Source organism: Zoogloea sp., assembly GCF_017302315.1.
Classification (GTDB): Bacteria; Pseudomonadota; Gammaproteobacteria; order Burkholderiales; family Rhodocyclaceae; genus Zoogloea.
Map to the genome: position 1 here is coordinate 1 of NZ_JAFLDT010000027.1, position 44,860 is coordinate 44,860.

Below are 44,860 nucleotides of genomic sequence, written 5' to 3' on the forward strand. Positions count from 1 at the left end.
ATCAGCCGCTTTTACCGCGAGCGTTACGGCGTCGACGTGCCGGCAGGGCGCATTGCCGTCACCAACGGTGCCTCGGGCGCGCTGAACCAGGCCTTCGCCTGCCTAGCCGAACCCGGCCGCGAATGGCTGCTGACCGACCCGGGCTATCCGTGCAATCGTCACATTTTGGCCACTTTTTCCGGTCGACCGCGCAACATCCCGGTCGGGCCCGATACCAACTTCCAGCCAACGCCCGCGCTGGTCGAGGCGCACTGGACGTCGCAGACCGACGGCCTGTTGGTCGCATCGCCGGCCAATCCTACCGGTACCTTACTCACGCTACCGGAAATCGAGGCGCTGGCCGAAACCTGTCGGGCGCATGAGGGCCACTTTCTGGTCGATGAGATTTACCACGGTTTGACCTACGAAACGGATGCCCCTACCGCCTGCGCTGCCGGCGACGACATCTGGGTGATCAACAGTTTCTCGAAATACTTTCAGATGACCGGCTGGCGGCTCGGTTGGCTGGTCGTACCGGAAGCCTACGTGCGCGACGTCGAGAAGCTGGCGCAAAACCTGACGCTCTGTCCGTCGGCACCAGCTCAGTACGGCGCGCTCGCAGCCTTTGAACCGGCCACGATTGCACTATTAGAGGAACGCCGCGCCGAATTCCGCCGCCGCCGCGACTTCCTGGCCCCGGCACTGGAAGCCATCGGCTTCCGAGTCACCGCCCGCCCGGAAGGCGCCTTTTATCTGTACTGCGACTGCTCGGCACTGACCGACGACAGCTTCACGCTGGCGCGCGACCTTCTCGAAAAAACCGGGGTTGCCGCAACGCCTGGCCTCGATTTCGGCAGTCACGCGCCGGCGCAGCATATCCGCTTTGCCTACACGACCGGGATCGAGCAACTCGCCGAAGCGGTCGATCGCCTACGCCGTTACTTCGGACGGGAGGCGTAATTCGGCGCAATGCGCCCGCAAGGCTGACCAATCGAAAAAGGGTCCGGGATCGGTCTTGCGGCCGGGTGAGATGTCACTGTGCCCGGCAATCGCGGAAATTGGATAGCGTTGGCGCAGGGCGTCCAGCAATGGCCACAGGGCCTGATACTGCAAACCTGAAAAGGGCTCGAGATCTGAACCTTCCAGTTCAATCCCCACGGAAAAGTCGTTGCAGTTTGTTCGCCCTTCCCAGCAGGAGTCCCCTGCATGCCAAGCGCGTTGATCGCAGCCGACAAACTGGATGACCCGGCCATCGCGCAAGATATAGAAATGCGCCGACACTTCGATCCTGGCTATAGCTTCAAAGTAGGGATGAAAGGTGTGGTCCAATCCATTCACAAAGAATCTCTCGACCCATCCGCCCCCGAATTGTCCCGGTGGCAAACTGATGTTGTGGATCACGATCAGAGTCACCGCCTCGTTCGCCGGCCGCTCCCCAAAATTGGGTGAAGGCAGGTGATCAACGCCGGTCAGCCACCCCGAAGGCTGCCACTCCATTACTCGATACCCAAACGTTCCAGGCGGTAACGCATGGAGCGAAAGGTCACACCCAACATCCGGGCGGCTGCGGTACGGTTGCCATCCGTCTTTTGCAGGGCTTCCAGAATGGCTTGCCGCTCCAGGCGATTCAGATAGTCATCCAGCGTCTCATCCCCTCGGCCGGCCTCTGCGGCCTCGGTATCTTCCGGTTCCAGGTGCAGATCGGCAACCTCGATCACATCGCTGGCACTCAGAGCGGTCGCTCTTTCCAGGATATTTTCAAGCTCCCGAACATTGCCGGGGAAGGGATATTGCTCCAGCGCCCTGACTGCCTGATCGGAAAGCCTGGGCGCGGCGCCGGCTGTCAAACGGGCAAGCAGGGCCTGCACCAGCAGCGCGATATCTTCGCGTCGTTCACGTAGCGGGGGCATGCGCAATTCGATGACATTCAGGCGATAGTATAGATCCTGGCGAAAGTTTCCCTTATCGACACACTCACGAAGATTGCGGTGGGTTGCGCAAACGATGCGGACGTCGACACCATCCTCGGTGACGCTACCCACTTTGCGGACTCGCTTTTCCTGAATCGCCCGCAGAAGTTTGACCTGCATGCCCAAAGGCAAATCCGCGACTTCGTCGAGAAAAAGCGTACCGCCGTTGGCCGCCTGAAAGAAGCCTTCCCGCTCGCTATCAGCGCCGGTAAATGCCCCCTTCCGGTAGCCGAAAAACTCGCTCTCCATCAAATTCTCAGGTATCGCGCCACAATTGACGGCAACAAATGCGCCCCCGCTACGGGCGCTCCGTCCATGAATCAGACGCGCTGCGAGCTCCTTGCCACTGCCCGACTCCCCGGAGATGTAGACCGGCGCCTGGCTGCGCGCCAGTTTTTCGATCATCCCCCGCACCTGCTGCATCCCGGCGGAATCGCCAATCAAGGACTGCAAGGGATTGTCCTCTTCGCCGCCCTGGTCGGATACACGTAGCGCGGATTTCACCAAGGCACGCAACTGGTCAAGCCCTACCGGCTTTGCCAAATAGTCAAATGCACCTGCCTTCAAGGCCGCCACCGCGTTCTCGGCGCTACCGAAAGCGGTGATCACGGCCCGGAAGTCGCGGTAAACCAGGGCCACCAGGATGATGATGGCGCCATAGACGTAGAGCATCATGGGCATCTCGCTGTGCTCCACCTCGTCGTTCACCGCGGCCAGCACGCCGGCGTTGCCGGAGGCCAGGCGGATGCTCACCCCCTCCATGGGGTGGGCGGCCCGGAAGACCTTGACCTTGTCGATGACGCGGCTGATGGTGGTGGCCTTGTGATCGGTGAGGAAAAGATGCACCGCCGTCATGCTGCAGTCCTTGCGCATGAAGCCGCGCATCCGGCCGATCTCGGTGGCCAGGGCAGCGTAGTTGCCCGGGTCGATGGGGATGGCCGACATCTTCGGGTTGCCCTCGTTGTAGCCCTCGTTGTAGGTGCGCAGCTGCCCCGAGAAGGAGATCGCCGACAGCACGCCCTCGGTGTTCTGCAGGTCCCACACGAAGCGGTCCTGGTAGGCGCCCAGGGCCACGTTCTCACAGGCCCCGGCGGGCGCCTCGAAGACCACGGTAAGCCAGTCGAGGCCGGTGTCGTAGTTCTCCGAGATGGCCACCGCGTCGCGGTTGAAGCGGGCCTCGGGGCGCAGCTCGGGGGCACCGGGCTGCAGGGTGCCGATCACCCGGTCGCTGCTCTGCCACACCGATACGCCGAACACGGCGGTGGTGATCACGATCACCACCAGGGCGTTGCGCGGCTCGGCCACCCGGGCCAGGGTGCGCAGCCAGCGGGCGCGCCGGTCGCGCTTGACCATCGCCTCCTGGGCGTAGGCCTTGGTGAAGTGGAAGTACGAGGCCGCGATGGGCAGCATGGCCAGGTTGGTGGTGATCTTGAAGAACACCCCCAGGGACGCAGTGATCGCCAGCTCCCGCACCATCGGGATGGGGATCATGATCAGGGTGATGAAGGACACGAAGGCCGTCACCAGCGCCAGCACGCCCGGGATGAGCAGCCCCGAGAAGCTGGCGCGGGCCGCCTCCTCCGTGGTCCGCCCCTGGGACAGCTCGCGGACGATGAAGTTGATCTGCTGCACCCCGTGGGACACCCCGATGGCGAACACCAGAAAGGGCACCAGCACGGCCAGCGGATCGAGGCCAAAGCCCAGCAGGCGCAGGGCACCGAACTGCCACACCAGCGAGGTGAAGGAGCACACGATGGGCAGCAGGGTGAAGCGCAGGGAGTGGCAATACCAGTACACCGCCAGGGCGGTGAGCACCAGGGCCACGGCACAGAACTCCAGCACCGAGGCGGCACCGTCGGCGATGTCGCCGATCTGCTTGGCGAAGCCGATGATCTGAATCTCGAAGTCGGCGTCCTCGAACTTGGCGCGCAGGGCTTCGAGCTGCTGGTTATAGGCCACGTAGTCGATCTGCTTGCCGTCCTTGTCCACCTCGGCCAGCTCGGCCACGATCATGGCGCTGGTCTGGTCGCGGGACACCAGGGTGCCGACAAAGCCGCCCTGCCCCGCCGAGCGCTGGATGCCGGCGATGATCTCGGGGTTGAGCTGCTCGGGCATCACCGTGCCGGGGATCAGCGGATCGGCCCGGAAGCCCTCCTCGGTGATCTCGTTGACGAAGCTGTTGGGGGTCCACAGGGACTGCACGCCAAGACGGTCGACGCTGGGCAGGTAGATCACGGCCTGGGTCACCTCGTACAGGCGGGTCAGGCCGGCCTGGGTCCAGATGGTGTCCTTGCGGGCCTTGACGACGATGTTGAGGCGGTTGGCCCCGAGCACATCGTTGCGGTATTCCTTGAAGGTCTCGATGTACTCGTGGCCGGTGGGCATCTGCTTCTCGAAGCCCGCCTCCATGCGTAGCTGCAGGGCAAAGTAACCCATCATGGCAGTAAACACCGCCAGCCAGATCAGGAAGGGCGTCCGGTACCGGAAGCAGAAATTCTCCAGACCCTTGAGCGTGCGGGTCAGCAGGTGGTCCACGTCATCGACGCTGAATAAGTTGAGCATGCTCTGTCATCCACTGGGGTTCGTGTGCGCGCGGGCGCCGGCTGGCCGGGAGGCTGGGCGCCCCCCCGGCAACAGTCTTCAGAAGTTGCGCGACACGTAGGCGCCGACGAAGTCGCGGTCTGCGTAGGGCTGGTCAAACACCCGCGAGCCGCTCCAGAACTTGGCGTAGTTGAGCCCGAACTGCCAGTTGGCCGGGTTCTGCATGAAGGTGACGATAAAGTTGGCCGACTTCGCCCCTTCCATGAACAGGCCCGACGAGTTGGGGGTGCGGCCCGTGACGGCATGGAAGAAATACACCTCGGGGATCACCTGCCAGCCCGGGATCAGGCTGCCGTCGTACACCCAGCTGAAGTCCAGGTTGTAGCCCGCCGAGAGCTTGTCGCCCACGGCCTGGGCGGTGCCGCCCAGATCGAACTCCTGACCCCAGCCCCACACTCCGGCGCCGATGGGCTCGCCCTTGTAGTGCTTGCGCAGGCCCGGATACCAGGTGGCGACGCCCTCGACCATCAGGGTGGCGGTGGAGGCGTTGCCGAGCAGTCCGAGGATGCCGCCGTAGTCGCCCGGGGTCATGCTAAGGACGCCGGTTAGGTGCCACTGGTACTTCTTCTCGTCCACCCAGCAGCGTCCGTTGTTGGCGGCGCAGCCATCGAGGTTGGGGTTGAGGGACACCGCGTCCTTCGGGCGGTAGGACAACTCGGTGCCCACGGCCCAGTCGCCGACGGGCATGTTGGCGGACACGCCATACACCCGGCGGTCCTGGGCATACACCCACTCCGGCCCCTTCTCGAAGCTTAGCTGGGGCGCCTTGTCGTGGTAGGCCATGGCGTAGAAGCCCAGGTTCAGCTGAGTGCCCTCCGGCTGCCAGCGCACGGCGGCGCCGTACTGGCCGGAGTCCTTGGCCTTGCGCCGCGGCAGGCCGTAGGTGCCGTCACCCCGGCCCAGGCCGTTCACCATCGACCAGTAGCTGCCGGTGGGCGGAAAGTAGTTGTCGTTCCACTTGGTCTGGTAATAGGCCTCGACGTTGACGCCCTTGCCCAGGCCGGTGGCGAAGCTGACGATGGGCGCGGGCAGGAAGACCTCCTTCAGCTGCGTGCCCGGCTGGGACAGGCGCATGATGTCCAGCGCATTGGTCTGGTTGATGCCCCCAGGGAGAAAGAGGCTCTCGCCCCAGCTGATCACCTGGTTACCGGCACGTACACGGGCCCGCTGCTCGCCGATGGAGAACTCCTTGCTCACCCAGAAATCCAGCAGGCGGGCCTTGAAGCGCAGATCCTTCTCGGCCTCGTCCGACAGGGAGGCAGTGTAGCCGTTGGGGCCGGTGGCGGCACTTACCGCCCCCGTGGTGTGGGTGGCTGAGAAGTCCCGCAGCCAGCTCACCCGCCCCATGAATTTCCAGTCGTCGGGCATCTTGAGCAGCAGCTCGTGGGTGCCTTTCAGATAGGTGGTGAAGGCGTCGCCCTTGGCGTAGTTGATGTTGCCCTGGTCTCCGACACCGGCGATGGTGGTACAGCCGACGGGGGCGCCTTTGCCACTGGCCCCAGCCACCACCAGGTTGCAAGACGGATCCTGGGCGCGTACACCCAGGCCGAAGCTGATGGTGGAATCAAAGCTGCCTGAGACGCTCTCGGTATCGAAGGTCACGGCAGCAGCGGAGCCGGCGGCACCGGCGAGGACAGCCGCGGCTGTCATCCTGAATACCTTGCGCATGGAAGGGTTCTCCTTGAGGGGTCAGGTATCCGGATCAGCGCTCGCTGATGGCCCGCAGGTTGTCGGAGGTGTAGAAGCCCTCTTTTAGCTTGGGATCATTGGCGTCCACAAACCAGCGCATGTCCTTGCCGCCACCCAGGGGGCTCTGGTCCACCAGGTAGCGGTTATCGATCAGGTTGTACTGGACGAAGGCCGGGTTGTCGCAGCTGCCTGTCTCATACACCGGGATGACGAAGCCTTCACGGAGCTTCCACAGCTTGCCCTGGGCGTCGTAGTCGTCGGCCACCACGATGGCCCAGCTGTCCTCATCCACATAGAAGGTGCGCTTGGGGGCCACGTGACGCACACCCGGCTTGACGGTGGCCTCGACCACCCACACCCGGTGCTGCTCGTAGCGGCGGTTGGCGCTGTTCACGCCGGTGTCCTTGGCCACGTCGTTGAACTTGACGCTCGGGTCATACATGCCGAAGGCGTTGTAGCCGACGATCAGCTCCTTCTTGCCCACCAGCTTCCAGTCGAAGCGCTCGATGGTGCCGTTGAACATGCGCGGCTCGTCCATCGTGTACTGGTTTTCAAAGCCGATCTGCGGCGCGTCGTAGGCATAGGTGGGCATGCGGCGCACACGGCGCTGGCCCGGGAAGTAGTAGTAAACCTCGTTGGTCTTGTCGAGGTAGTTGGTGATGGCCAGGGACTGCCCCGCCAGCGCCGTGGGCGACTTGTAGGAGAAGTAGGTGAAGTACTCCACCGGCGGCAGGGACGACAGGACCGTCGAGCCCTTCTTGCCCCAGGGGAAGTAATAGGTCTGGGTGGAGGTGGCGGCGATCCACTCGCTGGCCCCCTGGCGCGGCGACAGGGCGGTGTACAGGGTGGGCAGCTCAAAGCCCGCGCCCGCGTACTTCATCTTCACGTTCCACATCACCTCCGTACCGCTCTTGGGGAGCGGGAAGGGGATGCCCGGCACCGTGGCCTCCTTGAGGCTCCAGCCATCGGGGCCGAGCTTGGCGGTGGTGACGTTCTTCTTCGTGTTCTCGGCCACGAAATCGGGGTTGGTACAGGTGCGACGGGACGGATAGACATCCATCTTGTAGCCCTTGGCCTGCTTGATCTGCTGGATCTGGCCCGGCGACAGCTTGTCGGCGTATTTGTCCACGTTGGTGGCGTCGATGCTGTACAGGGGCTTGTCACCCTGGTGCTTGAAATGCGCCGCCCGGCTCTTGCCATAGGCCCAGCCCGGCGTGGCCGCGTCGCCGCCCTGCCAGGCGGGGATCGACCCATCCTTGTTGGCGCCCTTCTCGGCACCCACGGGGGTGAGTTCCTTGCCCAGTTTTGCCGCATCGGCCTCGGTGGCCGCCTGAACACTGCCGGTGAGGGCTGACAGGGCGGCCAGCACGGCGCCCACCTTTCTCATCTTGAACATGTGAACCTCCTTGGGGGTAGGGGAAGCGGCGTCCCGCCGGGCCCGGACTGCTTGATTGGTGGAATCGAGTGTAGAAATCGGGGGGACCGGCTCGTTATCAAAAATCGGCAACTTTTCCGGTCGTGCATTCCATCAACGGGATCTACCTTCGGGCTCCGCGCCAACGGGATCCGAGCCCACCGAGGCGGGGCGGGCAATTGGCCAGAACTGGAAGTAGCTGCCGACCACGACCATCAGCGGAAAAGTCACAGCAAGCATCGCCGAAGCCAACCACAGCTCCATCGCATACCCCGGCGCTCCCGCAATCAGGACAAAACGCTGCCCTGCCACGTGCTCGTAGAGCCACAACATCAGCACTGCCAGTCCGATGGCAATGCCGTTGAGCACGAGACCACGCCACGGCTGAGGCAACCGTAGCTGGGGCACCCCCTCAAACATGACAAGCAGGATGAAATAGCCAAAGTTGACGGTGACGCAGACACGCACCATGAACACCACAGGGTCCAGCCCCTGGCCGACAAAGACCGCCCAAAGCCCGGCCGCCACGGCAAGAATGAGCGTCAGAGCGATGAGACCGAACATTGGCTGCCTGCCCAGCACCGACAGCCGGGCCGTCAGTTTCGTGATCGGCCAGAAGTCGAACAGCACCAGACCCAGCACAGGCACAAGCATGGCAATCGAGAAAACCAGTGGCGTCCAGGCCCTGAAGAGGCCATGAGGATCCAACCCTGGCTGGTAGAACGGCGCCCCGACGAGAAAGCCGAAATCGAACAGCCATAGATACCCCCCATAGGCCAACCCATAGGCCGCAAGCACCAGGGCAGCCCCCTTCAAGCCCGTATGGCCGATCAAGGAAGAGAACGGCCAGCACTGCAGTGGCACCACAAGCACCAAAGTTATGGCCACAGAGAAGATCAGGAACATGATCAAGAAAGGTGTAGCCACAGGCAGCGTACCGCCGACCGTTCGCCAGGCGACATACGCGACGGCCGCACCGATTACGCCGTTCAGTGCCGTGAAGGCCATGCCACGCAACGGCTGGGGCAGCGCGGCCAGCACAAGGGGGTATCGGGCCTGCCAGACCAGACTTATCACGATTTGCGCAGGCACCATCGCCACCAGGATGACGGTCCCCCAGCCAACCAGCCATTCCGGGCGGACAAGGAGACAGATGAAAAGCGCAAGAAAAAGAGTCCCTGCCGTGGCCATCAAGCCACGGCGCAAGTGCTGCAAAGAGTTCATGGAAATTCCTGTTAGAGCGCGGACCCTGGCAGAACAGCCTTGATCTGCTTGAGCAGGCGGGCCCGCAGGGCCGGGATATCCTGGGGCACACTGGCGCGATAGGCTTTCACCTCATCCGCCGTGTAGGGCCTGAAATCAGCGGGGGTACTGTCCCGAGCGATGCTCACCATCACCCAGTTGAGCAGTTCGGCAGTCTCGCCGTCACTCAGCGGAGTGTTCAGGGTGCCCGGCACCTGGGACAGGTAGGCCCGGCCCTCTGGCACGCGCAGAAAATGGCCCACCTCATCGCGCATGCCGGGGATGCCATTCCCAGGCACCCCCCTGCCGTCAACCTGGTGGCAGCCCATGCAGTACAGTCGATAGTTCTTCATGGCGTTATCCGCCAGGGCTTCACCGGCCAGCAGCCCCGACAGACTAGCCAGCAGCCCCCCCCAGCGAATCAGCGAGATCATGACCATGCCCAGCTCCCTAATGCGACGCGGCCCGCCAGGCGCGCAGGTCCTTTGACGTCGGCTTCCTGACGCGAACCGCGGCGACTTCATCGGCCTCGATGACCTTGAAATCAGCGGGCAGCTCGGCGGCGTTGAAGTGCGTCAGCACATGGTTGAGCACCGTGGCCAGCTCGGCATCCGACAGTTGCTGCCACGACGGCATGATTCCCTCGTAGACCACGCCCTTCGACTCCATCCTGCCAGCCAGGCCGCTGACCACGATGCCCGGCAGGTATTTGCGCCCCTCGGGAAAGGCCATGCGCTTGCCCAGGGTGCCAGCCAGGGGCGGCGCCAGGCCCAGGGCACCGGTACCGTCGGGCTGGTGGCAGGCCGCGCAGTGGGCGTCATAGACGGCCTTGCCGTCGGCCGCGCCGGCCGGCGCCGTGACGGCCGCCAGCAGGGCCAGGGCAAGGAGGCGGGCCTGACGCAGCGGAAAGGTGACGCTCATGACTGCCCCTCCTCCAGCCCGACGATGATGGACACCGTGCAGTGATACAGGCTGCTCTGGTTGGCCATGCACCAGTTGATGTCGTTGTGCACGCCCATGCGGTAGCCCGGCCGCTCGCGGATGTTGGTGTTGCAGCCGCAGCGGCCACAGGTGGTCCGCCCGCAGCAGTCGTTGTAGCTGACCAGGTAGTCGCGGCCGTCGGCGGGGTTGTGGCAGGTGCCCACCCAGGACACGGCCGACGGGGTGGTGCCCGGCGGGCAGGTGGTCATGCTGCCGCCGCAGCACGAACACAGAAAGCCATCGACGCTGCAGTAACGCCAGTAATCGCAGTCGGTGTCGGTGGGCTCGGCCTTCTTGCGGCCGGCATTGCCGGCGGCCTGCACGGTGCGGTCGAAGGGCAGCACCGGCAGGGCAAAGGCCCCGGCCACCAGCATCTTGCTGACGCCCACCAGAAAGCCGCGCCGCGCCGAGCGCTGGGCCACGCCCCGGGTGCTGCGCTCGGCCAGGCTGTCAAAAAGTTTGAGGAAGTTCATGGCTCACCCCCGCTCCGGCACGGCGTCGATGACGCGGCGGTCGATGTGCTCCTGCACCGAGGCCACCCCGTGCTCGTAGGCGCTGAGCAGGCTCTCCACCTGCTCGCGGGAGTTGACCAGCCCCTTGGCGCGCACGGTGCCGCCGGCATCCAACAGCACGCAGTAGGGCAGCTTGGCGATGCGGTAGGTCATGCCCAGGGGCTGGGACAGGACGTAGGTGAATTCCCCCAGCCGGTGCTTGGCGTGAAACTCGGCGTGCTCGGTGCGATCGCCGTCCGAGGCCAGCACCACGTTCAACCACCGGCCCTCCCGGGCCTGCACCGAGCGGATGATGGGCAGCAGCTTCTTGCACACCGGGCAGGTGGGCGACAGGAAGAACACCAGGGTGCTCCTGGCTACGGGGCCACCCACGCTCAGGGCGCGGCCGTTCCAGTCGGTCACCTCCACCACCGGGGCGGGCTCGCCCACCTTGGGGCCGTTGTCCATCATCAGCGCGCCCATGGGGGCCACGCGTTCGTACAGGATGCCGATCTGCCGCGACAGGGCCAGCACGCACACGCCCAGGGCCAGCACCAGCACCCACAGGGCAACAACGGAAATCATCAGCGGATCGCTCATGAGTGAATCTCCTTGAGAAGGGGTTGATTGGCCAGCAGCTGATTGGCGCTGGCGTAGAGGGCGAGCAGCACGAGGGCGATGCCGGCGACGCTGAAGTGATCGATGAGGCCGAGGGTGCGCGGCAGCTCGTCGGTGGCGCACAGGGCTACCAGGGCGGCGAGCACCCCGTTGCGGGCCACCAGCCCCGCCGAGATGCGCTGCCCGCCGGTACCGCAGCCGCACTCGATGCGGTCAGTGCCCCGGCTCAGGTTGATGAGCACCCCGGTGCTGGCCATGCCCAGGACCGCCAGGGCCAGCCACACCGCCCCACCCTGGCTGGCCGGGAAGAGCAGCCCGACGCCAGCGGCCAGTTCGGAGAGCGCGAAGCCCCAGGCGAAGCCGGGCACCAGGGCGTCGGGGAGCAGACGGTAGTTGTCCACCGCGTAGCGGAACAGCTCCATGTCGCGCAGCTTGGCCAGGGCACCGAGGATCAGCACGACGCTGAGGGCCGCCGCCACGCCGCGCAGGACTACCGGGTCGATGGCAAGAGAATCGGGGCCCATGTCACTTCACCTCCATGAACATCGAGGTCTCACCCACGCCAGTGATGTCCCGGACCTTGGGATAGCCGGGCGCCACGCGGCGGACCTGCACCGTGGCCGCCTCCAGGTTGAGGCTGTAGAGCAGGGGCTGGGCGCCCTGGCTCACCGCCAGCGACACGGCGTGGTTGGAGGGCAGGCGGGCGGTGCGCTTGCGGGTCTTCAGGTCGAAGGCCCAGATCTCCTTCGAGGGGTTCTTGTGGGTGCCCTCGGCGCCCTTGTCGTGCATGTTCACGAACAGGGTGTCGCTGGCCCGGTGCAGGGCGCTGATCTGCAGGCCGCCCGGGCGCCAGGCCTGCTTGCGATCACGGGCGTCGAGCAGGGGCCAGGGGGCGTCGAAGGCCGGGGCGTCGCCGCTCAGACGCACACCGTAGACATTGCCGGTGTAGGACACGAAGTAGCGCTGGTCTCCGCTGGGCTCCGGGTGGATGTAGATGGGATCGGTGTCCGGGTCGAAGAACTTGCCGCTGCGCTCCCGGGACACGGCCTGCCCGGCGTCGTCGAGGGTCACGGTCAGCAGGGTGCCGTCGCCACAGATGGCGGAGAAGCGGTAGCCCTGCTCCCACGCCTGGATGGACCAGCAGCCAGGGGTCTGGACTTCGCCCACGTGCTTCTTCGTCACCAGGTCGACGATGGCCACCGAGGTGGCCGGGGTGGCGTTCTGGATGTACAGGAAGCGCCCGTCGGCGCTGCTGGCCAGCATGCTGCGGTAGGAGATGCCTTGGGCGCGGCGCGGCGGGATGTCGATCTCGGCCTTCAGCTCGAGGCTCTGGGCATCATGGATCTCCACCACGTCGGTGCGCGGCCCGCGGGACAGACGCGGGTGATAGGTAGTGACCGCGTAGAGGCTGCTTCCGTCCCGGGACGGAAGCATGAGGGCACCGAAGCCGGTGCCGATCATGCCCAGGAAGCGCCCGCTGGCGCCGTCCAGCACATGGGTGCGGCCATCCACCATATGCCCGAAAGCCGGGTCGATGACGTACAGACGGTTGCCATCGGCCGGCACCAGGCGCTCGACGGTGATTTCCTCTTCCGGCAACGGGGCTTGGGTTGGGGGTGGGCGCCCGGCTTCGCCCGCCGCGCTGCTTCCTGCAAGCCCGGCTTGCAGGATCAGGGCGATCAGAATGGTGTTCTTGTGCATCTTCCGACCTCGCTCGACTCTGTTGAGAATGCGGGGTCAGTATCTGGCGGCGCTCCCGGGAGGCTGTATCAAGAATTGGAAAAAAAGGGCGTCAGGAATGGAGTCGGCGGGTGCCCGTCTGGGACGGCAGCTCGCCAAACAGGCGGCGATAGTCCTGGGCCAGCTGGGACAGGTGCCAGAAGCCCCAGCGCGCCGCCACGTCGCCGATAGACTCGCGCAGGGGGTCGCGGGCCTTGAGGGCGCGGCGGAAGGCGTTGAGGCGGATGGCCTTGAGGTAGTGCTGGGGCGAGATCCCGAAGACCTCCTGGATGGCGTTCTGCAAGGTCCGGCGCGTCACCCCGACCTCGTCGCAGATGTCAGTGATGCTGAGGGCCGACTCGGGGTTGGCATCCAGAAAGCGCCGCACCCGGCGCACGATGCGCTCTCGGTTGGGGCACACCCCGCAGACCTGCCCCCCGTGCCCCGCGCTGACCGTTTCGTTGAGCAGGGCGTAGAACTCCTCCGCCATCTGCTTGAGGTTGGAAGGGATCAGCAGGTATTCCGAGTTCTCGCGGCTGCTCTCGAAGGCCCGCAGCAGGAAATCGGCCAGCTGCGTGGAGCGGGCCGGATCAATGACCTTGGAGCTCTTCAGCAGGTCGTTCTCGAGTTCCCGGTGATCGATGGTCGGGTCGTCGAGATGGGCGCACAGCTCCCGGGGCGAGAACACGGCCGCCACCAGGTCGAAGCTCTCGGGGGTCCGGATCTCGAACTCGGTCTTCGGGTCGAGCAGGGCCGCCGAGCGCGGCCGCATGAGCTCGCCGCAGTGATAGCCGTGATCCTCCTGGCTGAGCACGGCGCCGATGGCGAACACCCCCGGCGGCGTGCAGCCCTTCTGCAGGATCACCCGATTGCTGGTTTCGCGGATCAGCGTCAGGGCGGGTAGCTGGATCTCGTCCATGGAACCGGCAAAGCGCCCCGGGGAGAGCTGGTCATAGCGCTGACCCCAGCGCTCGTAGATGAGCGCAGCGGCCTGCTGGTCCACATCGGCGTTGCGGCTCTCGCGGTACTGGACCGCGCCATGCCCGACGGCAGATTCAAGGATCAGGTTCATTTACGCTCTCCGAAACCGGTTACGGCATGTTCAATTGTTAACATATTAGTAATGTGGGCGAATCCGTCAATGTGCAGTGCAACAAAGCAAGAAGCCGTCCAAGCGGAACGCGGAGCGCGCCTGATCCCTAAGGTGTTGATTTTTTAGGATATGAGTACGGAAGCCCAGGTGGTCGGAGCACCAGGGAGGCGCCCGCTGCACCAGGAAAAGGCGACAGGGCGGGCTGGAGAGCCCACAAGGGGAGAAACCAAAAAAAACGGGTATCCACCACCAGGGCGGATACCCGATTCAAGCCGTCCCGGGAGAGGACGGGACAGGGAGGGAGATCAGACGCGTTTGAACAGGGGGCTGCGCACCTGCTGGGCGTCGGCGGCGGAGAAGAACTTTTCGGTGTAGATGTCCCGCTCGAACAGGCGCCCCTGCATCAGCGTGGAGATGCAGGCCTCGATCATCAGCGGCGGACCGCACAGGTAGGCCTTGCGGCCGCGGAAGTCGTTGTCGAAGTGGGCCTTGGCGGCCTCATGCACATAGCCGCGGAAGCCCTGCCAGTCGCTGTCGGCCGGCTCGTCAGAGAGGGCCGACACATAGCTGAAGTGGGGGTGGCGCGCGGCCAGCTCGGTGAATTCCTGGTGATAGTACAGCTCGGCCTGGTTGCGGGCCCCGTAGACCAGGGTGATGGGCAGGGTGGAGCCCTCCTCCAGCAGGTCGAGGATCATCGAACGCGGGCTGGACAGCCCCGACCCGCCGGCCATGAACAAGGACGGCAGGCCTGCCGAGCGATGCACGAAGAAGCGGCCATAAGGCCCGGTCAGGGTCAGACGATCGCCCACCCGCAGCGACTGATGTATCCAGGTGGTGCCGGCCCCGCCGGGAACGATGCGGATGTTCAGCTCGATCTCGTTGCCGGCGGACGGCGCGCTGGCCAGCGAGAAAGCGCGGAAACCCAGCTCACCGGGCAGGTTGAGATTGACGTACTGGCCGGCCTGGAAGTCGAGGGTTTCGCCCTCATCCAACGTGATCCAGATCCCCTTGATGGTGGGCGTCAGGTCCTCGATGCGGCTGACCACGCCGTGGTAATCCCGCACCGGGATGTCGCGGGCGTCGTCGTCGGTCTCAATCTCCGCTTCGATGACCGTATCGGCCTCCAGGCGGGCACAGCAGGCCAGCACCTTGCCCTCGTCCCGTTCATAGTCCATCAGGGCAAAGTTGGAGGCGTTGCCGTGGTCAACCTCTCCATCGGTCACGGTGACCTTGCAGGTGGCACAGTAGCCCTGGCCACAGGCATGGGGCAGGAAGATGCCGGCGCGCAGGGCGGCGTCGAGGATGGTCTGGCCCTCCTCGACCTCGATGCTGCGGCCGAGGGGTTCGATGGTCAGCTCGTAGCTCATGCCGATACCCTCAGTAGCCCGAGCCGGCAATGCCGTCCAGCCCCGGCGTGGCGAGGCGGATCAGATCCTTGTGGCCGATGCCGTTGTCGGCCAGGCTCTTGTTGCGGTCGGGGCTGAAGGGCCGGTTGCCGTTGCGCCATTCCACCTTGCTCCAGTCGATCTGCGCCCAGTCGGGGTGGTAGCTGAAGCAGTCGCTCATGTACGCGTCGATGATCTCGCCAAAAGGCGTCTCGGGCGGCAGCGCCAGCACGAAGGGCCGCGAGAACATGCGGTGGCGCTCCCAGTTGATGTACAGGAGCTGGCGGCCGGCGTAGTTCTCGACGGCGTCGCTGGAGGGGAAGTCATAGGGGGCCAGGGTTTTCAGCAGAGTCATGATCACGCTCCTCAGTTCTTGGTGGCCTGGGCACGCCACTTGGCAAAGTTCTTCTGGTCTTCCGAGCCGTTGAAGTCACCGGTGGCGCGCTTGTCCATGCGCCAGTAGGCGTGCATGCGGGCACCCGGGCGATAGTCATGGGCATTCACGTCAGTGCCTTCGGGCTCGCACTTGCCCTGCAGGGCGGCGTGGGAGGAGATGAAGGTCTGCACGTACTTCTCGGGCTCGTTCTCGAAGATCTCCTTGCAGTGGTCGGAGCAGAAATGGAATTTCTCGCCCTTGTACACCGTCTCGCGGAAGCACATCTCCATCGGGTCACCGGGTTCGTTGAACTTGATGGTGGACACGCAGACCTGGCAGTTCATGGGCTGGGTCTTGTTGTTGAAGCGCTTGCCGGCCTTTTCCTGCCTGTCGAAATGCTCCAGCACCGGGCGGTAGTACTTGTCGAAGGTGTTGGGGTACTTCTCGGACAGCCAGTCCAGCTCGTCAGGTGCCGGAATCCAGGTGTGGAAGGGGCAGGCGTCGGGCTTCATGTAGAAGCCGATCCACGACTGGTGGGTGATGTGCTCCTTCTCCTCGATGGTCTGCCCGAAGCACTTGGGCACCTTGACGCCGTAACGGGCCAGGTCGGTGAACAGGGCGGTGCCGTTCTGCTCAAAATAGATCTCCCAGGCTTCCTTGAAGCTCATGATCCGCTTGGGCAGCATGTAGTCCATCATCATGCCCACCGAGGCCAGCTTGCGGGTGCCGCGCCAGGTCCATTTGTCGATCCAGCGCTGCACGATGGGCAGGTTGTCCGGGTCCTGCTCGAGCATGAACTTGATGCACTCCAGGCCCAGGGTCATGTGGCGGGCCTCGTCCGACTGGGCCGAAAACCCCACCGTCATCGCCGCCATGTCGCCGTTGTAGGCGGCGCCGGAGATGAAGGGCACGAACAGGATGTTGGTCAGCACGTACTCGAAGGCGAAGCCGATGGCCACCATGAACTCGAAGGGGCCGGCGGTGATGGCATCGTCGAAGAAGGACTTGCCGTCCGACAGGTACCACATGCGCGACTGCTGGTGGGCGAACTCGTCCAGGCCGTTGTAGAAGCGGTTGTAGTTGCTGATGGAGTGGATCTGGGTCTGGAAGTGGCGGTATTCATCCACCGACTGCATCATGCAGGCCACGCGGGGGCCGGCGCCAACCATCTGGCGGGCCACCATGCTGAAGCCGCGGGCGGCCATCAGTTCCAGCGGCGGAGTGGAGCCCAGGAAGAGCTTGAGCACGTTGATGTAGCGGGCGTCGGTAACGGAAAGATGGCCGTTGTTCTGGTTGAAGGCGTCGAGGATGGCGTAGAGCTTGCGCTCCTTCTCGGCCTGGTATTTCCAGTAGGCGTCCATGGTCAGGCGGAAGGGGTCTTCCCACTTGTCCCAGTCGTGGATCTTGATGCCCTCGTAGCCCACCTGGGGGAAGACTTTGTCCATCGGCTGGAAGGTGGTGTCCCAGGCCAGATCCCGGGTCATCATGGTGTAACGCTCTTTGAGGCCGAGCTTCTTGGATACTTTCATGTCCATGGTGTCTCTCCTTGGGTGTACGGGTCAGGCTTCCCAGCTCAGGGTGAATTCGTCGTCGCTCTCGTCCAGGTGGCCGGAGATGGTGATCAGGTGTAGCTGCAACTCCTGCAGATCGAAGTCACGACCCATCTTCTCCTCGACGGTGGCGCGCTTGATGACCAGGCGGCCGGGCACGTCCACCTTGACCATGGCGGGCTGATCCACCACCACGGCGTCGGGGTTGTCATCGACGATGGCCTCGACGATGCAGCGGGTCTCTTCGTTCTTCTGGAAGGCAATGAAGGCGTTGGATGTCATGACAGCGGCTTTCAGACGGGGATACCGGCCTTGGCGGCGCGGGCATTGAGTTGCTGGACGACCTCGTCCAGGACGGCGGCGCCGTCGGTACCGAAGGCCAGCTCGGCCACCGGCGTGAGCACCTCGACGGAGCGCTGGCGGGCCGCGGCGATCCACTCGCCGAGCAGCGCCTTGTTGGCCGGGTTGTCGGCGGCGGCGGCCTTCAGCACCGCATCCACCCACTTCACGTTCTCGGTGAACCACTCGCGCTGGAAGCGGGTGAGCATGCTCAGCACCGGGCCGTGGGCTGCGTTGAGGCGGTCGGTGAGCTTGTCGTAGATCAGTGGAAAGAGCAGGCCCTCGAGGGCGAAGTTCTGGGTGACAAAGAGCTCAAACCAGTCGTCCATCACCATCATGTCTTCCACGTAGTGGCGCAGCCCCTGCCACACGGGGGCCTCGAGCCAGTCCTGCTTGGCCTCGGCGAGGGCGTCGATCTCGTCGAAGGCAATGCCCAGGCGGGTGATGAACTGGGCGATGCCGAGCTGATCCATGCAGGCGTAGGCAGCCGCCTGGGAGATGGCGATGCCGTAGCCGTAGGCGGCCACTGCAGAGTTGTTGATGTTGGAGGCCCAGGCCACGTGGCGCAGGGGCAGCAGCACCTCGTTGATGACCTTCTTGCCGGCGGCAGGGTAGCCCGTGGCCAGGCCCAGCTCGTCGGCCAGGTCGAAGTCGGCGGTGGCGGTTTCCTGCATGCGGCCCCGGGCCAGGGTCCAGGCGCCGTAGTAGAACTGGCGCGGATCCTTCAGCGCATACCAGTCCTTCATGGTGATGCGGGTACGGGCCGGATCAAAGATGTCGTGGGACGGATCCCAGGTGGGGCGATAGTGGTAGTTCTCCACCGGCTGCAGGTCCATCGTGCCTTCCATGTAGCGGGAGGCCGGCTTGTCCGCCCCCATCCGCCGGGCGAGGTGGCCGAAGGTCTGCCGCAGGGGCTCGATGGTGATGGTGCGAAGATCCATGCTCATTATGTTCTCCTCTTCCTCGGGTGTCGGTTGCGCGGAGCCTGCGGCGGGCTCAGCGGAAGCGCTGGTGGGTGGCGTCGTGGAGGTTCCAGGCAAAGTCGCCCTCGGGGCGGGCGGATGCCGCCTCCAGCAGGGTCACCCGGTTGTCGGCGCAGAAGGCGGCAAAGGCGGCGCGGGGCATGACCAGCTCCACCGCCAGCTCGGGCTCGCCCACCGAAAACTCGAACTCGACCAGGCCGCCGTCACGCTCACCGGTTACCCGCACAAACTTGCGCGTCACATCGAATTGCTGGTCTTCCATAGCCCCGCCTCCTGGTTATGCGTCCGGCGGAAACACGGGCCGGCGTGGGAGGCATTACACCAAACAGTAACATGTTAGTGAATGGACGATCAGCGCCTTGGCTTGTACTTTTCAAAGCCCGGCTGATGAACGGATCAGCGAATCTGATCCTGATGCTGGATGCGGAACTGGCTCGGCGCCATTCCCACCCGCCGGGTAAAGAAGCGCGAGAAGTAGGCCGGGTCGGCAAAACCTAGCTGATAGGACAGCTCCCCCACCGGTGTGGTGGAGAAACGCAGCAGGCGCCGCGCCTCCTGGAGCAGGCGGTCGTGCACCACCTCCTTGGACGGCAGGTTGGCCATGCGCCGGCATACGTCGTTGAGACGGGCTTCGGTGACGGCCAGCTTGCCGGCATAATCGGGCAGGGTCAGGTGGTCGCGGAAGTGGGCCTCCACCAGATCACAGAAGCTCAGGAAGATGCGCAGATCATCCCCCCGCTCACGCTTCAAGGGCATGACCTGGATGTTGGTGGCTAGCAGACGGTTGAGGCTGATGAAGAAACACAACCCCAGGGCCCGCACCGCTGCGGAACGCCCCTTCTCGCGCCCCCCGAACTCCTGTTGCAACAGCCCGGCTAGCTGCATCAGGCGCTCAACCTCGGGCTGAACCTCCGCCGCCACACCGCCTAGGGGCAGGAAGGCCGACTCCCGTAGCTGGGCATCCGGCCACTGCCCCGGCAGGGATGCGTACCAGGCCCGCACCACCTCCTGGCGCACGGTGATCACGTGGCCGTCGGTATTCTCCTCGGAGTAGAAGGCGTGGGGGATGGCCGGCGGAGTGATGAAGACTAGCGGCGCCTCGGCAAAATAGGCCTGGTCATCGAGTTGCAGGCTGATGCTGCCGCGCACCAGCAGGTGAACCTGGTAAAAGCGCGAATGGCGGTGGGCCGGCGTGTTGCGGCCGAAGATCTCGGCCAGCCGGCCGAAGGTCTCGTAGTGTACGTCGCACTCCGGATCCCCTTCATAGATTCGGGTGATGTGGATATCGGGGATGGACTGGGGCCACTCCACGGAGCGGTCGGCAGGGTCGGCGGCGGACATGGCGCAAGAAGATCACTTCGATGTTAGGGAGTCAACAGGTATCATTGAAGCTTGGCCACGGGAGCCCCCGCCCCCCCATCACAGGAGCACGAGACCCCATGCAGAGCAGGATTTCCTACCGCAACCTGCCCCAGCTTTTCCTGAAAGCCCGGGAAGAACTGATCTGCCACTTCCGCCCCATCCTCAACCACTTCGGGCTCACCGAGCAGCAGTGGCGCATCCTGCGCGTACTGAGCGAACGGGAGCAGCTCGAGCCCTGGGAGATCTGCGACATCTGCCAGATCCTCAGTCCCAGCCTGGCGGGCGTGCTGGCCCGCATGGACGACCTGGGCGTAATCAGCCGCAGCCGGGTGCCCGAAGACCAGCGCCGGGTGATCGTCCGCCTGAGCCCCCGGGGCAGCGAGCTGGTGGAAGAGATCGCCCCGCTGATCCAGGCCCAGTACCGCAAACTCGAAGAGGCCCTCGGGCGCGAGCTGATTGATGAGCTGTACTCCGTACTCGACAAGGTCATCACCGGCCCCCATGCGCCCGTGGAGCGCATCACTCTGCCCGCTCGCAGTCCGGCACCCGCGACGCCGACCGAGAAGCGCAAGCGCGTACCCCGCAGCGCCGCACGCACGGCTGCAAAACAGTAGGCTTACAATTGTGGTCCCGCCCTTTCCCGGGCATCCCCCTGACAACCGAATCCGGAGCAACCCAGTGCAATACGGCGATTACAACAGCGACGCCCTGATGACCATCACCAACCGGCCCGACCTCGTCTTCGTGCGCGGCGAAGGGAGCTGGTTGCATGACCACAACGGCAAGGCCTACCTGGACTTCATCCAGGGCTGGGCGGTCAATTGCCTGGGGCACTGCCCGCCCCAGATCCGCGACGCCCTGGTGGCCCAGGCCGGCACCCTGCTCAACCCCAGCCCGGCCTTCTACAACGGCCCGATGATCGAGCTGGCCGGCATCCTCACCGCCAACTCCGTGTTCGACCGGGTGTTCTTCGCCAACACCGGCGCCGAAGCCAACGAGGGCGCCATCAAGCTGGCCCGCAAGTGGGGCCAGGTGCACAAGGGCGGCGCCTACGAGATCATCACCTTCGACCACAGCTTCCACGGCCGCACCCTGGCCACCATGTCGGCCTCCGGCAAGCCCGGCTGGGACACCCTGTTTGCCCCCCAGGTGCAGGGCTTCCCCAAGGCAGACCTGAACGACATCGAGTCGGTGAAGGCCCTGATCAACGAACGCACCGTGGCCGTGATGCTGGAGCCCGTGCAGGGTGAAGGTGGCGTCATCCCCGCGGACCCGGCGTTCCTGCAGGCCCTGCGCACACTCACCCGCGAACGCGGCCTGCTGCTGATCGTCGACGAAGTGCAGTCCGGCATCGGCCGCACCGGCACCCTGTTTGCCCATACCCAGGCCGGCATCGAGCCCGACATCATGACCCTGGGCAAGGGCATCGGCGGTGGCGTGCCCCTGGCCGCCCTCCTCGCCCGCGAGGAGATCTGCTGCTTCGTGCCCGGCGACCAGGGCGGCACCTACAACGGCAACCCGCTGATGACTGCGGTGGGCGTGGCCGTGCTGCGCACCCTGCTGGCCGATGACTTCCTGGCCGGCGTGCGCGCCCGCGGTGAATACCTCTCCCGCCGCCTGCTGGAACTCTCCGCCCGCCACAGCCTGGGCGGCGAACGGGGCAGCGGCCTGCTGCGCGCCCTCATCCTCGACAGCGACCGTGGCCCGGCCCTGGTCAAGGCCGCGCTGGAACAAAACCCGGTCGGCCTGCTCCTCAACGCCCCTCGCCCCAACCTGCTGCGCTTCATGCCTGCGCTCAACGTGAGCGAGGGCGAGATCGACCAGATGGTGGAGATGCTGGACGCGCTGCTGGGGCAGTAAGCCCCCCGGCGGGCGCCTCCCCGCGCCCGCCGACCGAGTGCGGAGGTCGCCATGGATCGGAACACCTTCGAGAAGCGCCTTCGCGACGAAGGCTTCAGCCAGACCGTGATCGTCGAGCGGGAGGCCAATGGCCGGCTTGACCTGCACACCCACCCCTTCGAGGCCCTGGCCCTGATCCTGGCCGGGGAGATCCGCATTGACGTGGATGGCGGGAGCCGGCTGTACCGGGTGGGGGATGTCTTTCACCTGGTGGCTGAGCAGCCCCACGCGGAGAGCTACGGGCCGGAGGGCGTGCGTTATCTTGTCGGGCGGCGCTGACGGGGCCGAAGCGGCAGACGGCGGCGCACATCAGGCGCCTGCATGCCCCTGAACACCCAGCACCACAGGTAGATTACGGGCGCCATGCAGCACGCGCTCGATGCGTACCGCGCCATCGATGACGCGGAAGAAGATCACGTAGCTGCCCAAGGCTGCCATGCGCAGTCCGGGTGCCAGATCCTCCCTTCCGGGGTAACCCAGGGGAGCAGTGCCGATGCGCTGGCATTGCTCGACAAGTTTGCCAACAAAGCGCCGGGCATTGGGCCGGCTGTCCTTGTCGATGTAGTCCGCGATGTCCAGAAGGTCTTGCCGAGACTTCGGCGAGAAGACGACTTCCAGCATCAAGTCGCGCGCTCGCGGCGAGTCTCGCCGGCAAGTTCGCCATTCGGCTCGGCGTAGCGCGCATTCAGTTCGGCAAGCAGATCGACTGCAGGAATGGCCGGACCGCTGTCGATGCCCTCCTGTATGGCGACACGGAGATCGGCGTTGAGGCGCTCCAGCATGGCTTCATAAACCTGGGGCGACAGCAGGTAAGCCGCGGGGCGGTTGTGGTTGAGTACGGCCACGGGTTCCAACCCGGCCTGCTCAAGCACCGCGGAAGGGCTGCGTTTGAGTTCGGTGATGCTGACCGAGCGTGATGCCAGAACCTGCTCCATGGTGCGCCTCCTGATATGACCAAAATTAGATACTTTATTGTGGTCGATTAAAGATACAAAGACAAATACGGATCGCAGAAAAGCACAACGCCCCTTGCGGGGCGTTGTGCTTTGAATTTGGCGGAGAGGGCGGGATTCGAACCCGCGTCAGGGTATTACCCTGAACACGCTTTCCAGGCGTGCGACTTAAACCGCTCATCCACCTCTCCAAGTGGAGGCGGCACTATATATCAAGATTTTAAAAAGTCAAAGCCTGTTTTCGGTTTCGAGGGTTTTTCGGCCCTGATCGGGCATCCGGACGAAGTCCACGAGGGCTTGCACCTCCAGTGGGGGGGGTGGGGTGAGCAGGCTGACGATGGCGATGACGATGAAGCCCAGGGGTACGCCGAAGACGCCGCAGGAGATCGGGTGGATGTCGAACCAGGCGTCGCCCATGCTGCCGCCGAAGAAGGGGTGGGTGCGGACGATGTAGTACAGGGTGATGCCGAGCCCCGCCAGCATCCCCGTCACGGCGCCCCATTTGTTGGCGCGCTTCCAGAAAATGCCCAGCACCAAGGCCGGGAAGAAGGCCGAGGCGGCGATGGAGAAGGCCAGCCCGACCATGAACAGGATGCTGTCCGGGCGCAGGGAGGCCACCCAGGCAGCCACCACCGCCACCACCAGCAGCTGGGACTTGGTGATCACCAGGCGACGCTGGGTGGAGGCCTGGGGATTGACCATCTTGTAGTAGAGGTCGTGGGAGAGGGCGTGGGAGATGGTCAGCAGCAGGCCGTCGGCGGTGGACAGCGCGGCCGCCAGCCCGCCGGCCGCCACCAGGCCCGACACCACGTAGGGCAGGCCGGCGATCTCGGGAATGATCAGCAGGATGGCGTCGCTGTTGATGGTGAGCTCGGCCAGCTGCAGGATGCCGTCGCCGTTGATGTCCTCGATCTTGACCAGCCCGACCTTGCCCCAGGATGCCACCCAGCCGGGCAGGCTGCCGATGTCGGTGCCGATGAGGTTGCTGTATACCTCCCACTTGGCGAACACCGCGTAGGCCGGCGCGGTGACGTAGAGCAGGAAGATGAAGAACAACGACCAGAACACCGAGCGCCGCGCCTCGCGCACGCTGGGCGTGGTGTAGTAGCGCATCAGGATGTGGGGCAGCGCGGCGGTGCCCACCATCAGCACGAAGGTGAGGGCCAGGAAGTTGTTGCGGGCGCTGTCCTTGGCGGCCTGGTCGATACCGGGGTGGGCTTCGGCGTGGGGGGGCGGATTGACGGAGCGGGACAGGCTGTCCTGGCGGGCGCGCTCCCATTTGATCCGGGCTTCGTCAGGGGTGCGCGGCAGATCCCGCAGGGTGCGTTCGGCGGCGGCGATCTCCCGGGCGGGGGCGCCCTGGGTGCGCAGTTCGGTGACCCGCTCCACCTGCCCGATACGTTCGGCGGCGAGGGATTCGGGCAGGTCGGCGATCTTGCGGGCGTACTCGTCGGCCCGGTAGCGGTATTGCAGACGAACCTCGTTCTCCCGCGGCTCGGAGAACAGCTCCAGCTCCTTGACCCCCAGATCCCGCAGCACCTCGCCATACACCGCCTGGGGAACAGGAACGCCCGTGACCTTGTAGGAGAGGATGGCCACCGGCACCAGGTAGGCGATGATGAGGATGAGGTACTGGGCCACCTGGGTCCAGGTAACGGCGCGCATGCCCCCGAGGAAGGAACACACCAGGATGCCCGCCAGGCCGACGAAGACGCCGATCTCGAACTCGATGCCGATGAAGCGACTGGTGATCAGGCCCACGCCGTAGATCTGGGCGACCACGTAGACAAAGCTGGCCAGCACGCCGGCGAACACGCCCACCACCCGGGCAAAGTGCCCCTCGTAGCGGGCGCCGAGGAAGTCGGGAATGGTGAACTGGCCGAACTTGCGCAGGAAGGGCGCCAGCAGCAGGGCCACCAGCACATAGCCGCCCGTCCACCCGGTGACGAAGGCCAGACCGACGAAGCCGGAGTAGTAAAGCGTGCCGGCCAGGCCGATGAACGAGGCCGCGCTCATCCAGTCGGCGGCCGTGGCCATGCCGTTGAACAGGGCCGGTACCCGCCTGCCGGCCACATAGTATTCGGAGACGTCGGAGGTACGGCTCATCACGCCAATGGCGGCGTAAATGGCGATGGTGGAGAACAGGAAGATCTGGCCGATCCAGCGCGGGCTCAAGCCCACCTGCTCCGCCACGGCGAGGAAGATCACCAGGCAGACGAAGCCTGCCGCATAGAAGGCGTAATAGCGCCCGAGGCGGCGGAACAGGGCGGGCGTCGACCTCATGGGCGCTCAGGGCTTGAGCAGCAATCGCGGCGGGCGGTTGGCGTTCGCGCCGGTAAGCGCAAGCAGACAAAGCGTGCGGTGAGCATCGCCGGGGTGAAATCAGGCCGCACAGTGGAATTATTCACAAGCGCTCAATCGTCGTCATGCAGGCCGTAACGCCGCTCGAGCCCGGTCATCCAGCGGTCGTAGATCCAGACGATGAGCAGAAAGATGATCAGCGCCCCCTGGGCGGCCATGTAGAAGCCGAGGGGCCAGCCATGGAAGCTGACCGTGTTCAGATCTTCGGCAAACCAGCCTGGCAGGAAGCTGGCCGCTGCCCAGACCAGCAATAGAACGGCGGTCAGTCGCTGGGTGGCCCGCCAGTACGCCCGCTGCCTTGCGCGGATATCGCTCAATCTTTACTCCCCTATCGACGGCTTCGAGTATAGCCTCGCCGGGCATCGGCCTCACAACTGGTAGCGAAACTGGAGTTTCTGCTGCAGCTTGCGGGCCTGGCGGAAGGACTCCTTGAGAAAGGCGTGCTCAAGCTCGTTGAGGGCGGAGGGGGCGATCCGGTTGGGCGGCCCGGCCTTTTCCCGCTGGCCGCGCAGGCGCAACTGCTGGATGAAATCGAAGGCTTCAAGGCAGGCGTCCACCTCGCGCCGGGGCCAGCCCAGGAGGGCGCCGGCCGCCTCCAGACGGCCACTCGTGGCGGTGTCGGAAACCCCCAGGGCAAGGGCAAGGATGCGTGCCGCGTCCACGAAGATGCGGCTGCCGTCGCGTTTGAGGTCGAGAAGACCACTTTCCCGGTCCACCACGAAGTCGCGGATGCGCCCCAGGGGCGGCCCGCCGCGCAAGGCATTGGCGGCCATGAAACGCAGGAACAGGTCGTTGTCGCCGGCATTGGCGAGAAGCCACTGCTGGAGCCGGGCCGCCAGCGCCACATCTCCGGCGATGGCGCGAAAATCGAAGAAGATCGTGGCATTGAGGAGATCATCAGGCGTGGCGCAGCTCATCCATCCGGCGAACTGCCCGCGCCACTCCGTCATCGACAGGCACCAGCGCGGATTTCCAGCCATCACGTCGCCCTTGCAAAAGGGAAAGCCGCAGGCATCGAGCACCTCATTGACCCGCCGTGCAAAGGGCAGGAAACGCTGGCGGAGGGCTTCGGTGTCCCGCTCCGACTCGGGCACGAAAACAATCCCGTTGTCCTGGTCAGTATCGAGAGTCTGCTCCAGGCGCCCCTCGGAACCAAAGGCCAGCCAGCACCAAGGCACCAGCGGCAGCTCGAACTCGGCTTCGGCCAGATCAACGGCACTCAGCACCACGAGATCATTGAGGATGGCGATCCACTCGCAGACGTGGGCGGCGGTTCCGTCTTCGACCCGTCGCGCCGCCGCTTCGCGCACCCGGTGGGCGGCCTGCGCCAGGGCGGCGATGTCGGTGGCCGCGTGAATGGCCTCGACCAGATCCTCCACGTCGACGCTGCGGCTGGCGTAGAGATCAACGCGGGACACCAGCCCGGCCAAGGCACCGCGGCCATCCACCACCACCAGATGGCGCAGGTCGTGACAGGCCAGGGCCAGGCGGGCCTGGTGGGCGCTGGCCGTCAGGGGCAGCGACACAACCCCGCCGGTCATGACGCCGGCAACCGCCTCACCCAGATCCGCACCGGCCAGCACGACACGCTCAATGACATCCCGCTGGGTGAGCACCCCCAGGGGCCGCGAGCCCGCACTGTCGACGACCACCACAATATCGGCCCGCTCCGCCACCATCCGCGCCAGAGCCTCCCGCACCGCTGCCTCGGGCCCCACCGCCACCGCCGGACCCCGTAGCTGCGCAGCCAGACCGGTCGCGGGCATCACGGCGCTCTGAGCGGCGTCCATCGCGCGGGGTGTCATGTCCATCTACCTCCGCTCAGCGGGTGTCAGGAAGTCGTAGCGAGCCCTTGGGGCTCGCTACGGGCGGCACGGCGGATCATCCACAAACCCTCAGTACTTGACGCGGGCGTAGTAAGTCTTCTCGGAAGCCTGCCGAGCCTCGCCGAGGGTCCGGATGCCCATCTCGGCCAGCAGCGGGATCATGCGCAGGAAGACCTCGCCGGTCACGATGGCATCCCCCATGGCCGTATGCCGGCCCATGATGTTCACCCCCATGCGCTCGCAGATCGCTTCGAGCCGGTGGGATTCCTGAGCCGGATGGATGACCGCCGACAGCAGCAGGGTATCGAGCACGGGCTGGGAGAAACGGATGCCGGTGCTCTCCTCCTTGAGCTGCAGGAAGCGCATGTCGAAGGCGGCGTTGTGGGCCACCAGCACCGTGTCTTCGGAGAAGGCATGGAAAGCCGGCAGAACCCTGGCCATGGGGGGCTGGCCCACCAGCATTTCCGGGGTGATGCCATGGATCTTGGTGGACGCCTCGGGCAGCTCGCGCAGGGGGTCCACCAACTGGTCAAAGGACTCCGACTTGAGCAGCTTGCCATTGACGATGCGGGTGGCGCCGATCTGGATGATCTCGTCGCCCTCGGACGGATTGAGGCCGGTGGTCTCGGTGTCGAAGACGGTGAAGGTCAGTTCGGACAGCAGGCGGTCGTCCAGGGCATGGCTGGCTTCGGTCTGCTTGAACAGGTCGAAATCATAGTATTCGGGCCGGCTCTCACCCTTCAGGAAAGCCCCCGCGTCCACCTGCTCCTGGGGCGCGGCGGAGGGCAGCAGCAGGCGGAAGAAGGCCCGGTGCTGGGTCTTCTCGCGCTGCAGCCAGATCTCCCCGTCGTGACGTTCGATCACATCGCGCACGGTGAGGGGCGAGCTCTCGCCAGCGAAGGACATGGGTTCCAGCTCCCAGGCCATCACGGTTTCGGTGCTCATGGCCTGCCCCGACCAGATGATGTCCAGGTGCACCAGCCGGCCCGCGGCCGTAAGGCGCAGGCGCACTTCGCGCACCTCAAACTCGTCCGACAGACGGCTCACCAAGTAGCTGATGGCCTGGAGCAGGGAGAAGCTGTCCACCTTCACCCATACACCCGGATCCACGTCCTCGATCTTGGTGGGGAGACTGACTTTCTTTTCAATGCGCCGCTGGGCCGCGGCCACCAGGTCGGCGCCCAGCATCTCGTCGAGGGGCCAGCGGGTCTTCAGGGAATCGGCAAAGGCGTTGGCCGTTTCGTCGAGCCGCGCGCTCATGCCCTGCACTTCGTCGCGCACCACGCTCAGGAAGCGCTCCTTCAGTTCCGGATCGAGATCGGGATACTCCAGCATTTCGGCGGCGGCCCGCAGGTTGGCCAGAGACGAACGACTGCCCTCGGTGAGGGAGTGGAGCATCTGGTCGCGACGGGTTTCGGCCTCGAAATTGCGGGTGATGTTGTCGAGCATCAGCACGAAGCCGGACACGGTACTCTCCGCCTCGCCCTCCACTGCCGACAGCACCGGTGCCATCTGCACCCGCAGCAACTGGCCGGCCCGGGTGGTGGTGACGAAGTTGGCCACCGGCTGGGAACTCTGGCGACGGATGCGTTCCTGGATGCTTTCCAGGGCATGCACGATCAGGTTGCGCTCGAAAACCGCGTAGATGGAACGCCCCAGGCCGATGATCTCACCGCCGCCCGCCGCCGTGGGCGCGTCGGACAGGGCCCGGAACTGCAGCCGCGCCCGGCTGTTGTAGAGCAGGATACGCCCGTCGAGGTTGCACACCACCACGCTCTGGTTGAGCTCCGACATCAGCGCGGCGAGCCGGTTGCGCTCCTCCTCGACCGACAGACGGGCCTCACGGATGCGGGCCTCCACATCTTCCTGAAGGCTGCGCCGCTGATCTGCCAAGGCATTGACCGACTCGGCGATGCGCTGCAGTTCGGGCGAACCGGACGGCTTGAGGCGCCGGGACGGGTCGGTACCGACAATCAGGCCGAGTTCATCGGCCAGAAGTGAAGGACCGAGGAGGTTGGCCTGGGCGAAGGACTTCATGAGGACGGCGGCTGCACCGGCGCCCACCAGGGAAATCATCAGCAGGAGCCCCAGCCGCGGATTGAGGATGGGCTCGATGATGTCCCGCTCTTCCGGCGCCAGGTCACGCCATACCGCAATTCCCGCGGCAGCCATGACCACCACCACCAGGGCGCAGGCGGTGAGGACCGCCAATACGTGCCGGGACTTGACGCTCATGCCGGCACATCCAGCAATGCCTTGACCTTGGTCACCAACTCCTTCGTTGAAAATGGCTTCGTCATGTAGGCGTCCGCCCCCATGGCCAGGCCCTTGGTGACTTCGGTCTCGCGGCCCTTGGCGGTGAGCATCAGGATGCGCGTGCCTTGCAGGGCCGCCTCGGCACGGATCTCCTGGCACACCTCGTAACCGTTCTTGCGCGGCATCATCACATCCAGCAGGATGAGATCGGGCGCCTCGGCCCGCGCCTTGTCGAGGGCCTCCTGACCATCGTGGGCGATGCACACGACAAAGCCTTCGCGCTTCATCAGAAATTCAAGTGAAATGACGATGTTCTGTTCGTCGTCGGCAATCAGTATTTTTTTGGCCATTCAGTCTCCTCCCCATCCTCGCCCGGGTCGAGGCAGCAGCATGCGAACCTCATTCCAGGGCGCGATTCCCCGTAGTTTATCCTGCCTCATCTTTCGTTTCTGTTGATTTGCCGCAAGGCATCAGAAACGAGAAACATGCGCCCTCTCCGGCGGCACTCTCCACCCACAACCGACCGCCATAGTGTTCGACGATCTGACGGCTGATCGGCAGGCCCAGTCCGGTGCCCTGGGGCTTGTCAGTCATGGTGTTGCCCCCCTGCCGGAACTTCTCGAAAACCACCAATTGCTCCTCGGGCGTCAGGCCCGGGCCGTTGTCCCGCACATCCACACGCAGGCCCTCCGCGCATTCGGCAAGGGCAACCCACACCCGCCCGCGCCCTGCGTCCACGAATTTGACCGCGTTGGAGAGCAGGTTGAGCATCACCTGGACAAGACGGTCGCGGTCGGCCAGCAGGATGGGCACCTGCCCCGGCAGCGATATTTCGAGGGTCACGCCCTTGTCCTTGAAAAGCTGGCTGGTGGACGCCGCCGCCTGCTCAACCACCTCCACCAGGCTGACCTCGCCGTTGTGCCAGTCAGCGTGACCGGACTCGATCTTGGCCATGTCGAGAACCTGATTGACCAGGCGGGTGAGGCGTTCGGTTTCGCTGACGATGATGCCCAGAAAACGCTTGCGCTCGGCCAGATCGATGCGCGGATCTTCGAGCAGCATCTCGGAGAAGGCCCGGATCGAGGTCAGCGGCGTGCGCAACTCGTGCGTCACCGAGGACATGAAGTCATCCTTCAGACGGTCAAGCTCCTTGAGGCGCTCGTTGGCGCTGCGCAACTCGGCGGTGGCGGCCTCCAGCTCGCGGGACTTCTGCTCAAGGCGCTTCGAGTAGGCGCGCACCTGGGAGGCCTCATCAAGGATGTTCATCACCTCGTCGAGGCCCAGGGGCTCTTCCTTCACCACTGAGGAAACCATCACCCGGGCCGAGGCGCTGCCGATGGCGCCGGCCAGGGTGGTTTCGGCAAAATGCACCAGCCCCGCATCGGCGGGCAGAACCTCCACCGACGCCGCACCACGGCTGCGGGCATAGTCGGCAAAGGCGTTGCGCGCCCGTTCGGGCCCGATGAAGCGACCGATCAGAGGTAGCAGGTCGCCGATCTGCGCGCTCCCGCGCCAGAAGGCTCCGCCGGCGGGCCGGCTCTGTTTGAAGACGTCCACGAAGAGGGTTGCCTGGCCCGCCTCGACAGCATTGGGGGAGCGCATCAGGGACACGCACACATAGGCCCCCACGTTGGCGAGCAGGCTCCAGTAGAGGCTGTGGGCAATCGGATCCAGGCCCTTCATGCCAAAGAGCTCCTGGGGACGCAGGACTTCCAGCCCCAGAAAACCCGCCTGCAGGAACTCGATCGGCAGCCAGCCCGACTTGGCGAACGAGGGCAGCAGCAGGGTGTACAGCCACACCACGAACCCGCTCGACAGGCCGGCCAGGGCACCGGCCCGGGTGGCGCCGCGCCAGTACATCCCGCCGATAATGGCCGGCGCAAACTGGGCCACGGCGGCAAAGCTGATCAGCCCGATGCTGACCAGCGCATGGGCCTCCCCCGCCAGGCGGAAATACAGATAGCCGAGGAGCAGGATGAGGATGATCGCACTGCGCCGGATGCCCAGCAGCAAACCCGACAGATCGTCCCGGCCCTGCAGTGCAAGCCAGCGATAACGCAGCAGCACGGGCATCACCAGATCATTGCAGACCATGGTGGACAGGGCGATGGTCTCGACGATGACCATGCCGGTCGCCGCTGACAGGCCGCCGATGAAGACCAGCAGGGCCAGCCAGCCATGGCCCAGGGCCATGGGCAGGGTCAGCACGAAGGTATCGGCATCCACATCCTGACCGGCAAAGTGCATCAGCCCGCCCAGGGCGATGGGCAGCACGAAGATGTTGATCAGCAGCAGGTACAGGGGAAACAGCCAGATGGCCCGGCGCAGGTGGTTCTCATTGACGTTCTCCACCACGGCCACCTGAAACTGGCGTGGCAGGAACATCACCGCCAGCATGGACAGCAAGGTCAGGGCAAACCAGTTGCCATAGGTGTTGCCCCCGGCATTCATGGTCATCAGTTTCTGCAGCCTGGGCTCCAGGGCGGCCCGCGAGAAAAGATCCCCAAAACCATCGAAGAGCCCGAAGGTGACGAAGACCCCGACCGCCATGAAGATCACCAGCTTCACCACCGACTCGAAGGCGACGGCCGCCACCATGCCTTCATGGCGCTCGGTGGCGTCCAGGTGGCGGGTACCGAAAAGAATGGTGAAGGCCGCCATGATCAGCGCGATGTACAGCGTCGTGTCAGCCATCCACGATACCGTGCCGGCCTTGGCAGGCATGATGATCTCGGGATAGTGGGTGAGGATGGCGTAGCTGCTGGACACCGCCTTGAGCTGCAGGGCGATATAGGGGATCACGCCCAGCACCGCAATCACCGTGACCAGCCCGCCGAGCAGGTGGCTCTTGCCATAGCGGGAGGCGATGAAATCGGCGATGGAGGTGATGCGGTGCGCCTTGCCGATGCGCACCATCTTCAGCATCACGAACCACCACAGGGCCACCACCAGGGTCGGCCCGAGGAAGATCGGCGCAAAGCCCAGCCCCGATGAGGCCGCCCTGCCCACGCTGCCGTAGTAGGTCCAGGTGGTGCAATACACCGCCAGGGACAGGGCGTAGATGGTGGGATTGGCAATGATCGAGCGGCCCGCGTCCGCACGCTTGTCGCCCACGTAGGCCACCGCGAAGAGCAGGGCAAGGTAGAGGAAGGAGATGGCAACGATGACGGTACTGGTCATGGCCGCCCCCTACCTGCGAAATGGCTGCCGCGCGTCATGGCGGCCTAGCGCTCGATGATCCAGGCCATCAGGGCAATCACCGCCGCCCAAACGCCGAAGACATAAAGATAGAGGGAGGGAATGCCGAACCACGCCCGCGCCGTGTCGAACACCGACAGGACCGGATAGTTCACCACCACCCAGCCCAGCACGAACAACGCCACCAGGCGCTGCCCGGTCAAGGTCGCCTTGATCATGTCTCCCCTCCCACGTACTGCTTTATTGGTATGTGCGGAACTTATAAACCGAAATCTCCGGTTTGGCGAGTACTCCCCCGGCAGGGTGACCACGCCACACGCCGCTCAGGCATCCGCTTTGGACGCACCCTCATTCACGCCGGACCCGATGCCGTAGCGCCACATCCGCCGATAGAAGGTCGAGCGCGACATCCCCAGCTGGCGTGCAGCCTCGCTGATGTGCCAGCCGGTACGCTCCAGCGCGTTGAGGATGTCGGCTTTATCCGCCGTTTCGCGCCGGGCTGATGACGCTGCCGGCGATGACACCGCAGTCGCCAGACCAGGCTGCAGGTTCTCGGGTAGGTGGGCGGTATGCAGCACGCTTCCCTCACACACCGCCACCGCAAAGCGCAGCACGTTGCGCAGTTCACGTACGTTACCGGGCCAGTGGTAGGCCAGAAGGCGTTGCTCGACCTCGCCTGAGAGAACCACGTTGCGACTGCTCTGCCGGGCTTCTTCGTGCAGGATACGCTGGATGAGTGCCTGGATATCCGAACGCTCGCGCAGCGGCGGCAGACGGAAGGTGGCCGCATTCAGGCGATACAACAGGTCCTCTCGGAACAGCCCCTGAGCGACCATTGCCTCGAGATTTCGATGGGTGGCGCACACCACATGGAGATCAACCGAATCGGGTGTGCTCGCCCCCAGCGCCATTACCTCCCCCTCCGCCAGCACTCGCAGCAAACGCGTCTGCAAGGCCAGCGGCATGTCACCGATTTCATCCAGGAACAGGGTCCCACCACTGGCCAGCTGCACCTTGCCCGGGCTGCCCTTGCTGCGCGCACCGGTGAACGCCCCTTCACGATAACCAAAGAGCTCACTCTCGATCAGGCTCTCCGGGATCGCCGCACAGTTCAGCGCGACGAATGACTTGTCTCGCCGCTTGCTATAGGCATGGATAGCCCGGGCAAAAGCCTCCTTTCCGGCGCCTGTCTCCCCTTGCAGCAGGATGGGCACGCGGCTGTCAGCCAGGCGTTTGATGCGATCGATGCTGGCCGCGACACGGGGATCGGTGCTCACCAACGGGCCAAAGCCCGTCTCGTCACGGACCGACGGACGCCCGATCATTGCCCGCACCGGCGTGGGCGCTGGCGCCCGCAGATGCAACTGGAAGAATCCACCGTTAGCGTGGCAGCGCACCTGCATTGGCACGCCGGGATGCTCATGGGCATGGCGCAGCAAACTCTCTGCATCGGCATCGAGCAGATCGGAGATAGCCTCCAGCGGTTGGGGCAGGCGTGACAACCTCCGGCGCAGTCCGCGACCGGTGCGCACGATACGGCCTTCGCCATCCAGGGCTAGGTACAGGCCTTCATCCACGCCCCAGTCATCCCCGGCCGGACACAGTCGCACCAGCCAATTGTTGCGACAGGCTTCTGAGAACACCGCGTTCTCGATCAGCGCCGCGTTCTGAGTGACCAGGTTATAGACCAGTGACTGGCTACGACGGTCGTCGGGAGCCGACAACGCCGAGGCATTGAGCACTCCCAGAAGCTCATCGTCGGGTCCGAAGATGGGGGCAGCACTACAGGTAATGCGATTGTTGAGTGCTAGGAAGTGCTCCTGCTTGTGCACCAGGATCGGGCTGCGCTCGACGATCGCCGTGCCCACCCCACAGGTTCCCTCCTCCTCCTCCGACCAGCACGCGCCCAGACGAAAGCCACGTCCGCGGAACTCCTGCTCCTGCCGGCCCTGGCCTCGAAAATCGATGGCGGCGCCCCGGGCATCGGTCAGCAGCACGCAGTACCCCGAGTCGCGGACCTGCTCATGAAGGCGAGTGACCCCGGGCTGGGCGATGCGCAGGAAGGACTCCTCCCGTTCGCGCAAGTAACGGCACTCGTTGGCAGTCAGAACCCGGGTAACGACGGGGCGGCCGGGATCGAGCCGGTACTGCTCGATCGATCGCCGCCAGGAGTCCTCCAGTTTCGCCCGTCCGGATTCGACCGCATTTTCTTGGGAGCGCTCTATCGAAAGCGCGCCAAGGGTCCTCGCAGCGATGCTCATCGCCAACCTCCTCCTTGTGTCTCATCCCCGACTGCCCATTTCTGTCGCGCATACGGCCGGAGGGCTTGCGGGTGGATCGAAGAATAGCCGCAAGAAATAGGCCATACAAGGCAGCTTACATCGCCCTCCGCCCGGGATCCCGCTGCACCGCGGCAATCCCGGCGGCCAGCCACCTCAGCGGCGGATCGCACGCTGTGTCTGCGACGTATCAGCAGACAGGCGCTGGCACACCAGTGACACAAGGCTGAAACACTCGGACGCCCCACGGCGACGGGCAGCCCGCATACAAAGACGAGAACTTGGCGCAGAAAAATCAATGACTTGAAAACTCCCCAAGGCGATCAAGGCAGGCACTGGCACAGGCTTTGCCCAACTGATGTGCCAGAAGGCGGCGGCGCGACCGCGGCCCGGCAACGCGGCCGGCAACTGCCGACCCTGACCCAATCCAAAAAGGAGGATGACAAAGAATGGCCGATAGGGAACTGGAAGCGGGCTGCCCCTGCACCAGGGAAGCACAGACAGAGTCCGGGGGCCGGCGCTCCTTACTCGCCGCTTCGCTGGCACTTGCCGTGGCGCCCCTGGTACCTGGGGGCGCCGCCGCTGCCGACAACCCCCGCCGCATCAAGCCCCAGACAGGCGACGGCCTGGCTTACATGACTGGCGACAAGCAGGGCCAGCAAATCGCCCCGACCGACCTCAGGATCGGCGCCCCTCCGGTGCTGGCCTATCCGATGGATATGAGCAACCGGACGGTACGCGACGGTGCACGCACCAACCTGCTGGTGCTGGTGAAGCTGCTTCCGGACGACTTGCCGGCAGCACTCAAGGCCGACTCCGCCGACGGCGTGGTCGCTTTCTCCGCCATCTGCACCCACTACGGCTGCCCGATCACCGAGATCCACCCTTCGGGCGGCGCCTTGGTCTGCAACTGCCACGGATCCACCTTCGATGTCCGCAAGAGCGGTGAAGTCGTAGCGGGGCCAGCCACGCGCCGCCTCACCCACCTGCCACTCAAACAGGCGGATGGCGCCCTGCTGGTGGCGGGGAATTTCTCCGGGCCGCTGGGCCCTCCGCAGCAATGACGAAGAACGCGCCGCCGGGGCGCGTGCATCCCCGGCAACACACCAGGCATCACAACAACAGGATGGAGACGATTCCGATGAAAAGACTGCTTTCCCTCACGGCCCTCGGCCTGGCCTTCATGCCCTTGCTGGCAACAGGCGCGAGTGGCGACTACAAGCCGGTCACCCCCCAGCGCCTCGCCAACCCGGAGCCCGAAAACTGGCTCATGACCAAGGGCAACTACCAGGGCTGGAGCTACAGCGCCCTGGACCAGATCAACACCAACAACGTGAAGAAGCTCAAGCCGGTGTGGAGCGCCGCCACCGGCATGACCTCCGGCCACGAGGCGCCGGCCATCGTCAATGGCGAGATGATGTTCGTCGCCACCCCGCGAAACCAGGTGCTGGCCTTCAATGCCAAGAGCGGCCGCCTGCTGTGGCGCTACAAGCGCGAACTGCCCGAAGGCTTCGGTGCCCTGCACGTCACCAATCGGGGCGTGTCCCTGGCCGGCGACAAGGTCTATGTGGCGAGCCTGGACTGCATGATCACCGCACTGGATGCCAAGACGGGTGCCAAGGTATGGGAATCGGAAGTCTGTGACTGGCAGAAGGACAGCGCCTACATCACCTCGGCGCCCCTCGTGGTCAAGAACGTCGTCATCGTCGGACCGTCGGGCGGCGAGTTCGGGGTACGCGGCTTCCTCAAGGCCTTCGACCTGGAAACCGGCAAGCTCAAATGGACCCGCTACGCCGTCCCGGCCCCCGGAGAACCCGGCTCCGAGACCTGGCCTCAGGAAGGGCGCTGGAAAGATGCCTGGAAGAACGGCGGCGGCACCATGTGGATGCCCGGCAACTATGACGCCAAGAACGACATTCTGTACTGGGGGGTCGGCAATGGCGCGCCCTGGCTGGGTGATCAGCGTCCGGGCGACAACCTCTACCTCGCCTCGGTGCTGGCCCTCAACCCCGACACCGGCGAGATCAAGGGCCACCACCAGTACCACTGGAACGACTCATGGGACTGGGCGGGGATGAACGCACCGACGATCGTGGAGTTCGAGCGCAATGGCAAGAAGGTGCCCGGCCTCATCAGTGCCCAACGCAATGGCTACATCTACTGGCTGGACCGCAAGCCCGACGGCAAGATCGATTTCCAGAAGGCCCTGCGCTACGTGAAGCAGAACGTCTTCACCAGCATCGACCCCAAGACCGGCCGCCCCACCTACAACGAAGCCCACAAGCCCGGCACCGGCAAGACGGCCACCTATTGTCCCAGCCTGTGGGGCGGCAAGGACTGGCCCTTCGAAGCCTACAGTCCGAAGACCGGCATGCTCTACGTGCCTTTCAACGACAACCACTGCATGACGCTCACCGGCAAGATCCAGGAGCGCATCCCTGGCCAGTGGTCGGCGGGGGTGGAGATCACCGAGCTGAATCTCGCGGTGGACAAGAACGCCCCCTATGTAGGCGGCATTCAAGCCTGGAGCGTGAACGGGGCCAAGGAGAACTGGCGCGAAACCTATGCCGCATCGTGGAACTTCGGCTCGGTCATGGTCACCGCGGGCAACGTCCTGTTTGCCGGTGGCACCAACGACCGCATGTTCCGCGCCTATGACGCACGCAACGGCAAGCTGCTGTGGGAGTTCCCCACCCCCTCCGGCATCATCTCGCCGCCCAGCAGCTACTTCATCGACGGCAAGCAGTACGTTGCCGTGGTCTCAGGCTGGGGCGTGGATGCGGCCTGGATCCAGGGAAAGATGCATGAATCCCACGGCTGGGAGAAGCAGGTCCCCGAAGGCGGCTCGGTCTGGGTGTTCGCCCTTGACGACTGAGGCAGCCCCCACCGCCTGATCACGGAACGGCGCCGGGACAGGCGCCGTCCGCCCTCACCCACACCACATGGAGACAACCACAATGATGCTATCAAGGCAGGCCCCCGTTCGCCGGGGCCACCCCGTCCGGCGCCTCGTCGCCCTCATCCTCTTCACCCTTGGCGCCGGCTGCGCCCTGCCCGCGGCGGCCCAGACCACCTTTGACGTGATCGGCCCACATGAATACGACTTGCCGGTGGACTTCCAGCCCTTCAACGTCTTCGTGCAGTACGCCTACGTACAACGCAACAACCGCAGCTTCGACAGCTCGGGCGACCGGGTGAAGGGTTCCGGCTCGGATGCCATCGTCGGCCTATCCAAGTACGTGCGTTTCTGGACGCCGGACTTCAACCGCAAGATCGGACTGGCATGGGAAGTGATCGTGCCAGAGATCAGCCTCCGCAACGACAGGAACAACACCCAGGCCAGCGGCATCGGCGACCCGATGACCGGTTTTGCGGTCTGGTACAAACCCCGAACCGACCTGACCCTGGGCTTCCAGTCCTTCCTGCAGATCCCCGCCGGAAGCACCGACGTCAGCGACAGAAACTGGAAGAACCTGTCCAGTGCCTTCTGGGACTGGCGCCTCACCGACAAGCTGGGCTGGACCGCCGACGCCGGCTTCGTCTTTCAGGGAAAACGCACGGACAGGCTCCTCCCCGGCACGGTGTTCCACACCAACCATCGCCTCGGCTACCGCGTCAGCCCACTGCTGGAGCCCTTCCTGGCACTGGACTATGAGCGCAGCCGGGACACGGCGACGGTGAACGGCGGCCATGCCCTGGACGCCGGTGCCGGGATGATGTTCCACACCTTCGACAACCAGTCCATCAGTCTGCGCTACTCAAAGAGCATCAGTGGCGAAAACCACTCCGCCAACAACAGCATCAACATCAAGTACGCCTACGTCTGGTAAGTCCGGCTGCCTGCGCCCCCTGGGGGGCGCGGCGTCACCGTCAAAGGAGAACGTCATGAAACTACTGCACGCACTCGCCCTCAGCATCGCGCTTCTGGTCGCACTTTGGGTCTATCTCTCGGTCGGCAACCCCGGCCTCAACTTCAATCCCTGGATCGGTTTTGTCGCCTGGGCGGCCTACTTCGCGGCCGGCGGCGGCGGTGAAGGCACGCGCAAGGCCATGGCCGCGGGCATCGCCGGCATCGCGCTGACAGCGGGCACCCTGTTCGGCGTCCAGGCCCTCGGCGGCGGCATCGCGGCCCTGGTGGTGCTGGTGGCCATGCTGGCCTTCGTACTGGTGGCCATGGCCGACATCCCCCTGCTGGCCTACACCCCCGCTGCCTTCCTCGGCGCAGCCTCGTTCTTCGGCTCGGGCGGCAAGCTCGACATCAGCATCGCTTTCGTCACGCTGAGCTGGATAGTCGGCGTGGTGTTCGGCTACACCTCGGAACAGGTCGGCAAACGTCTGGCCCATTCGGCCTGACATTCCCACACACAGGAGAGAAAAATGGCAAACCAATATCGCAACTACATCGACGGTGAGTTCGTCGTCACCGCCGGGGATCCACTGATCGAAGTGCGCAATCCGGCCAATGGAGAGCTGCTGGCCTTTGTTCCGGACGCCGGCACTGCGACCGTCGAGCGGGCCGTCGCTGCGGCGACCCAGGCACAGCCGGCGTGGGAACGCCTACCTGCCATTCAGCGCGCCCAGCACCTGCGCGCCATCGCCGCAAAACTGCGACAGCACAGGGACCGCCTCGCCGAGATCATCACCCGCGAGCAAGGCAAGGTCCTGGGCCTTGCCACGGTCGAGGTGGACTTCACCGCCGACTATCTGGACTACATGGCCGAATGGGCGCGGCGTATCGAAGGCGAGGTGATCCCCAGTGACCGTCCGGGCGAGAGCATTTTCCTGCTGCGCAAGCCCATCGGCGTCACCGCAGGCATCCTTCCCTGGAACTTCCCCTTCTTTCTGATCGCCCGCAAGCTCGCCCCGGCCCTCATCACCGGCAACACCATTGTCATCAAGCCGAGCGAAGAGACGCCAATCAATGCCTTCGAGTTTGCCCACCTGGCCCACGAGGCGGGCCTGCCGCCGGGCGTCTTCAACCTGGTGAGCGGTCGTGGCGCAAGCACCGGAGCCGCCCTGAGCACCCATCCGGGTATCGGCCTGGTGAGCTTCACCGGCAGCGTGGTCACCGGCGCCCGCATCATGCAGGCAGTTGCCCCCAACCTCACCCGGGTCAACCTTGAACTCGGCGGCAAGGCGCCGGCCATCGTGCTGGCAGACGCCGACATCGAGCTGGCGGCGAAGGCCATCAGCGATTCGCGGGTGATCAACACCGGCCAGGTGTGCAACTGCGCCGAACGAGTCTATGTCGAACGCCGCGTGGCCGAAGAGTTCACCACCCTGCTGGCGGCCAGGATGGCTGCCACCCGCTACGGCGACCCAATGGCCGATCGCAGCGTCAACATGGGACCGCTGGTAAACCAAGCCGGCTTGGACAAGGTCTCTGCCATGGTGATCAGAGCTCGGGAGGAAGGCGCCGAGGTCATCACCGGCGGCGCCGTGGCCGACCTGGGTCAGGGCTTCCACTTCCAGCCCACCGTGCTCACCGGCTGCCACCATGACATGGAGATCATGCGCAAGGAGATCTTCGGCCCGGTGCTGCCTATTCAGGTGGTGGACAGCCTGGACGAAGCCATCGACTTTGCCAATGACTCGGACTATGGACTCACGTCGTCCATCTTCACCCGTGACCTGTCCTCGGCGATGCGCGCATGCCACAGCCTGCGTTTCGGCGAAACCTATGTGAACCGCGAGCACTTTGAAGCCATGCAAGGCTTCCACGCCGGCCGTCGCAAGTCCGGGATCGGTGGCGCCGATGGCAAGCACGGACTCTACGAGTACACCGAGACCCACGTCGTCTATATGCAGCACGGCTGAAGGTCACGCGCCCGGCCTCGGCCAGCCGGCCGAGGTGTGCATGAAGGATCTCACTCCCCTCCGGGAGGCCGGACACCAATCGGCCTCCTTTGCCGCCGCCCTCCCCGGCGGCTTTTTTTTGCACAGAATACTGAGCCCGCCAGGACCTTCCCAAGGCAATGTGCGGCTGACTCTGCCATCGCAGTGGCGAGGCCCCCGTCCCGGAATCGGGGTTGACTGCCCTGGCTGCGTCCAACTCAAGGCGGGACATTCACCCACAGGAGTGTGCCCACGCTGGGCGCACTCCACAAAAAAACCCCGCCGAAGCGGGGTTTTTCGGGACAACCGGGTCCGGCGGGAGATTACATCCCCATGCCGCCCATGCCGCCCATACCACCCATGCCGCCCATGTCGGGCATGCCGCCGGCCGGCTTGTCTTCAGCCAGTTCGGCAACCATGCAGTCGGTGGTCAGCATCAGGCCGGCCACGGAGGCGGCGTTCTGCAGCGCGGTGCGGGTCACCTTGGTGGGGTCCAGCACGCCCATTTCGACCATGTCGCCGTACACATCGGTCGCAGCGTTGTAGCCGAAATTGCCGGCGCCTTCGGTCACCTTGTTGACCACCACGGACGCTTCGGCGCCAGCGTTGGCAACGATTTCGCGCAGGGGCTGCTCCATGGCGCGCAGCACGATCTTGATGCCGGCGTCCTGGTCGTGGTTGTCACCCTTCAGGCCGGTGAGGTTGGCACGGGCACGCAGCAGGGCCACGCCGCCGCCGGGGACGATGCCTTCTTCAACCGCAGCGCGGGTAGCGTGCAGGGCGTCTTCCACGCGAGCCTTCTTTTCCTTCATTTCGACTTCGGTGGCAGCGCCAACCTTGATAACGGCAACACCGCCGGCCAGCTTGGCCACGCGTTCCTGCAGCTTTTCACGGTCGTAGTCGGAGGTGGCTTCCTCGATCTGCACGCGGATCTGCTTGACGCGGGCTTCGATACGCTCGGCAACGCCGGCGCCGTCGATGAGGGTGGTGTTTTCCTTGCCCACTTCGATGCGCTTGGCCTGGCCCAGATCGTCCAGGGTGGCCTTTTCGAGGGTCAGGCCGACTTCTTCGGCGATCACCTGGCCGCCGGTCAGCACGGCGATGTCTTCCAGCATGGCCTTGCGACGGTCGCCAAAGCCGGGGGCCTTGACGGCACAGGTCTTGAGGATGCCGCGGATGTTGTTCACCACCAGGGTGGCCAGCGCTTCGCCGTCCACGTCTTCAGCGATGATCAGCAGCGGGCGGCCGGCCTTGGCCACTTGCTCGAGCACCGGCAGCAGGTCGCGGATGTTGGAGATCTTCTTGTCGAACAGCAGGACGAAGGGGTTGTCGAGGATGGCAACCTGCTTGTCCGGGTTGTTGATGAAGTAGGGGGACAGGTAGCCGCGGTCGAACTGCATGCCCTCGACCACGTCGAGTTCGTTCTGCAGGGACTTGCCGTCTTCAACGGTGATGACGCCTTCCTTGCCGACCTTTTCCATGGCGTTGGCAATGATGTCGCCGATCGAGGAATCGCTGTTGGCGGAGATGGAACCGACCTGGGCGATTTCCTTGTTGGTCGAACAGGGCTTGGACAGCTTCTTCAGCTCGTCCAGGGTGGCGGCGACAGCCTTGTCGATGCCGCGCTTCAGGTCCATCGGGTTCATGCCGGCGGCCACGAACTTCATGCCTTCGCGGACGATGGACTGGGCCAGCACGGTAGCGGTGGTGGTGCCGTCACCGGCGATGTCGGAGGTCTTGGAAGCCACTTCCTTGACCATCTGGGCGCCCATGTTGGCGAACTTGTCCTTCAGCTCGATTTCCTTGGCCACGGACACACCGTCCTTGGTCACGGTGGGGGCGCCGAAGGAGCGCTCGAGCACCACGTTGCGGCCCTTCGGGCCCAGGGTCACCTTGACCGCGTCGGCCAGGACGTTGATGCCTTCAACCATGCGGGAACGGGCGGAATCGCCGAACTTGACTTCTTTAGCTGCCATTTAGTGTTTCTCCGGAATTCAGTATTTTCGGAAGTACGCGGGTGACGAGGATGGCCTAGCCATCTTCAGCCTGCCGGGCGCTGGAGGATGCACGGGGGCATCCGCGCGGGGATCAGGCCTCGAGCACACCCATGATGTCTTCTTCGCGCATGACCAGGACTTCCTGGCCGTCAACCTTCACGGTCTGGCCGGCATACTTGCCGAACAGCACGCGGTCGCCCACCTTGACATCCATCTTGCGCACTTCGCCGTTGTCGAGGACCTTGCCATTGCCGACGGCCAGCACTTCGCCCTGATCGGGCTTTTCACCGGCGGAGTCGGGGATGACGATGCCGCTGGAAGTGGTGCGCTCGGCTTCGACGCGCTTGACGATCACGCGATCATGCAAGGGACGGATTTTCATGTAGTGATCTCCTACTCGTTTACATCGGGCAAGGTGCCCAACCAAAAAAATCAAGGCCAGCAGACTGGCGGGAACGGGGCGGCGCACTGTTAGCACTCACCCCCTGCGAGTGCTAATAATAGGGTCGGGTCGTGACCTTTTCAAGAGTACCTTCAGGGATTCTTTTCAACACTGTCTGCGAACAGGCCATCGGCCCGGACAGCGTCACCCGGAATCCAGGTACGCCTGGTTCCCGGACCAGCAAGGCGCCACGCATACGACAAAATTCACAAAAATAACAAATAAACCCTTTTTGCATACGCATACGCCAATTTCACGGCCTAGAATCTCTCCCAATGCCCCCGCAGAGCGGGCAGTTCCGCGACGTCCGAGCAAATGCGACGGAAGTCACCGCTGCAAAGGGAGAATCCACGATGATCGACACCACGCTACGACTCTGTCACTCCGGCATGGATGAGAAGACCCTTAGCGGGTTCCAAGCCTGCCTGAACGTGATGGGCACCGAGGCCTGGGGGCTGTCGGAAGAAGCCGGGGCCGACGCGGCCTTCATCGACATGGACAGCGATCTCGGCCCCTACCTGCTGGCCGCACACCGCCTGCTCTATCCCCTTCGCCCACTGATCGTGACCCGTCGCCCCCCAGGCTACCGGCCGGACCCGCTCACCATCGAACTGAGCAAGCCCCTGCGCCCAAGCACCCTCTCCGCAGCGCTCGGGCGGGCGCGGGAGCTCATGCCACGCCGGGCAAGCCATGGCCTGGCCGACGTCGCCGAGGTCTCGGGCGACGCCCTTGAGAGCATCCCCGACGAGATGCCCTTCGACGCCCTGCGCAGCCACCCGACCTTCGTTCCTTCAGAAGAGCCCACCGGCCTGCTGCGTCGCTTCGAGGAGCGTCTGGCCACCCTGTACGTAGGGTCCATGCCCGATGTGGACCTGAACGATCCGGAGGCCCGCACCCAGATCCAGTACCAGCCCGAGCTCTTCCTGCAGGGCCTGGTCGCCCGGGCGGTCAGCCATGCCCGCGAGATCGCCCAGCCGGTACGCATCGACGATGCGGAAGGCCCCGTGCTTTACCTCGATCCGCGCAATGGCCGGGCTTACGCGACGCGGAGTGCCAATGCCCTGCGCGCCCTGGCCCAGTTGCCCGCACGCGGAATCCTGCGCATGGCAGCCCTGGACCCCCGCACCCCATCCGTTCCGGCGGGCTTGTCAGCGCGCCCCCTCGAAGAGTTCGAATGGGAGCTGGCCCTGTGGGCCTCGCGAGGCCGACTCCCTGCCGGCACAGACGTGGACGCCCCGGTCCGCCTGCGCAGCTGGCCCAACCTGAACCGCCTGACCCTGCCCCCCGAAGCGATCCGCATCGCCGGCCTGTGGTCGCGCGGGCCCCAGAGCCTGCGCGAGACGGTGCGCCTGCTCGGCATCCCACAGCGCTATGTCTTCGCCTTCTACAGCGCCTGCGCGGCCCTCGGGCACGTGGAAACACCCCTGCGGCAGATGCCCCGCAACAAGGTCGACACCCCCTCCAGCCATCCCTCCAGGTGGTGACTGGCGGGATGATCCGGCGCATCGTCGGGCGCCTGCTGGGCCCACGACCCGACGGTCTCCCACCGCAAGCCCGGGCCTGAAGCCCTGCCCTCGCACGCAGGGGGTAAATGCAAGTTTGACGCAAGAAAGTCTTAAGCCGACCGTCAGGGTGCGAACTTAGACTGTCAGCCTGACCTATCAGGCTGACCGGCATGCGCATTCCCTTTCTGCTCATCAGCACCCTGTGGCTGGGCTACGCCCATGCCGCCCCCCTGACACTGCCCGAGGCCGACGCCCGCCTGCTCGAGGCCAACCCGTCCATCGTCCTGGCCCGCAGTGCAGTCGACGCGGCCCGCGCCGGAATCCAGAGCGCAGGCGCCCGCCCCAACCCCACCCTGACAGTCTCGGCCAGCGGCTCGAGCCCCCACCGTCCGGGCAGCTCGAACAGCTGGGACAGGGCAACCGACAACACCATCCGGATCGACCAACCGATAGAGCGCGGCAACAAGCGCGACCTCCGCCTGCGTGCTGCCGACGACAACCTCTCCGCCACCCGCGC

General features: G+C 64.8%; 42 protein-coding genes and 1 tRNA gene. 11 read left to right on the plus strand and 32 right to left on the minus strand.

Annotated features, from left to right (window positions below; translation table 11 throughout):
• The coding region (locus tag J0L98_RS10060) for an aminotransferase class I/II-fold pyridoxal phosphate-dependent enzyme (protein ID WP_296411630.1) at positions 1–939 on the plus strand (939 nt) is incomplete at its 5' end.
• On the opposite strand, the gene ampD is transcribed toward J0L98_RS10060, so the two are convergent.
• The 19 genes from ampD to hpaA all read right to left on the minus strand — a co-directional run bounded on the left by ampD (position 910) and on the right by hpaA (position 19,771).
• On the minus strand, positions 910–1,476 hold the full coding sequence (gene ampD / locus J0L98_RS10065) for a 1,6-anhydro-N-acetylmuramyl-L-alanine amidase AmpD (protein ID WP_296411632.1): 567 nt from the start codon (positions 1,474–1,476) through the stop codon (positions 910–912). The genes J0L98_RS10060 and ampD overlap by 30 nt on opposite strands.
• Entirely contained in the window at positions 1,476–4,511 is a 3,036-nt protein-coding gene (locus J0L98_RS10070; protein ID WP_296411634.1) for a sigma 54-interacting transcriptional regulator, read from the minus strand. Before J0L98_RS10070 ends, ampD begins: the two co-directional genes overlap by 1 nt.
• Positions 4,512–4,589: 78 nt before the next feature.
• Positions 4,590–6,218 (minus strand): DUF1302 domain-containing protein, encoded by a 1,629-nt coding sequence (locus tag J0L98_RS10075; RefSeq protein WP_296411635.1) that lies wholly within the window; start codon positions 6,216–6,218, stop codon positions 4,590–4,592.
• Positions 6,219–6,252: 34 nt separating this feature from the next.
• Positions 6,253–7,635 carry a DUF1329 domain-containing protein gene (locus J0L98_RS10080; protein WP_296411636.1) on the minus strand — a complete coding sequence of 461 codons (1,383 nt, stop codon included), beginning with the start codon at positions 7,633–7,635 and terminating at the stop codon, positions 6,253–6,255.
• A 132-nt stretch (positions 7,636–7,767) separates the two neighbouring features.
• Positions 7,768–8,877 carry a hypothetical protein gene (locus J0L98_RS10085; protein WP_296411639.1) on the minus strand — a complete coding sequence of 370 codons (1,110 nt, stop codon included), beginning with the start codon at positions 8,875–8,877 and terminating at the stop codon, positions 7,768–7,770.
• 11 nt (positions 8,878–8,888) lie between these two features.
• On the minus strand, positions 8,889–9,335 hold the full coding sequence (locus J0L98_RS10090; protein WP_296411640.1) for a hypothetical protein: 447 nt from the start codon (positions 9,333–9,335) through the stop codon (positions 8,889–8,891).
• Positions 9,336–9,345: 10 nt separating this feature from the next.
• The gene (locus J0L98_RS10095; RefSeq protein ID WP_296411641.1) at positions 9,346–9,816 is read right to left on the minus strand and encodes a cytochrome c; all 471 of its coding nucleotides are present in this window, start codon (positions 9,814–9,816) and stop codon (positions 9,346–9,348) included.
• A complete protein-coding gene (locus J0L98_RS10100) occupies positions 9,813–10,349 on the minus strand; it encodes a methylamine dehydrogenase light chain (protein WP_296411642.1) in 537 nt (178 codons plus the stop codon). The genes J0L98_RS10095 and J0L98_RS10100 overlap by 4 nt, the downstream gene beginning before the upstream one ends.
• A 3-nt stretch (positions 10,350–10,352) precedes the next feature.
• Positions 10,353–10,967, minus strand: coding sequence for a methylamine dehydrogenase accessory protein MauD (gene mauD / locus J0L98_RS10105; RefSeq protein WP_296411643.1), 615 nt, complete (start codon positions 10,965–10,967; stop codon positions 10,353–10,355).
• Complete coding sequence (locus tag J0L98_RS10110) at positions 10,964–11,509, minus strand: MauE/DoxX family redox-associated membrane protein (protein ID WP_296411644.1); 546 nt, start codon at positions 11,507–11,509, stop codon at positions 10,964–10,966. Before J0L98_RS10110 ends, mauD begins: the two co-directional genes overlap by 4 nt.
• Before the next feature lies 1 nt (position 11,510).
• Positions 11,511–12,686: an amine dehydrogenase large subunit gene (locus J0L98_RS10115; RefSeq protein ID WP_296411645.1), complete on the minus strand. Its 1,176-nt coding sequence runs from the start codon at positions 12,684–12,686 to the stop codon at positions 11,511–11,513.
• A gap of 91 nt (positions 12,687–12,777) precedes the next feature.
• Entirely contained in the window at positions 12,778–13,776 is a 999-nt protein-coding gene (locus tag J0L98_RS10120) for a helix-turn-helix domain-containing protein (RefSeq protein WP_296411646.1), read from the minus strand.
• Between the two features lie 326 nt (positions 13,777–14,102).
• A complete protein-coding gene (locus J0L98_RS10125; RefSeq protein WP_296411648.1) occupies positions 14,103–15,164 on the minus strand; it encodes a phenol 2-monooxygenase domain-containing protein in 1,062 nt (353 codons plus the stop codon).
• 10 nt (positions 15,165–15,174) lie between these two features.
• On the minus strand, positions 15,175–15,537 hold the full coding sequence (locus tag J0L98_RS10130) for a phenol hydroxylase subunit P4 (RefSeq protein ID WP_296411650.1): 363 nt from the start codon (positions 15,535–15,537) through the stop codon (positions 15,175–15,177).
• A gap of 11 nt (positions 15,538–15,548) precedes the next feature.
• Complete coding sequence (locus J0L98_RS10135) at positions 15,549–17,093, minus strand: YHS domain-containing protein (RefSeq protein ID WP_296411652.1); 1,545 nt, start codon at positions 17,091–17,093, stop codon at positions 15,549–15,551.
• Positions 17,094–17,117: 24 nt separating this feature from the next.
• Entirely contained in the window at positions 17,118–17,390 is a 273-nt protein-coding gene (locus J0L98_RS10140) for an MmoB/DmpM family protein (RefSeq protein ID WP_296411653.1), read from the minus strand.
• Between the two features lie 11 nt (positions 17,391–17,401).
• Positions 17,402–18,394 (minus strand): phenol hydroxylase, encoded by a 993-nt coding sequence (locus J0L98_RS10145; RefSeq protein ID WP_296411654.1) that lies wholly within the window; start codon positions 18,392–18,394, stop codon positions 17,402–17,404.
• 49 nt (positions 18,395–18,443) lie between these two features.
• Positions 18,444–18,692 carry a phenol hydroxylase subunit gene (locus J0L98_RS10150; protein WP_296411655.1) on the minus strand — a complete coding sequence of 83 codons (249 nt, stop codon included), beginning with the start codon at positions 18,690–18,692 and terminating at the stop codon, positions 18,444–18,446.
• A gap of 134 nt (positions 18,693–18,826) precedes the next feature.
• Complete coding sequence (gene hpaA, locus J0L98_RS10155; RefSeq protein ID WP_296411656.1) at positions 18,827–19,771, minus strand: 4-hydroxyphenylacetate catabolism regulatory protein HpaA; 945 nt, start codon at positions 19,769–19,771, stop codon at positions 18,827–18,829.
• A 98-nt stretch (positions 19,772–19,869) separates the two neighbouring features.
• Between hpaA and hpaR the strand changes: the two genes are divergently transcribed.
• From hpaR to J0L98_RS10170, 3 genes are all read left to right on the plus strand, one after another.
• Positions 19,870–20,406, plus strand: a complete 537-nt coding sequence (gene hpaR, locus J0L98_RS10160; RefSeq protein ID WP_296411658.1) for a homoprotocatechuate degradation operon regulator HpaR — start codon at positions 19,870–19,872, stop codon at positions 20,404–20,406.
• A gap of 64 nt (positions 20,407–20,470) precedes the next feature.
• Complete coding sequence (locus tag J0L98_RS10165) at positions 20,471–21,652, plus strand: acetylornithine transaminase (RefSeq protein ID WP_296411660.1); 1,182 nt, start codon at positions 20,471–20,473, stop codon at positions 21,650–21,652.
• A gap of 51 nt (positions 21,653–21,703) precedes the next feature.
• Complete coding sequence (locus J0L98_RS10170) at positions 21,704–21,970, plus strand: cupin domain-containing protein (protein WP_296411662.1); 267 nt, start codon at positions 21,704–21,706, stop codon at positions 21,968–21,970.
• 30 nt (positions 21,971–22,000) lie between these two features.
• Here J0L98_RS10170 and J0L98_RS10175 read toward each other — a convergent pair whose 3' ends face one another.
• The 11 genes from J0L98_RS10175 to J0L98_RS10225 form a co-directional block, all read right to left on the minus strand.
• Positions 22,001–22,312 carry a type II toxin-antitoxin system RelE/ParE family toxin gene (locus J0L98_RS10175; RefSeq protein WP_296411663.1) on the minus strand — a complete coding sequence of 104 codons (312 nt, stop codon included), beginning with the start codon at positions 22,310–22,312 and terminating at the stop codon, positions 22,001–22,003.
• Complete coding sequence (locus tag J0L98_RS10180; protein WP_296411664.1) at positions 22,312–22,626, minus strand: type II toxin-antitoxin system Phd/YefM family antitoxin; 315 nt, start codon at positions 22,624–22,626, stop codon at positions 22,312–22,314. Before J0L98_RS10180 ends, J0L98_RS10175 begins: the two co-directional genes overlap by 1 nt.
• Before the next feature lie 118 nt (positions 22,627–22,744).
• Positions 22,745–22,835: transfer RNA gene (locus J0L98_RS10185), tRNA-Ser, on the minus strand.
• A gap of 37 nt (positions 22,836–22,872) precedes the next feature.
• Complete coding sequence (locus tag J0L98_RS10190; protein WP_296411665.1) at positions 22,873–24,927, minus strand: VC_2705 family sodium/solute symporter; 2,055 nt, start codon at positions 24,925–24,927, stop codon at positions 22,873–22,875.
• 131 nt (positions 24,928–25,058) lie between these two features.
• Positions 25,059–25,322 (minus strand): DUF4212 domain-containing protein, encoded by a 264-nt coding sequence (locus J0L98_RS10195; RefSeq protein ID WP_296411666.1) that lies wholly within the window; start codon positions 25,320–25,322, stop codon positions 25,059–25,061.
• 51 nt (positions 25,323–25,373) lie between these two features.
• Complete coding sequence (locus J0L98_RS10200; protein WP_296411667.1) at positions 25,374–26,810, minus strand: DUF294 nucleotidyltransferase-like domain-containing protein; 1,437 nt, start codon at positions 26,808–26,810, stop codon at positions 25,374–25,376.
• Between the two features lie 90 nt (positions 26,811–26,900).
• Entirely contained in the window at positions 26,901–29,066 is a 2,166-nt protein-coding gene (locus J0L98_RS10205) for an exonuclease domain-containing protein (RefSeq protein ID WP_296411668.1), read from the minus strand.
• A complete protein-coding gene (locus J0L98_RS10210; RefSeq protein ID WP_296406195.1) occupies positions 29,063–29,437 on the minus strand; it encodes a response regulator in 375 nt (124 codons plus the stop codon). The genes J0L98_RS10205 and J0L98_RS10210 overlap by 4 nt, the downstream gene beginning before the upstream one ends.
• A gap of 76 nt (positions 29,438–29,513) precedes the next feature.
• Positions 29,514–32,267, minus strand: a complete 2,754-nt coding sequence (locus J0L98_RS10215) for a sensor histidine kinase (RefSeq protein ID WP_296411669.1) — start codon at positions 32,265–32,267, stop codon at positions 29,514–29,516.
• Positions 32,268–32,311: 44 nt separating this feature from the next.
• Complete coding sequence (locus tag J0L98_RS10220) at positions 32,312–32,503, minus strand: hypothetical protein (RefSeq protein ID WP_365954585.1); 192 nt, start codon at positions 32,501–32,503, stop codon at positions 32,312–32,314.
• A gap of 105 nt (positions 32,504–32,608) precedes the next feature.
• Positions 32,609–34,546, minus strand: coding sequence for a sigma-54-dependent Fis family transcriptional regulator (locus J0L98_RS10225; protein ID WP_296411670.1), 1,938 nt, complete (start codon positions 34,544–34,546; stop codon positions 32,609–32,611).
• 467 nt (positions 34,547–35,013) lie between these two features.
• Here J0L98_RS10225 and J0L98_RS10230 point away from each other — a divergent pair, with 467 nt between their 5' ends.
• The 5 genes from J0L98_RS10230 to aldA all read left to right on the plus strand — a co-directional run bounded on the left by J0L98_RS10230 (position 35,014) and on the right by aldA (position 40,381).
• Entirely contained in the window at positions 35,014–35,628 is a 615-nt protein-coding gene (locus tag J0L98_RS10230) for a Rieske (2Fe-2S) protein (protein WP_296411671.1), read from the plus strand.
• A 77-nt stretch (positions 35,629–35,705) separates the two neighbouring features.
• On the plus strand, positions 35,706–37,439 hold the full coding sequence (locus J0L98_RS10235) for a PQQ-dependent dehydrogenase, methanol/ethanol family (protein ID WP_296411672.1): 1,734 nt from the start codon (positions 35,706–35,708) through the stop codon (positions 37,437–37,439).
• An 82-nt stretch (positions 37,440–37,521) separates the two neighbouring features.
• Complete coding sequence (locus J0L98_RS10240) at positions 37,522–38,394, plus strand: transporter (protein WP_296411673.1); 873 nt, start codon at positions 37,522–37,524, stop codon at positions 38,392–38,394.
• A gap of 55 nt (positions 38,395–38,449) precedes the next feature.
• Positions 38,450–38,917 carry a DUF1097 domain-containing protein gene (locus tag J0L98_RS10245; RefSeq protein WP_296411675.1) on the plus strand — a complete coding sequence of 156 codons (468 nt, stop codon included), beginning with the start codon at positions 38,450–38,452 and terminating at the stop codon, positions 38,915–38,917.
• A 24-nt stretch (positions 38,918–38,941) separates the two neighbouring features.
• Positions 38,942–40,381, plus strand: a complete 1,440-nt coding sequence (gene aldA / locus J0L98_RS10250) for an aldehyde dehydrogenase (RefSeq protein WP_296411678.1) — start codon at positions 38,942–38,944, stop codon at positions 40,379–40,381.
• Between the two features lie 341 nt (positions 40,382–40,722).
• On the opposite strand, the gene groL is transcribed toward aldA, so the two are convergent.
• Both groL and groES read right to left on the minus strand, forming a co-directional pair.
• Positions 40,723–42,375, minus strand: a complete 1,653-nt coding sequence (groL, locus tag J0L98_RS10255) for a chaperonin GroEL (protein ID WP_296411680.1) — start codon at positions 42,373–42,375, stop codon at positions 40,723–40,725.
• 112 nt (positions 42,376–42,487) lie between these two features.
• Entirely contained in the window at positions 42,488–42,778 is a 291-nt protein-coding gene (gene groES / locus J0L98_RS10260) for a co-chaperone GroES (protein WP_296411681.1), read from the minus strand.
• Between the two features lie 413 nt (positions 42,779–43,191).
• Here groES and J0L98_RS10265 point away from each other — a divergent pair, with 413 nt between their 5' ends.
• On the plus strand, positions 43,192–44,322 hold the full coding sequence (locus J0L98_RS10265) for a hypothetical protein (protein ID WP_296411683.1): 1,131 nt from the start codon (positions 43,192–43,194) through the stop codon (positions 44,320–44,322).
• A 191-nt stretch (positions 44,323–44,513) separates the two neighbouring features.
• On the plus strand, positions 44,514–44,860 hold a 347-nt coding region (locus tag J0L98_RS10270), incomplete at its 3' end, for a TolC family protein (RefSeq protein WP_296411685.1).

Coding starts and splice junctions, on each gene's coding strand:
- ampD (WP_296411632.1), bottom strand. CDS start 1,476: ATGGAGTGGCAGCCTTCGGGGTGGCTGACCGGCGTTGATCACCTGCCT.
- J0L98_RS10070 (WP_296411634.1), bottom strand. CDS start 4,511: ATGCTCAACTTATTCAGCGTCGATGACGTGGACCACCTGCTGACCCGC.
- J0L98_RS10075 (WP_296411635.1), bottom strand. CDS start 6,218: ATGCGCAAGGTATTCAGGATGACAGCCGCGGCTGTCCTCGCCGGTGCC.
- J0L98_RS10080 (WP_296411636.1), bottom strand. CDS start 7,635: ATGTTCAAGATGAGAAAGGTGGGCGCCGTGCTGGCCGCCCTGTCAGCC.
- J0L98_RS10085 (WP_296411639.1), bottom strand. CDS start 8,877: ATGAACTCTTTGCAGCACTTGCGCCGTGGCTTGATGGCCACGGCAGGG.
- J0L98_RS10090 (WP_296411640.1), bottom strand. CDS start 9,335: ATGGTCATGATCTCGCTGATTCGCTGGGGGGGGCTGCTGGCTAGTCTG.
- J0L98_RS10095 (WP_296411641.1), bottom strand. CDS start 9,816: ATGAGCGTCACCTTTCCGCTGCGTCAGGCCCGCCTCCTTGCCCTGGCC.
- J0L98_RS10100 (WP_296411642.1), bottom strand. CDS start 10,349: ATGAACTTCCTCAAACTTTTTGACAGCCTGGCCGAGCGCAGCACCCGG.
- mauD (WP_296411643.1), bottom strand. CDS start 10,967: ATGAGCGATCCGCTGATGATTTCCGTTGTTGCCCTGTGGGTGCTGGTG.
- J0L98_RS10110 (WP_296411644.1), bottom strand. CDS start 11,509: ATGGGCCCCGATTCTCTTGCCATCGACCCGGTAGTCCTGCGCGGCGTG.
- J0L98_RS10115 (WP_296411645.1), bottom strand. CDS start 12,686: ATGCACAAGAACACCATTCTGATCGCCCTGATCCTGCAAGCCGGGCTT.
- J0L98_RS10120 (WP_296411646.1), bottom strand. CDS start 13,776: ATGAACCTGATCCTTGAATCTGCCGTCGGGCATGGCGCGGTCCAGTAC.
- J0L98_RS10125 (WP_296411648.1), bottom strand. CDS start 15,164: ATGAGCTACGAGCTGACCATCGAACCCCTCGGCCGCAGCATCGAGGTC.
- J0L98_RS10130 (WP_296411650.1), bottom strand. CDS start 15,537: ATGACTCTGCTGAAAACCCTGGCCCCCTATGACTTCCCCTCCAGCGAC.
- J0L98_RS10135 (WP_296411652.1), bottom strand. CDS start 17,093: ATGGACATGAAAGTATCCAAGAAGCTCGGCCTCAAAGAGCGTTACACC.
- J0L98_RS10140 (WP_296411653.1), bottom strand. CDS start 17,390: ATGACATCCAACGCCTTCATTGCCTTCCAGAAGAACGAAGAGACCCGC.
- J0L98_RS10145 (WP_296411654.1), bottom strand. CDS start 18,394: ATGAGCATGGATCTTCGCACCATCACCATCGAGCCCCTGCGGCAGACC.
- J0L98_RS10150 (WP_296411655.1), bottom strand. CDS start 18,692: ATGGAAGACCAGCAATTCGATGTGACGCGCAAGTTTGTGCGGGTAACC.
- hpaA (WP_296411656.1), bottom strand. CDS start 19,771: ATGTCCGCCGCCGACCCTGCCGACCGCTCCGTGGAGTGGCCCCAGTCC.
- hpaR (WP_296411658.1), top strand. CDS start 19,870: ATGCAGAGCAGGATTTCCTACCGCAACCTGCCCCAGCTTTTCCTGAAA.
- J0L98_RS10170 (WP_296411662.1), top strand. CDS start 21,704: ATGGATCGGAACACCTTCGAGAAGCGCCTTCGCGACGAAGGCTTCAGC.
- J0L98_RS10175 (WP_296411663.1), bottom strand. CDS start 22,312: ATGCTGGAAGTCGTCTTCTCGCCGAAGTCTCGGCAAGACCTTCTGGAC.
- J0L98_RS10180 (WP_296411664.1), bottom strand. CDS start 22,626: ATGGAGCAGGTTCTGGCATCACGCTCGGTCAGCATCACCGAACTCAAA.
- J0L98_RS10190 (WP_296411665.1), bottom strand. CDS start 24,927: ATGAGGTCGACGCCCGCCCTGTTCCGCCGCCTCGGGCGCTATTACGCC.
- J0L98_RS10200 (WP_296411667.1), bottom strand. CDS start 26,810: ATGACACCCCGCGCGATGGACGCCGCTCAGAGCGCCGTGATGCCCGCG.
- J0L98_RS10205 (WP_296411668.1), bottom strand. CDS start 29,066: ATGAGCGTCAAGTCCCGGCACGTATTGGCGGTCCTCACCGCCTGCGCC.
- J0L98_RS10210 (WP_296406195.1), bottom strand. CDS start 29,437: ATGGCCAAAAAAATACTGATTGCCGACGACGAACAGAACATCGTCATT.
- J0L98_RS10215 (WP_296411669.1), bottom strand. CDS start 32,267: ATGACCAGTACCGTCATCGTTGCCATCTCCTTCCTCTACCTTGCCCTG.
- J0L98_RS10220 (WP_365954585.1), bottom strand. CDS start 32,503: ATGATCAAGGCGACCTTGACCGGGCAGCGCCTGGTGGCGTTGTTCGTG.
- J0L98_RS10225 (WP_296411670.1), bottom strand. CDS start 34,546: ATGAGCATCGCTGCGAGGACCCTTGGCGCGCTTTCGATAGAGCGCTCC.
- J0L98_RS10230 (WP_296411671.1), top strand. CDS start 35,014: ATGGCCGATAGGGAACTGGAAGCGGGCTGCCCCTGCACCAGGGAAGCA.
- J0L98_RS10235 (WP_296411672.1), top strand. CDS start 35,706: ATGAAAAGACTGCTTTCCCTCACGGCCCTCGGCCTGGCCTTCATGCCC.
- J0L98_RS10240 (WP_296411673.1), top strand. CDS start 37,522: ATGATGCTATCAAGGCAGGCCCCCGTTCGCCGGGGCCACCCCGTCCGG.
- J0L98_RS10245 (WP_296411675.1), top strand. CDS start 38,450: ATGAAACTACTGCACGCACTCGCCCTCAGCATCGCGCTTCTGGTCGCA.
- aldA (WP_296411678.1), top strand. CDS start 38,942: ATGGCAAACCAATATCGCAACTACATCGACGGTGAGTTCGTCGTCACC.
- groL (WP_296411680.1), bottom strand. CDS start 42,375: ATGGCAGCTAAAGAAGTCAAGTTCGGCGATTCCGCCCGTTCCCGCATG.
- groES (WP_296411681.1), bottom strand. CDS start 42,778: ATGAAAATCCGTCCCTTGCATGATCGCGTGATCGTCAAGCGCGTCGAA.
- J0L98_RS10265 (WP_296411683.1), top strand. CDS start 43,192: ATGATCGACACCACGCTACGACTCTGTCACTCCGGCATGGATGAGAAG.